The sequence below is a fragment of the Streptomyces sp. NPDC002467 genome (assembly GCF_042889825.1).
Lineage (GTDB): Bacteria > Actinomycetota > Actinomycetes > Streptomycetales > Streptomycetaceae > Streptomyces.
In genome coordinates this window covers 15,415-71,036 of record NZ_JBIARJ010000025.1, presented here as the reverse complement: position 1 = coordinate 71,036, position 55,622 = coordinate 15,415, and the positions used below count along the sequence as shown (strand labels likewise).

Annotated in this window: 52 protein-coding genes and 1 pseudogene (1 of these 53 running past the window's edge); 30 read left to right on the top strand and 23 right to left on the bottom strand. The window is 71.8% G+C overall.

Annotated elements, in window-relative coordinates:
* Positions 1-426: the 3' portion of a Uma2 family endonuclease gene (locus ACFYYJ_RS36315; protein WP_389138601.1), read on the top strand. 159 nt of this gene lie to the left of the window's left edge; the window shows 426 of its 585 coding nt (coding positions 160-585); its start codon lies beyond the left edge, outside the window; the stop codon is at positions 424-426.
* A gap of 49 nt (positions 427-475) precedes the next feature.
* Here the strand turns inward: ACFYYJ_RS36315 and ACFYYJ_RS36310 are convergent, their stop codons facing one another.
* From ACFYYJ_RS36310 to ACFYYJ_RS36300, 3 genes are all read right to left on the bottom strand, one after another.
* On the bottom strand, positions 476-670 hold the full coding sequence (locus ACFYYJ_RS36310) for a CstA-like transporter-associated (seleno)protein (RefSeq protein ID WP_389138598.1): 195 nt from the start codon (positions 668-670) through the stop codon (positions 476-478).
* A complete protein-coding gene (locus tag ACFYYJ_RS36305; RefSeq protein WP_389138594.1) occupies positions 667-2,889 on the bottom strand; it encodes a carbon starvation CstA family protein in 2,223 nt (740 codons plus the stop codon). Before ACFYYJ_RS36305 ends, ACFYYJ_RS36310 begins: the two co-directional genes overlap by 4 nt.
* Before the next feature lie 136 nt (positions 2,890-3,025).
* Positions 3,026-3,790, bottom strand: a complete 765-nt coding sequence (locus tag ACFYYJ_RS36300) for a GntR family transcriptional regulator (protein ID WP_215146782.1) — start codon at positions 3,788-3,790, stop codon at positions 3,026-3,028.
* Positions 3,791-4,078: 288 nt separating this feature from the next.
* Between ACFYYJ_RS36300 and ACFYYJ_RS36295 the strand changes: the two genes are divergently transcribed.
* The 4 genes from ACFYYJ_RS36295 to ACFYYJ_RS36280 all read left to right on the top strand — a co-directional run bounded on the left by ACFYYJ_RS36295 (position 4,079) and on the right by ACFYYJ_RS36280 (position 8,905).
* Positions 4,079-5,362 carry an extracellular solute-binding protein gene (locus ACFYYJ_RS36295; protein WP_389138590.1) on the top strand — a complete coding sequence of 428 codons (1,284 nt, stop codon included), beginning with the start codon at positions 4,079-4,081 and terminating at the stop codon, positions 5,360-5,362.
* 129 nt (positions 5,363-5,491) lie between these two features.
* Positions 5,492-6,511, top strand: a complete 1,020-nt coding sequence (locus ACFYYJ_RS36290; RefSeq protein ID WP_385128503.1) for a carbohydrate ABC transporter permease — start codon at positions 5,492-5,494, stop codon at positions 6,509-6,511.
* An 86-nt stretch (positions 6,512-6,597) separates the two neighbouring features.
* Positions 6,598-7,416, top strand: a complete 819-nt coding sequence (locus ACFYYJ_RS36285; RefSeq protein ID WP_385128531.1) for a carbohydrate ABC transporter permease — start codon at positions 6,598-6,600, stop codon at positions 7,414-7,416.
* Between the two features lie 7 nt (positions 7,417-7,423).
* Positions 7,424-8,905: a glycoside hydrolase family 3 protein gene (locus ACFYYJ_RS36280; protein ID WP_389138586.1), complete on the top strand. Its 1,482-nt coding sequence runs from the start codon at positions 7,424-7,426 to the stop codon at positions 8,903-8,905.
* Here ACFYYJ_RS36280 and ACFYYJ_RS36275 read toward each other — a convergent pair.
* Entirely contained in the window at positions 8,889-9,527 is a 639-nt protein-coding gene (locus ACFYYJ_RS36275) for a hypothetical protein (protein WP_389138583.1), read from the bottom strand. The genes ACFYYJ_RS36280 and ACFYYJ_RS36275 overlap by 17 nt on opposite strands.
* A gap of 116 nt (positions 9,528-9,643) precedes the next feature.
* On the opposite strand from ACFYYJ_RS36275, the pseudogene ACFYYJ_RS36270 reads away from it, so the two are divergent.
* Positions 9,644-9,793: pseudogene (locus ACFYYJ_RS36270) on the top strand (ABC transporter permease); the annotation flags it as partial.
* Between the two features lie 90 nt (positions 9,794-9,883).
* Here ACFYYJ_RS36270 and nagB read toward each other — a convergent pair.
* A complete protein-coding gene (gene nagB, locus ACFYYJ_RS36265; protein WP_385128501.1) occupies positions 9,884-10,669 on the bottom strand; it encodes a glucosamine-6-phosphate deaminase in 786 nt (261 codons plus the stop codon).
* A 427-nt stretch (positions 10,670-11,096) separates the two neighbouring features.
* Positions 11,097-11,858, bottom strand: coding sequence for an SDR family oxidoreductase (locus ACFYYJ_RS36260; RefSeq protein ID WP_385365928.1), 762 nt, complete (start codon positions 11,856-11,858; stop codon positions 11,097-11,099).
* 84 nt (positions 11,859-11,942) lie between these two features.
* Between ACFYYJ_RS36260 and ACFYYJ_RS36255 the strand changes: the two genes are divergently transcribed.
* Both ACFYYJ_RS36255 and ACFYYJ_RS36250 read left to right on the top strand, forming a co-directional pair.
* Positions 11,943-12,536 carry a TetR/AcrR family transcriptional regulator gene (locus ACFYYJ_RS36255; protein ID WP_385365927.1) on the top strand — a complete coding sequence of 198 codons (594 nt, stop codon included), beginning with the start codon at positions 11,943-11,945 and terminating at the stop codon, positions 12,534-12,536.
* Positions 12,537-12,896: 360 nt separating this feature from the next.
* The gene (locus tag ACFYYJ_RS36250; protein ID WP_385128530.1) at positions 12,897-14,366 is read left to right on the top strand and encodes a sensor histidine kinase; all 1,470 of its coding nucleotides are present in this window, start codon (positions 12,897-12,899) and stop codon (positions 14,364-14,366) included.
* 159 nt (positions 14,367-14,525) lie between these two features.
* On the opposite strand, the gene ACFYYJ_RS36245 is transcribed toward ACFYYJ_RS36250, so the two are convergent.
* The gene (locus tag ACFYYJ_RS36245) at positions 14,526-14,783 is read right to left on the bottom strand and encodes a WhiB family transcriptional regulator (protein ID WP_003953983.1); all 258 of its coding nucleotides are present in this window, start codon (positions 14,781-14,783) and stop codon (positions 14,526-14,528) included.
* Positions 14,784-15,105: 322 nt separating this feature from the next.
* On the bottom strand, positions 15,106-16,071 hold the full coding sequence (locus tag ACFYYJ_RS36240; RefSeq protein WP_384584542.1) for a diacylglycerol/lipid kinase family protein: 966 nt from the start codon (positions 16,069-16,071) through the stop codon (positions 15,106-15,108).
* A gap of 84 nt (positions 16,072-16,155) precedes the next feature.
* Here ACFYYJ_RS36240 and ACFYYJ_RS36235 point away from each other — a divergent pair, with 84 nt between their 5' ends.
* A complete protein-coding gene (locus ACFYYJ_RS36235; RefSeq protein ID WP_385365926.1) occupies positions 16,156-16,617 on the top strand; it encodes a hypothetical protein in 462 nt (153 codons plus the stop codon).
* Between the two features lie 38 nt (positions 16,618-16,655).
* On the opposite strand, the gene ACFYYJ_RS36230 is transcribed toward ACFYYJ_RS36235, so the two are convergent.
* The 3 genes from ACFYYJ_RS36230 to ACFYYJ_RS36220 all read right to left on the bottom strand — a co-directional run bounded on the left by ACFYYJ_RS36230 (position 16,656) and on the right by ACFYYJ_RS36220 (position 18,596).
* Positions 16,656-17,714 (bottom strand): RNA polymerase sigma factor SigF, encoded by a 1,059-nt coding sequence (locus tag ACFYYJ_RS36230; protein WP_389138576.1) that lies wholly within the window; start codon positions 17,712-17,714, stop codon positions 16,656-16,658.
* Entirely contained in the window at positions 17,711-18,124 is a 414-nt protein-coding gene (locus ACFYYJ_RS36225) for an anti-sigma regulatory factor (protein WP_365165629.1), read from the bottom strand. Before ACFYYJ_RS36225 ends, ACFYYJ_RS36230 begins: the two co-directional genes overlap by 4 nt.
* 211 nt (positions 18,125-18,335) lie before the next feature.
* Positions 18,336-18,596: a UBP-type zinc finger domain-containing protein gene (locus ACFYYJ_RS36220; RefSeq protein WP_389138573.1), complete on the bottom strand. Its 261-nt coding sequence runs from the start codon at positions 18,594-18,596 to the stop codon at positions 18,336-18,338.
* 152 nt (positions 18,597-18,748) lie between these two features.
* Between ACFYYJ_RS36220 and ACFYYJ_RS36215 the strand changes: the two genes are divergently transcribed.
* Positions 18,749-20,005 carry an RNA-guided endonuclease InsQ/TnpB family protein gene (locus ACFYYJ_RS36215; protein ID WP_385365929.1) on the top strand — a complete coding sequence of 419 codons (1,257 nt, stop codon included), beginning with the start codon at positions 18,749-18,751 and terminating at the stop codon, positions 20,003-20,005.
* A gap of 13 nt (positions 20,006-20,018) precedes the next feature.
* Complete coding sequence (locus tag ACFYYJ_RS36210; RefSeq protein ID WP_385365924.1) at positions 20,019-21,596, top strand: Na+/H+ antiporter; 1,578 nt, start codon at positions 20,019-20,021, stop codon at positions 21,594-21,596.
* A gap of 293 nt (positions 21,597-21,889) precedes the next feature.
* Here the strand turns inward: ACFYYJ_RS36210 and ACFYYJ_RS36205 are convergent, their stop codons facing one another.
* From ACFYYJ_RS36205 to ACFYYJ_RS36190, 4 genes are all read right to left on the bottom strand, one after another.
* Positions 21,890-22,783 (bottom strand): 1-aminocyclopropane-1-carboxylate deaminase/D-cysteine desulfhydrase, encoded by an 894-nt coding sequence (locus tag ACFYYJ_RS36205; protein ID WP_389138568.1) that lies wholly within the window; start codon positions 22,781-22,783, stop codon positions 21,890-21,892.
* Positions 22,784-22,813: 30 nt separating this feature from the next.
* A complete protein-coding gene (locus ACFYYJ_RS36200) occupies positions 22,814-23,404 on the bottom strand; it encodes an N-acetylmuramoyl-L-alanine amidase (protein ID WP_385128493.1) in 591 nt (196 codons plus the stop codon).
* A 106-nt stretch (positions 23,405-23,510) separates the two neighbouring features.
* Positions 23,511-24,710: a globin domain-containing protein gene (locus ACFYYJ_RS36195; RefSeq protein ID WP_385128492.1), complete on the bottom strand. Its 1,200-nt coding sequence runs from the start codon at positions 24,708-24,710 to the stop codon at positions 23,511-23,513.
* 181 nt (positions 24,711-24,891) lie between these two features.
* Positions 24,892-25,347 carry an RrF2 family transcriptional regulator gene (locus ACFYYJ_RS36190; RefSeq protein WP_385366021.1) on the bottom strand — a complete coding sequence of 152 codons (456 nt, stop codon included), beginning with the start codon at positions 25,345-25,347 and terminating at the stop codon, positions 24,892-24,894.
* 216 nt (positions 25,348-25,563) lie between these two features.
* On the opposite strand from ACFYYJ_RS36190, the gene ACFYYJ_RS36185 reads away from it, so the two are divergent.
* The 5 genes from ACFYYJ_RS36185 (at position 25,564) to ACFYYJ_RS36165 (ending at position 29,682) form a co-directional block, all read left to right on the top strand.
* Positions 25,564-26,970: a family 2B encapsulin nanocompartment shell protein gene (locus ACFYYJ_RS36185; RefSeq protein ID WP_385128490.1), complete on the top strand. Its 1,407-nt coding sequence runs from the start codon at positions 25,564-25,566 to the stop codon at positions 26,968-26,970.
* A gap of 23 nt (positions 26,971-26,993) precedes the next feature.
* Positions 26,994-28,049: a family 2 encapsulin nanocompartment cargo protein polyprenyl transferase gene (locus ACFYYJ_RS36180; protein WP_389138560.1), complete on the top strand. Its 1,056-nt coding sequence runs from the start codon at positions 26,994-26,996 to the stop codon at positions 28,047-28,049.
* A gap of 128 nt (positions 28,050-28,177) precedes the next feature.
* Positions 28,178-28,771 carry a GNAT family N-acetyltransferase gene (locus ACFYYJ_RS36175; RefSeq protein WP_385128489.1) on the top strand — a complete coding sequence of 198 codons (594 nt, stop codon included), beginning with the start codon at positions 28,178-28,180 and terminating at the stop codon, positions 28,769-28,771.
* 89 nt (positions 28,772-28,860) lie between these two features.
* Positions 28,861-29,445, top strand: a complete 585-nt coding sequence (locus tag ACFYYJ_RS36170) for a dihydrofolate reductase family protein (RefSeq protein ID WP_385128488.1) — start codon at positions 28,861-28,863, stop codon at positions 29,443-29,445.
* A 36-nt stretch (positions 29,446-29,481) separates the two neighbouring features.
* On the top strand, positions 29,482-29,682 hold the full coding sequence (locus tag ACFYYJ_RS36165; protein WP_385366024.1) for a hypothetical protein: 201 nt from the start codon (positions 29,482-29,484) through the stop codon (positions 29,680-29,682).
* 28 nt (positions 29,683-29,710) lie between these two features.
* Here ACFYYJ_RS36165 and snpA read toward each other — a convergent pair whose 3' ends face one another.
* A complete protein-coding gene (gene snpA / locus ACFYYJ_RS36160; RefSeq protein ID WP_385128486.1) occupies positions 29,711-30,367 on the bottom strand; it encodes a snapalysin in 657 nt (218 codons plus the stop codon).
* A 210-nt stretch (positions 30,368-30,577) separates the two neighbouring features.
* Between snpA and ACFYYJ_RS36155 the strand changes: the two genes are divergently transcribed.
* From ACFYYJ_RS36155 to ACFYYJ_RS36145, 3 genes are all read left to right on the top strand, one after another.
* Entirely contained in the window at positions 30,578-31,513 is a 936-nt protein-coding gene (locus tag ACFYYJ_RS36155; RefSeq protein ID WP_385128485.1) for a LysR substrate-binding domain-containing protein, read from the top strand.
* 585 nt (positions 31,514-32,098) lie between these two features.
* Positions 32,099-33,019, top strand: coding sequence for a DUF4097 domain-containing protein (locus ACFYYJ_RS36150; protein WP_385128484.1), 921 nt, complete (start codon positions 32,099-32,101; stop codon positions 33,017-33,019).
* Between the two features lies 1 nt (position 33,020).
* Complete coding sequence (locus ACFYYJ_RS36145; RefSeq protein WP_389138553.1) at positions 33,021-33,920, top strand: helix-turn-helix transcriptional regulator; 900 nt, start codon at positions 33,021-33,023, stop codon at positions 33,918-33,920.
* 407 nt (positions 33,921-34,327) lie between these two features.
* Here the strand turns inward: ACFYYJ_RS36145 and ACFYYJ_RS36140 are convergent, their stop codons facing one another.
* The 4 genes from ACFYYJ_RS36140 to ACFYYJ_RS36125 form a co-directional block, all read right to left on the bottom strand.
* Positions 34,328-34,888, bottom strand: coding sequence for a Clp protease N-terminal domain-containing protein (locus ACFYYJ_RS36140; protein ID WP_385128482.1), 561 nt, complete (start codon positions 34,886-34,888; stop codon positions 34,328-34,330).
* Positions 34,888-35,097 (bottom strand): helix-turn-helix domain-containing protein, encoded by a 210-nt coding sequence (locus ACFYYJ_RS36135; RefSeq protein ID WP_042818984.1) that lies wholly within the window; start codon positions 35,095-35,097, stop codon positions 34,888-34,890. Before ACFYYJ_RS36135 ends, ACFYYJ_RS36140 begins: the two co-directional genes overlap by 1 nt.
* A gap of 77 nt (positions 35,098-35,174) precedes the next feature.
* Positions 35,175-36,137, bottom strand: a complete 963-nt coding sequence (locus ACFYYJ_RS36130; protein ID WP_384591897.1) for a zinc-binding dehydrogenase — start codon at positions 36,135-36,137, stop codon at positions 35,175-35,177.
* Between the two features lie 149 nt (positions 36,138-36,286).
* Positions 36,287-37,495: an NADP-dependent malic enzyme gene (locus tag ACFYYJ_RS36125; protein WP_385132907.1), complete on the bottom strand. Its 1,209-nt coding sequence runs from the start codon at positions 37,493-37,495 to the stop codon at positions 36,287-36,289.
* A 524-nt stretch (positions 37,496-38,019) separates the two neighbouring features.
* On the opposite strand from ACFYYJ_RS36125, the gene ACFYYJ_RS36120 reads away from it, so the two are divergent.
* Genes ACFYYJ_RS36120 through ACFYYJ_RS36110 form a run of 3 tightly spaced genes read left to right on the top strand, consistent with a single transcriptional unit; the run spans position 38,020 to position 40,737 of the window.
* Positions 38,020-38,979, top strand: a complete 960-nt coding sequence (locus ACFYYJ_RS36120; RefSeq protein WP_384758053.1) for an ABC transporter substrate-binding protein — start codon at positions 38,020-38,022, stop codon at positions 38,977-38,979.
* Between the two features lie 43 nt (positions 38,980-39,022).
* Positions 39,023-39,973 carry an amino acid ABC transporter permease gene (locus tag ACFYYJ_RS36115; RefSeq protein ID WP_385132904.1) on the top strand — a complete coding sequence of 317 codons (951 nt, stop codon included), beginning with the start codon at positions 39,023-39,025 and terminating at the stop codon, positions 39,971-39,973.
* Positions 39,970-40,737 (top strand): amino acid ABC transporter ATP-binding protein, encoded by a 768-nt coding sequence (locus ACFYYJ_RS36110; RefSeq protein WP_385132901.1) that lies wholly within the window; start codon positions 39,970-39,972, stop codon positions 40,735-40,737. The genes ACFYYJ_RS36115 and ACFYYJ_RS36110 overlap by 4 nt, the downstream gene beginning before the upstream one ends.
* Positions 40,738-40,869: 132 nt before the next feature.
* Here ACFYYJ_RS36110 and ACFYYJ_RS36105 read toward each other — a convergent pair whose 3' ends face one another.
* Entirely contained in the window at positions 40,870-41,655 is a 786-nt protein-coding gene (locus tag ACFYYJ_RS36105) for a class I SAM-dependent methyltransferase (RefSeq protein WP_389138545.1), read from the bottom strand.
* 83 nt (positions 41,656-41,738) lie between these two features.
* Between ACFYYJ_RS36105 and ACFYYJ_RS36100 the strand changes: the two genes are divergently transcribed.
* Positions 41,739-42,368, top strand: coding sequence for a CGNR zinc finger domain-containing protein (locus ACFYYJ_RS36100; RefSeq protein ID WP_385132895.1), 630 nt, complete (start codon positions 41,739-41,741; stop codon positions 42,366-42,368).
* On the opposite strand, the gene sodX is transcribed toward ACFYYJ_RS36100, so the two are convergent.
* A complete protein-coding gene (sodX, locus tag ACFYYJ_RS36095) occupies positions 42,272-42,694 on the bottom strand; it encodes a nickel-type superoxide dismutase maturation protease (RefSeq protein WP_384758068.1) in 423 nt (140 codons plus the stop codon). The genes ACFYYJ_RS36100 and sodX overlap by 97 nt on opposite strands.
* 172 nt (positions 42,695-42,866) lie before the next feature.
* Here sodX and sodN point away from each other — a divergent pair, with 172 nt between their 5' ends.
* Positions 42,867-43,262 (top strand): superoxide dismutase, Ni, encoded by a 396-nt coding sequence (gene sodN, locus ACFYYJ_RS36090; RefSeq protein ID WP_030709803.1) that lies wholly within the window; start codon positions 42,867-42,869, stop codon positions 43,260-43,262.
* Positions 43,263-43,389: 127 nt separating this feature from the next.
* Here the strand turns inward: sodN and ACFYYJ_RS36085 are convergent, their stop codons facing one another.
* On the bottom strand, positions 43,390-43,578 hold the full coding sequence (locus ACFYYJ_RS36085; protein WP_030709801.1) for a DUF6104 family protein: 189 nt from the start codon (positions 43,576-43,578) through the stop codon (positions 43,390-43,392).
* Positions 43,579-43,695: 117 nt separating this feature from the next.
* Here ACFYYJ_RS36085 and ACFYYJ_RS36080 point away from each other — a divergent pair, with 117 nt between their 5' ends.
* From ACFYYJ_RS36080 to fxsT, 6 genes are all read left to right on the top strand, one after another.
* Entirely contained in the window at positions 43,696-45,771 is a 2,076-nt protein-coding gene (locus ACFYYJ_RS36080; RefSeq protein ID WP_389138539.1) for a trypsin-like peptidase domain-containing protein, read from the top strand.
* Between the two features lie 31 nt (positions 45,772-45,802).
* Positions 45,803-46,846 carry an AAA family ATPase gene (locus ACFYYJ_RS36075; protein ID WP_389138536.1) on the top strand — a complete coding sequence of 348 codons (1,044 nt, stop codon included), beginning with the start codon at positions 45,803-45,805 and terminating at the stop codon, positions 46,844-46,846.
* Positions 46,847-46,852: 6 nt separating this feature from the next.
* Entirely contained in the window at positions 46,853-50,158 is a 3,306-nt protein-coding gene (locus ACFYYJ_RS36070; protein ID WP_389138533.1) for an SAV_2336 N-terminal domain-related protein, read from the top strand.
* Positions 50,159-50,243: 85 nt separating this feature from the next.
* On the top strand, positions 50,244-50,435 hold the full coding sequence (fxsA, locus tag ACFYYJ_RS36065) for an FxSxx-COOH cyclophane-containing RiPP peptide (protein WP_385132887.1): 192 nt from the start codon (positions 50,244-50,246) through the stop codon (positions 50,433-50,435).
* A 626-nt stretch (positions 50,436-51,061) separates the two neighbouring features.
* On the top strand, positions 51,062-52,318 hold the full coding sequence (locus ACFYYJ_RS36060; protein WP_385364500.1) for an HEXXH motif domain-containing protein: 1,257 nt from the start codon (positions 51,062-51,064) through the stop codon (positions 52,316-52,318).
* An 86-nt stretch (positions 52,319-52,404) separates the two neighbouring features.
* The gene (fxsT, locus tag ACFYYJ_RS36055) at positions 52,405-55,407 is read left to right on the top strand and encodes an FxSxx-COOH system tetratricopeptide repeat protein (protein ID WP_385132882.1); all 3,003 of its coding nucleotides are present in this window, start codon (positions 52,405-52,407) and stop codon (positions 55,405-55,407) included.
* Positions 55,408-55,622: the final 215 nt, after the last annotated feature.

Here is a 55,622-nt window from a genome sequence, read left to right as displayed (position 1 = left end):
TGGCTCATGCGGATCTGCATGCAGCACCGGCCCGAGCTCTGGCTGCATCCGGGGCAGGGGATCAAAGTGGAGGAGTATCGGGCCGGCCGGGCGATTCCGGATGCGGCGCTGGCTCCCTCGGGAGCGTTCGCCGGCCAGGGTGAGTGGGTCGACCCCGATCCGGTACTCATGGTCGTCGAGGTGACTTCGTGGGACTCCGACACCGACCGGCGCGACCGGATCGAGAAGCCCCGCGCTTACGCGGCAACAGGCATCCCGGTCTACCTGCTGATCGATAGGGACAAGTGCGAGGTCTCGGTGCACAGCGAGCCCGACGGGCGGCGGTACGAGACCGTGCGCACCTTGCCCTTCGGTAAGGACGTCTCGCTCCCCGACCCCGTGGGCATCACCCTCCAGACCGAACCCCTCAAGGACTGGGTGCGCTGAACGACCCGAAGGCCCCGCCGGATGTGGCGGGGCCTTCGGCACGGTGCGCTCAGCAGCAGCGGAAGCCCTCGCGGGGGTCGGCCTCGCGGGAGTCCGTGCGGGCGCGTTCGAAGGCGCGCCTGGTGAGGACCTCGGCGTCCGGGTCGTGGGAGCGGGCGTGGGCGACGTACCGGTCGTACGCCGCCTCGCCCGAGAACTCCCGTACGAAGTACCGGGCGCGGGCCAGCGCGCCGCGCAGACTCATGACGCCGCCGGTTCCTTTGCCCGTCCGCCGCCCGAGTCCAGGCCCGCCGCGGCGAGCTCGGCCCGCTCGGCCGCGGTCGGGATCAGGCCGGCCGGGGCGATGATCTTCGACTCGCTCCACGGGACCTCGGCCAGCCGCACCGACTCCGGGTCGGAGACGGCCTTCAGGCAGGTCCGGGCGGCGTCGGCCAGCACGATGATGATCAGCACCGCGAACAGCGCCGACAGGACGCCGTCCACCGTGGCGTTGGTGACCACGGTGTGCATGTCGTCCATGTTCTTGGCGGGCGGCAGCACCTTGCCCGCGTCGATCCCGCCCTGGTACTTGTCGCGCTGCGCGAAGAAGCCGACCTTCACGTCGTCCGAGAAGACCTTCTGGTAGCTCGCGGTCAGCGTCACGGCCACGTCCCACGCCAGCGGAACGCCCGTCACCCAGGCCCACTTGAGCCGGCCGGACTTGACCAGCAGCGTGGTGCAGACGGCCAGGGCGACGGCGGCGAGGAGCTGGTTCGCGATGCCGAACAGCGGGAAGAGCTGGTTGATGCCGCCCAGCGGGTCCTTGATGCCGACCCACAGGAAGTAGCCCCAGCCGCCGACGACGACGGCGCTCGCGATCCACACGCCGGGCTTCCAGCTGATGTCCTTGAAGGACTTGTGCACGTTGCCGAGGGTGTCCTGGAGCATGAACCGCCCCACGCGGGTGCCCGCGTCGACGGTCGTCAGGATGAACAGCGCCTCGAACATGATGGCGAAGTGGTACCAGAAGGCCTTCATCCCCGCGCCGCCGATCACGGACGAGAAGATCTCCGACATTCCGAGTGCGAAGGTCGGCGCGCCACCGGTGCGGGAGAGCAGGCTCGCCTCCTCGACGTCCTTCGCCGCCTGCGCGAGGGCCTCCGGGCTGATGGCGAAGCCGAGGTGGGTCACTGCCTCCGAGGCGCTCTGGACCGTGGTGCCGATGACGCCGCCGGGGGAGTTCACCGCGAAGAAGAGACCGGGATCGATGATGGTGGCCGCGATCATCGCCATGATGGCGACGAACGACTCGGTGAGCATCGCGCCGTAGCCGATGACCCGGACCTGGGTCTCCTTCTGGATCATCTTCGGGGTGGTGCCCGAGGCGACCAGCGAGTGGAAGCCGGACAGGGCCCCGCACGCGATGGTGATGAAGACGAAGGGGAACATCGAACCGGCGAAGACCGGGCCGTCGCCGCGGGACGCGAAGTCGGTGACCGCGGGCATCTTCAGGGTCGGCATGGCGATGACCACGCCCACCGCCATCAGCGCGATGGTGCCGACCTTCATGAAGGTGGAGAGGTAGTCGCGGGGCGCGAGCAGCATCCACACCGGCAGCACCGACGCGATGAAGCCGTAGCCGATCATCCAGATGACCAGCGTCTCCTTCTCCAGGGTGAAGGTGGACGCGAGCGAGGACTCGGCGACCCAGCCGCCCGCCACGATGGCGAGGAGCAGCAGGGCGACACCGATGACGGAGACCTCGGTGACCCGGCCCGGGCGCAGTACGCGCAGGTAGAAGCCCATGAAGAGGGCGATCGGGATGGTCATGCCGATGGAGAAGACGCCCCACGGGGAGTGCGCCAGGGCGTTCACGATGACCAGGCCGAGCACCGCCAGCAGGATGATCATGATGGTGAACACGGCGACCAGGGCGGCGGCTCCGCCGATCGGGCCGATCTCGTCACGGGCCATCTGGCCGAGCGAGCGGCCGTCGCGGCGGGTGGAGAAGAACAGCGTGACCATGTCCTGGACGGCGCCGGCGAAGATGACGCCCGCGACGATCCAGATCGTGCCCGGCAGGTAGCCCATCTGTGCGGCGAGCACCGGGCCGACGAGCGGGCCGGCGCCGGCGACGGCGGCGAAGTGGTGGCCGAAGAGGACCCGCCTGTCGGTGGGGTGGAAGTCGACACCGTTGTCGAGGCGTTCGGCCGGGGTGGCCCGGGTGGGGTCCACCTTCAGTACGCGGTTCGCGATGAAACGCGCGTAGAAGCGGTAGCCGATCGCGTACGAGCCGACCGCGGCGGCGAGCAGCCAGGCGGCGGAGATCTCCTCGCCGCGGGAGAGGGCGAGCACGCCCCAGCCGATGGCGCCGACGAGCGCGACGAGCACCCATGCGGCGACGGACTTCGGGGAGGGCGAGCCGGGCGTGGTGCCCGGACTCGCCACGTCCCGTCGTGTCCCTGTTGCTTCCGGTTCAGCCATGACCCTCGTCCCCTCGTCGATCATCTGCGTAAGCGCAGGGAATCTACGGGGAATTGGCCGGTCAGCGTAAGACCCCGTCCGCATAACGGTATGGGGAGGGCGTCTGCCGGACGGGTCTCGCGGGCGGCCGGGTGCGTCAGACCGCGGGGCGCTTCAGCCTGGCGACGAACTTGTAGCGGTCGCCGCGGTACACGGACCGCACCCACTCCACCGGTTCGCCGTCGGCGTCCAGGGAGTGCCGGGAGAGCATCAGCATCGGCAGGCCGACGTCGGTGCCGAGCAGGCCGGCCTCGCGCGGGGTGGCCAGCGAGGTCTCGATGGTCTCCTCGGCCTCGGCCAGGTGTACGTCGTACACCTCGGCCAGGGCCGTGTAGAGCGAGGTGTACTTGGCGAGCGAACGGCGCAGCGCGGGGAAGCGCTTGGCCGAGAGGTGGGTGGTCTCGATGGCCATCGGCTCTCCGCTGGCCAGCCGCAGCCGCTCGATGCGCAGCACCCGTCCACCGGTGTTGATCTTCAGCAGCCCGGCGAGGGTGTCGTCGGCCGTCACGTAGCCGATGTCCAGGAGCTGGGAGGTCGGTTCCAGACCCTGGGCGCGCATGTCCTCCGTGTAAGAGGTGAGTTGCAGCGCCTGGGAGACCTTGGGCTTGGCGACGAAGGTGCCCTTGCCCTGGATCCGCTCCAGTCGTCCTTCCACGACCAGTTCCTGGAGGGCCTGGCGCACGGTGGTCCGCGAGGTGTCGAATTCGGCCGCGAGCGTGCGCTCCGGCGGGACCGGGGTGCCGGGCGGCAGGGTCTCGGTCATGTCGAGCAAGTGCCGCTTGAGTCGGTAGTACTTGGGTACACGTGCCGTGCGAGTCGCCGCCCCGCCTTCCGGCTCCGTGATCGCCCCTTCGGTGGCCATCGCCGCCCGCCTTCCCGACTCCAGTTTCGCTGCCGTCACCGGCTCCTCCGATATGTGCGGTCACATCGTGACACGTGCGGGGGGACAGCCCTGATCTCTGTCCAGGTGTCGGTCCGATAACGGACCGGACACCCGCTCATTAGACCCTTGACACCCCTAAAGGTCTAGGCCAAGCTCCAGCTACTGGTCTACACCAATATGGATCGGATCCCGGCCCCACGGGCAGTACTTGGTACGTCACCGCGGCGGGCGAGGGAAGTTGCAGGCAGCATCCCCGAGGAGGGTGGCGTGAAGCGCAAGCTCATTGCGGCGGTCGGTGTCGCGGGCATGATGGTCGGAGTCGCGGCGTGCGGCAACGGCAGCGACGACAAGGCGAAGACCGACGCGGGTGGCGCCAAGGAGATCACCGTCTGGCTGATGGACGGTTCCGCGCCCAAGGCCTGGCTCGACGAGGTCAACAAGGAGTTCTCGGCCAAGCACCCCGGTGTCACGGTCAAGGTCGAGGAGCAGAAGTGGACCGGCATCCAGGAGAAGGTCACCACGGCCCTCTCCGAGAACACCCCGCCGGACGTCATCGAGCTCGGCAACACCCAGACCGCCGGCTACGCGGTCACCGGCGGCCTCGCCGACCTGACGAAGGACAAGGCCAAGCTCGGCGGCGACGCCTGGTCGAAGGGCATGACGTCCTCGTCCGAGATCGACGGCAAGCTCTACTCCGCTCCCTGGTACGCGGCCAACCGCGTCGTCGTCTATGACAAGAAGGCCTTCGAGAAGGCCGGCGTCACCGCGCCGAAGACCCGCGACGAGTGGGTGGCCGGCCTGGAGAAGCTGAAGGCGGCCGACCCGGCCACGCAGCCGATCTACCTGCCCGGCCAGAGCTGGTACGTCCTCGCCGGCTTCGTCTGGGACGAGGGCGGCGACCTGGCCGTCAAGGACGGCGGCAAGTGGAAGGGTGCTCTGGGCACCCCGCAGGCCGCCTCCGCGATGGAGTTCTACAAGAAGCTCGCCTCCTTCTCCACCGCCCCGAAGGACAAGGACGAGGCCACCCCGCAGCAGTCCACGGACATCGTCCCCAAGGGCGGCGTCGCCTCCTGGATCGGTCTCGGCTGGGAGGCCGCCGGAGCGGAGAAGGCCCTGAAGGACGCGGGCAAGGAGGCCGACTTCGGCTACTTCCCGATCCCGGGCAAGACCGCCGACAAGCCCGGCACCGTCTTCCTCGGCGGCTCCAACCTCGCCGTGGCCGAGCGCTCCAAGAACAAGGAGCTCGCCAAGGAGTGGCTGGCCCTCGCCGCAGGCAAGGACCAGATGACCAAGTACGCGGCCGAGACCAAGGGCGCGCTGCTCCCGAACCAGGCCGGTGCGAACTTCGCCCCCGCCGCGGGCTCCTTCGCCGAGTCGATGGCCAAGGCCGGCGCCAACGGCAAGATCACCCCGGTGACCGCGGGCTGGGCGAACGTCGAGACCGAGCCGAACCCGGTCAAGGAGTTCATGACCAAGGTCCTGAACGGTGAGGACGCCGCCAAGGCGGGCGCGGCCGCGGACGCGGAGATCACCAAGCGCATCAACAAGTAACACCCCGCAGTACCGCACCAAGCACTACCCAGCAGTGTGAACGCACCGGGGGGCACGGCAGGCGCCCAGACGCCTGCCGTGCCCCCGGTCGCGCATTTGACTCCACAGTCAACCGCGAGGAAGCCAGCCATGACCGTGCACTCCCAGGGAGCGGCGACCAGCGCTCCAGAGGACGCACCACTCGAGTCCGCCGGACGTCCCGAGGCGAACGCCACCCGGACCGGCCCCAGTCGTCCGTCTCCTCGCGGGGGCAGAAAGCCGCTCCCCTCGGGGTGGCTGCCCTACCTGCTGGTCGGGCCCGCGGTGCTCAGCCTCGCGACCCTCCTGCTCTACCCGCTGATCAAGAACGTGATCCTGTCCTTCCAGGACATCAACAAGATCGAGTTCATCCAGCGGAAGTACCCCTTCGCCGGCTTCGCCAACTACACCGAGCTGCTCGGCGACTCGAACTTCTGGACCGTCGTGGTCCGCAGCTTCGCCTTCACCCTGGCCAACGTCGCACTGATCATGGTGCTCGGCAGCCTCATCGGCATCCTGCTGAACAAGCTCGGCAAGTGGATGCGCCTGGTCCTGTCGATGGCGTTGGTGATGGCCTGGGCCATGCCGATCGTCGCCTCCGTACAGGTCTTCAAGTGGCTGTTCGACGAGCAGTTCGGCGTCATGAACTGGGTCATGCGCACCGCCGGGTTCTCCGGCTACGACCAGCACAACTGGATGGCCACCGGCCTGTCCACCCTGGTCATCGTCACCGTCCTGGTCGTCTGGGGCTCCATCCCCTTCGTCGCACTCAACATGTACGCCGGACTGACCACCGTCGGCGCCGAGCTGTACGAGGCCGCGCGGATGGACGGCGCCAACGGCTGGCAGACCTTCTGGAAGATCGTCTTCCCGAACCTCAAGCCCTTCTTCCTCATCACCACGTTCCTCGAGGTGATCTGGGTCTTCAAGGCCTTCACCCAGGTCTACGCGATGAACAAGGGCGGCCCCGACCGCGCCTCCGAGATCCTGCCCGTCTTCGCCTACGTCGAGGGCCAGAGCCAGGCCCACTACGGCCTCGCCGCCGCGATCTCCGTCCTGACGATCCTCATCCTCGTGATCGTCATGTCCTTCTACTTCCGCCTGATCCTGAAGCAGGAGGAGGAGCAGTGAGCACGACCACCGCCCCGAAGGCCACCGCCCCGCAGCCCGCCGGAACCCGGCCCGCGCCCGCGCAGAAGCTCCGTACGCGTCGCCCGCTGCGCCCCGGAGCCGTCGCCAAGAACCTCGGCGCGCTCCTGCTGGCCCTGGTCTTCGTCTTCCCCGTCTACTGGATGTTCTCCTCGGCGCTCAAGCCGTCCGACCAGATGCTGACGAAGGACCCCGTCTTCGTCTTCACGCCGACGCTGGACAACTTCGCCAAGGCCACCGGGGTCGAGAACTTCTGGACGTACGTCACCAACAGCGTCCTGGTCACCGTCGGCGCCGTCCTGCTGGCCCTGCTCGTCGCCCTCGCCGCGAGCTTCGCCATCGCCCGGATGCGGTTCAAGGGCCGCAAGGGACTCGTCCTCACGGTGATGATGGCCCAGATGGCCCCCTGGGAGGTCATGGTCATCGCGATGTACATGATCGCCCGCGACGGCGAGATGCTGAACAGCCTCCCGCTGCTCACCGCCATCTACTTCGTGATGATCCTCCCCTTCACCATCTGGACCCTGCGCGGCTTCATCGCCGCCGTCCCGGTGACCCTGGAGGAGGCGGCCCAGATCGACGGCTGCACCCGCGGCCAGGCCTTCCGCAAGGTCATCTTCCCCCTGCTGGCCCCCGGCCTGATGTCCACCTCGCTCTTCGGCTTCATCACCGCCTGGAACGAGTTCGCGATGGTCCTGATCCTCAACAAGGACAAGACCGCCCAGACCCTGCCGCTGTGGCTGACCGAGTTCATGACGGCCTTCGGCAACGACTGGGGCGCCACCATGGCAGCGTCCTCGCTCTTCGCGGTCCCCGTCCTGCTGATCTTCATCTTCCTCCAGCGCAAGGCCGTCGGCGGCATGACCTCCGGCGCCGTGAAGGGATAACGGCACCATGACTGTCCTTGCGCACCACACCGGCACGCTGACCCGGGACGCCCTCGCGGTCCTCCAGCCCGGCTTCGAGGGCACCACCGCCCCCGCCTGGCTGCTGCGACAGGTCCGCGAAGGCCTCACCGCCGTCGGCCTCTTCGGCCGCAACATCGCCTCGGCCGAACAGCTCGCCGCGCTGACCGCGCAACTGCGCGCCGAGCGCGACGACGTCCTCGTCGCCATCGACGAGGAGGGCGGCGACGTCACCCGCCTCGAAGTACGGGACGGTTCCTCCTTCCCCGGCAACCTGGCCCTCGGCGCCGTCGACGACACCGCGCTGACCCGCGAGGTGGCACGCGAGCTGGGCCGCCGCCTCGCCGAGTGCGGGGTCAACCTCAACTGGGCCCCGTCCGCGGACGTCAACTCCAACCCGGACAACCCGGTCATCGGCGTACGGTCCTTCGGCGCCGACACCCACCTCGCCGCCCGGCACACCGCCGCCTACGTCGAGGGCCTCCAGGCCGCCGGCGTCGCCGCCTGCACCAAGCACTTCCCGGGCCACGGCGACACCAGCGTCGACTCGCACCACGCGCTGCCGCGCATCGACGTCGACCTGGCCACCCTGGCCGCGCGCGAACTGGTCCCGTTCAAGGCCGCGATGGAGGCCGGCACCAAGGCCGTGATGAGCGCGCACATCCTGGTGCCCGCCCTCGACCCGACCCGCCCGGCGACCCTCAGCCCGCAGATCCTCACCGGCCTGCTGCGCGGGGAGCTCGGCTACGAGGGCCTCATCGTCACCGACGGCATGGAGATGAACGCCATCGCCGGGACGTACGGGATCGAACGCGGCTCCGTGCTCGCCATCGCCGCCGGCGCCGACGCCATCTGCGTCGGCGGCGGACTCGCCGACGAGGCGACCGTCCTGCGGCTGCGGGACGCACTGGTCACGGCCGTCCGCGAGGGCACGCTCGCCGAGGAGCGGCTCGCCGACGCCGCCGCCCGGGTCCGCTCGCTCGCCGAATGGACCCGTCGGGCCAGGCCGGACGCGGGGCAGGAGGGGAGCCGCGCGTCCGGCATCGGCCTGACCGCCGCCCGCCGGGCCCTCGTCGTCACCGGCGAGGCGAAGCCGCTGACCACCCCGTACGTCGCCACGCTCGCCCCCGTCGCGAACATCGCGGTGGGCGACGAGACCCCCTGGGGCGTGGCGGCGGAGCTGGCCTCGCTGCTCCCGGGCACGGAGGCGGGCGTCTACCCGCAGGGCGCCACGGCCGCGGACGTCCTGGCGGCGGCGGGGGAGCGACCGGTCGTCGCCGTGGTCCGCGACGCGCACCGGCACGCGTGGATGACGCGGGTCCTGGACGCGCTGGTCGCCGCCCGGCCGGACACGGTGGTGGTGGAGATGGGCCTGCCGCGCGCGGAGCCCCGTGGGGCGCTGCACATCGCCACGCACGGCGCCTCCCGCGTCTGCGGCCGCGCCGCCGCCGAGGTCATCGCCGGCGCGTAGCCGCCGCTGCCCCGAAGGGCCGGACCCCCGAGGAGGGGGGTCCGGCCCTTCGGCGTGCGCCGTGTCCGGACGTCGGACGGGACGTCAGGACATCGAGGCGGCCAGCTTGAACCGGGCGTCCCGCTGCTTCTTGTAGAGCGCGAGCGTCTCGGCGTGTTCCTCCACCAGCCGGTTCTGGTAGGCCGTCTCGACCGCGGCCGGTCGACACGCCCACGAGGTTCACCTCGCGCTTGCACGCGACGTCCTTGACGGCGGCGGCGACCGCCCGGGCCCCGCCCTTGTCCTCCGTCAGGCCGAGCTTCTCGACCACGTCGTACGGGGTCTCGACGCCCGCGTAGCCCGCTTCGGCCATGCACGCGGACCACTTGGCCGTGACGTCCCGGACCCGGGAGTCGTTCTCGGCCCGGTCGAAGGCCTGGGTGGACAGGCCGAAGGCGAACAGCAGGTCCACGCTGTCCTTGGTCGGCGCGTAGAGCTTGCGGTATCCCTCGCGTCCGCAACCGCCCGGCGGGACCGGTTTCCCGCCGACGCTGATGCCGCTGTCGGTCTGCGCGGCCTCCTCGTCGGAGGCGGCGTCGGGCCGGCTCCCCACGCTTTCGCCGGGGTTCAGCCCCTTCAGCACGACCAGGGCACTGTCGCTGAGCTCCGGGCGGGCCGGCTTGGCACGAGGTCCCGCCCCGGCCCGTTTGTCGTAGCCGTACCGCGCGGCGTACGCGGGATCGGCGATTCCGTACCGGGGTGGCGGTGGTCCGGGACTGGACCCCCGTGCTCCACCCCGCGACCGTCGCCACCGCGCCCCTCGTGGGGCTGCTCACCGGACTGCCGGCCGGTCTCTACCCGGCCTGGCGGGCGGCGCGGATCGAGCCCGCGGAGGCGCTCCGCCGCTGATCCGGGCCGGCCGTCCCCGCGGGCGGGGGCGGAACGCGACGAAGGGCCGGACCCCCCCGCGAGGCGGGGGTCCGGCCCTTCGGACGTCGGCTACAGGCCCTGCCAGGACGGCTTCTCGGCGTAGGTGTGCCGGAAGTAGTCCGCCAGCTTCAGCTTCGAGGCGGCGGCTTCGTCCACGACCACGGTCGCGTGCGCGTGCAGCTGCAGCGCCGAAGCCGGGACCAGCGCGGACAGCGGGCCCTCGACGGTCTGCGCGACGGCCTCGGCCTTGCCCTCGCCGGTGGCCAGGAGGACCAGGTGGCGGGCGTCGAGGATGGTGCCGATGCCCTGGGTGATGACGTGGTGGGGCACCTGGTCCAGGTCGCCGTCGAAGAAGCGCGCGTTGTCCACGCGGGTCTGCTCGGTCAGCGTCTTGATCCGGGTGCGGGAGGCGAGGGAGGAACAGGGCTCGTTGAAGCCGATGTGCCCGTCCGTGCCGATGCCCAGCAGCTGGAGGTCGACGCCGCCGGCCGCGGCGAGCGCCCGGTCGTACGCCTCACAGGCGGCGACGATGTCCTCGGCGGAGCCGTCGGGGCCCATGAAGGAGGCCTCGGACAGACCGAGGGGCTCCACGACCTCGCGCAGCACGACGGCCCGGTAGGACTCGGGGTGCCCGGCCGGCAGGCCGACGTACTCGTCGAGCTGGCAGATGCGGGCCTTGGAGGCGTCCACCTCGCCCGCCGCTACCTTGGCGGCGAGTGCTTCGTAGATGGGCAGCGGGGTGGAGCCGGTCGCCACGCCGAGGAGGGCGTCGGGCTTGCGGCGGACCAGGGCGGCCATGGCCTCCGCGATGAGCTCGCCGCCTGCCTTGGCGTTCGGGACGATGACAACTTCCACGCGGGGCCTGCCGATCTCGAGTGCGGGTGGTGGTATAGACCAATCTACCAGAACCGAGCCCTTCCCCGCCGGGCTCCGCCCAAGTCCCATGGTGATCCGCCCGACTCCATCCGGCCTCCCGGTCGTGCCCCACCGGTGCCTCGTTGTCGCTGGGGCCCGGCGAGGCTGGAGGTGCCGCCGCGCGGCCCCTGGGCTCCGCCCAGACCCGCACCTCAATCGCCGGCGAGGCTGGATTTGGCCGACGTAGGCCTTCGACTGTCGGACCGTTCCGGCACGCCGGCTGAAATCCCAGCCCCGCCGGGCGAAAACCCAGCCCCTCCGGCGTTTGAGGAGCGGGGTCCGGGGCGGAGCCCCGGGTCTTTGAGGCGTGCCCGGCATGCGGCCCCGGAACCAGCCCCGCCGGCGCTCGAGGCGGAGGGGGCCGGGGTTAGACCAGGGCCAGCTGGAGGCCGCCCGTGGCGTTCAGGTGTTGGCCCGTGATCCAGCGGGAGTCCGGGGAGGACAGGAAGGCCACCACGTCCGCGACCTCCTCCGCCTCGCCGATGCGGTGGAAGACGGACCGGGACGCCAGGTGGGCCCGGGTCCCCGCGTCCGCGAGGAGGCCCGCGTTCAGGTCGGTCTCCGTGATGCCCGGGCCTACCGAGTTCACGGTGATCCCGCGCGGCGCGAGCTCCGCCGCGAGCGAGCGCGTCAGCGCGTTCGTCGCCGCCTTGGCCGTGATCGTCGCCAGGATCGCCGGCAGGGCCAGGTCCGGGGTGCCGGTCACGTTCACGATCCGGCCGCCGTCCCGCAGCCGCGCCAGCCCGTACTTGATCACGAACAGCGGCGCCTTGGCGTTCAGGGCCAGCGTCCGGTCGTACGTCTCCTCGTCGATCTCCTCGATGCCCGCGAAGGCCGCCGCCCCCGCGTTGTTGACCAGGATGTCCACGCCCTCCGTGTGCGCGGGATGGGCCTCGTACGCCGCCCACAGCGCCCGCGCGTCCCCCGGGACGCCGAGCTCCGCCCGGATCGCGAAGGCCGACCCGCCGGCCGCCTCGATCGCGGCCACCGTCTCCGCCGCTGCCGCCCCGTCGCGCCCGTAGTGCACCGCGACCAGCGCCCCGTCCCGCGCCAGCCGCTCCGCCACGGCCCGTCCGATACCCCGGCTGCCGCCCGTGACCAGCGCCGTCTTCCCCTTGAGCACGCCCATGACGCGCCCCCCTTCGCAATTCGCTAGCGGTCGCTACAGAAAGGACCGTATCAGATTCCCTAACGACCGCTATAGAATCGGCGCATGGTGACAGGACAGCGCGGCAGGCCCCGCTCCTTCGACCGTGACGCCGCCCTCGACAAGGCCATGCTCGCCTTCTGGGAACGCGGCTACGAGGCGACCTCGATCTCCGACCTGACCGCCTCGCTCGGCATCGGCGCGCCCAGCCTCTACGCGGCGTTCGGGGACAAGCGCAAGCTCTTCGACGAGGTCGTGGTGGTCTACGGCCGGCGGTACGCGGACTTCGCGAGCGTCGCCCTGGCCGAGGAGCCCACCGCCCGCGCGGCGGTCGGCCGCATCCTGCGCGAGGCCGCCGAGGTCTACACCGACCCGGCCCACCCGCCCGGCTGCATGGTGATCAGCGCCGCCGTCAACACCACCTCGGACGAGGTCGCCGAGGCCCTGCGCGAACGGCGCAACGCCAACCTGGAACTCTTCGAGCGCCGGATCCGGGCCGACATGGCCACGGGCGCGCTACCCGCGGACACGGACGCGCGGGCGCTGGCCCGGTACGCCGGAGCCGTGCTTCAGGGGATGTCCCAGCAGTCGCGCGACGGGGCGAGCCGGGAGGAACTGGAGGCGGTGGCGGCGCGGGCGCTGCTCGCCTGGCCGGAGTAGTCGACGGCCGGTGGTTCGTTCCTCTGGGCCACGGTGCCCGACGGGACCCTCAACCCGTCCGGCACCGTAGCCCGGAGTACTTACGGCCGGCGGGTGTGCGGTTCCCGCGGCCGTGGAGAGGTGCCTGCGCGGTCAGGGCAGATCACGCGGCTTACCTCGATCCGTCCTCCTGTGCGGGGAGGGCGGAAGCTTGAAGCAATTGTGGACTAGACCATTCTGTTCTGTCCATCCAATGACGGGGGGATGAATACCGTCACTTCCTCCAACAGTACGCGGCCCCCGGGCATTCTGGATACTCCTGAGTACCGTCGTGGGGAAAGTCATGCGGCGTACCCGGGGTACGCTCGCCACGTGCCCTCCATGAACGACCTCGTACGCCAGCACACCGCTCTCGGTGAAACCGACCTGGAGTGGCTCCACCTGCTGGTCTCCGAGTGGCAGCTGCTCTCCGACCTCTCCTTCGCCGACCTCGTGCTGTGGGTGCCCACGCTCGACGGCAGTCGGTACGTCTCGGTCGCGCAGATGCGCCCGAACACCGGCCCCACCTCGTACCAGGACGACATGGTCGGCCACCTGGTGCCGCGCGGCCGCCGCCCGCTGCTCGACGCCGCCCTCGACGAGGGCCGCATCGTGCGCGAGGGCGACCCGGAGTGGCGCGAGGAGGTGCCCGTCCGCGTCGAGTCGATCCCCGTCCGCCGCGAAGGCCGGGTACTCGGAGTGATCGCGCGCAATACCAACCTGCTCACTGTGCGTACACCGAGCCGGCTGGAGCTGACCTACCTCCAGTCCGCCTCGGACCTGGCCCAGATGATCGCGGCGGGCTCCTTCCCCTTCCCCGGCCAGCAGGTCGACATGGACGCCTCGCCGCGCGTCGGCGACGGCCTGATCCGGCTCGACGCCGACGGCGTGGTCACCTACGCCTCCCCGAACGCCCTTTCGGCGTACCACCGGCTCGGCCTCGCCTCCGACCTCGTCGGCCAGCACCTGGGCAACACCACCGCCGAACTGGCCCCCACCCGGGGCCCGGTGGACGAGGCGATCGTCAAGCTCGCCAGCGGTTGGGCGCCTCGGGAGACCGAGGTCGAGGGCAACGGCGGGGTCATCCAGCTCCGCGCGATCCCGCTCAAGCCCAAGGGGACCCGCATCGGTTCCCTGGTGCTCTGCCGTGACGTCACGGAACTGCGCCGTCGCGAACGCGAATTGATCACCAAGGACGCGACCATCCGGGAGATCCACCACCGGGTGAAGAACAACCTCCAGACCGTGGCCGCGCTGCTGCGTCTCCAGTCCCGCCGGATGGATTCCCCGCAGGGTCGCGAGGCGCTCAACGAGGCCGTGCGCCGCGTCGGTTCGATCGCGATCGTGCACGAGACGCTGTCCCAGAACCTGGACGAGCGCGTCGAGTTCGACGAGATCGCCGACCGGGTGATCGCGATGGTCTCGGAGATCTCCCCGGGCAAGGTCGACTGCCGGCGCACCGGCCGCTTCGGGATCCTGGACGCGGAGGTCGCCACTCCGCTGTCGATGGTGTTGACCGAGATCCTCCAGAACGCCCTGGAGCACGCCTTCGCCCCCGCCGAACGGGGCACGGTGGAGGTCTCGGCGGTCCGCTCCGGCACCGGCCGGGCGGACGGCCGGCTGCTCATCACGGTCATCGACGACGGCCGGGGCCTGCCCGAGGGATTCGACCCCCAGCGGGCCGGGAACCTCGGGCTGCAGATCGTACGGACCCTCGTGGAGGGCGAGCTGGGCGGCACCTTCGACATGGTGCCGGCGGAGCCGCACGGCACGAAGGTCGTCCTCGACATCCCCTCCAGCCCGCAGAAGTAGCAGCCGTACCGTCACTCAACGTGACGCCGCGCGCTACGGACGGCACCCCGGACAGCACTGAACCCCGGACCGAATGGTGATCGGTCCGGGGTCCAAGAGCACGTTGCCAAGCGCTTATTCGGGTACTACGCGCTGCACGTCGAGGCTCGAAAGTCGTTGTCAGGCGCTGGCGTTGCGCGCCCGGTTGCGAGCGGCGCGGCGCTTCATCGCGCGGCGCTCGTCCTCGCTGAGACCGCCCCAGACGCCGGAGTCCTGACCGGACTCGAGCGCCCACTGCAGGCACTGCTCCATGACGGGGCAACGGCGGCAGACGGCCTTGGCTTCCTCGATCTGCAGCAGCGCAGGACCGGTGTTGCCGATGGGGAAGAAGAGTTCCGGGTCTTCCTCACGACAAACGGCGTTGTGACGCCAGTCCATGGCTGCTCCATCTCCTTGTATTGCGGGCAGGTTGCTTGTGAATGTGAACGCTTTCACGAATCCCCCCGTGAGGGAAGGTCGACCGCCTGGTTTCCCGGGTGATCAGTCAGAGATTCGTGGAGGGGTTCTGGCGCTCTGTGTGGGTGCCGGGTTCTGCGGGCTGTCCCGATCGCCATGAAGAGATTCGCAAACCTCGGACGGGGATACAACCCCTTCCGGAAAGTTTTTTTTGATTCGTCGGTGTCTACTAGGTCACAGCCCTACATCGTGAGGGTGGACCGGCGTGTAAACGTTCGAGTGAAAGGACTTTGGGCCCTTCTACTCACACAATCACACGCAGTGCTCGCCGAACGCCTGCGAACCGAACGCTGGTGCGCAAGCCGAGGTGATCGCCGTCCATCTGGAACGGGAGCGGAACCTTCGAATGCAAGGTGAAGTCGGTCAGATCGTGCAGAGACACCGCGTGCTTGCCGTGTGGACCCCGCTCAGGAGTCGAGGTCAGGAGCTGCGTCGCGTACCGAGCGACCGCCGGAGTTGACAAACGGTCCAGTGCCAATACGTCAAGCGCAGTATCGAACGACGCCTCCGGGGAGGCGTAAAGCGGACGATTCCCCAGATATGTCCACGGTGAGGTGTTGCACACTATCGACAGCACCAGATCGGTCACAGGATCGGCTCCGGGACGCTCCAGCGTGACCGTGCCGTGCCGCCGATTGGGTTCCTCCCAGAACTGGCGCATCAGCTGTCGTACGTAGAGCGCATGCGTCGAACGCTTGCCCCGCTCCCGCTGCTGCTCGACCCGGCCGACCACTCCCGCGTCGAAACCGAAGCCGGCGCAGAACGTGAACCAGCGCGACGGGACCGACTCGTCCTCCGTACCGGGGGCGCCGGCCGCCAGACCCAGACCGATCGTCCGCTCGCGCTGCTCCCGCAACGCGTCCAGCAGTGCGCCGGTCGCCTCGACCGCGTCGTTCGGCAGACCGAGTGCGCGCGCGAACACATTGGTCGACCCGCCGGGGACCACCGCCAGCCGGGGCAGGTTGTCCGGATCGGGCCCGTCGTGCAGCAGCCCGTTGACCACCTCGTTGACCGTGCCGTCGCCGCCCAGCGCCACGACGAGGTCGAGCCCCTCGTGCGCGGCCTTGCGCCCCAGGTCCCGGGCGTGCCCCCGGTACTCGGTGGTCACCGCCTCCAGCTTCATCTCGCTGGCGAGGGCGTGGGTCAGGACGTCGCGCGTGCGCGCACTGGTGGTCGTCGCTGCTGGGTTGGCCACGAGAAGTGCACGCATGAGCGCCAGCCTACCCACCCCCGCATATGCCGACCCTACTGCCCGTCCCCTCGGGGGTCCGGGCCGCGCGGCTACCCTGCTGGGGTGAGTAAGAAGCAGCCCGAGAAGGCCCCCGCCGCCGCACCCGCCGCCGCATCCGCACCCGCCTCCGCGCTGCCCCGGCGGCTGACCGCCGCCGCCGCGCTCACCGCCCTGGAGGGGCTGGCGCTGGCCGGACTCGGCGTCTACATGCTCTTCGTGGGCATCGCGGGGCACCCCGATTCCCCGCAGCAGGCCGAGACCGGCGGGATCACCCTCCTCGTCCTGGCCGCCCTGCCGCTGATCGGCGCGCGCGGCCTGCGCCTGGGCCGCCGCTGGAGCCGCGGCCCGGCACTGATCACCCAGCTGATGGCGCTGCCGGTGGCCTACACCCTGTACAGCACGGGCGGCGCGATGATCGCCGCCGCCGTGGCGCTGGCCCTGGCGGCGGTGGCCGTCATGGTGCTCCTGGTGAACCCCACGGCGACCGAAGCCCTCGGCATCGGGCCCGGCGAACAGGCCCGATAACCCTCGTACGTCCTGCTTCGTCCGCTCCGTCCGCTCCTCTACTCCTCGACGAGGAGCTTGTCGCGGAGCTGGGCCAGGGTGCGGGCCAGCAGGCGCGAGACGTGCATCTGGGAGATGCCTACCTCCTGCGCGATCTGCGACTGGGTCATGTTCCCGAAGAACCTGAGAAGCAGGATCCGCTTCTCCCGGGGAGGCAGTCCCTCCAGCAGTGGCTTGAGCGACTCGCGGTATTCGACGCCCTCCAGGGCCTCGTCCTCCGCGCCCAGGGTGTCCGCGACCGCCGGCGACTCGTCGTCGGTGTCCGGGACGTCCAGCGAGAGCGTGCTGTAGGCGTTGGCCGATTCCAGCCCCTCCAGCACCTCCTCCTCGGAGATCCCCAGCCGCTCGGCCAGCTCGTGCACGGTGGGGGAGCGGCCGTGCTGCTGGGACAGTTCCGCGGTCGCCGTCGTCAGCGAGAGCCTCAGCTCCTGGAGGCGCCGGGGAACCCGTACCGCCCAGCCCTTGTCCCGGAAGTGGCGCTTGATCTCGCCGACCACCGTGGGCGTGGCGTACGTGGAGAACTCGACCCCGCGGTCCGGGTCGAACCGGTCCACCGACTTGATCAGGCCGATCGTCGCGACCTGCGTCAGGTCGTCCAGCGGCTCACCGCGGTTGCGGAACCGCCGCGCGAGGTGCTCCACCAGCGGCAGGTGCATCCGCACCAGGCGGTTGCGCAGCTCCGCCTTCTCCGGCGAGCCGTCGGGCAGCGCCCGCAGCTCGATGAAGAGGGCCCGCGCACCGCTGCGGTCGCGCGGGTCCGGCAGCGCCTGCGAAACCGGGGGTCCCGGTGGGGCCGGCGGCGCCGGCGCCCCGGCGCCCTCCGGGGCGCCGGGGAAGGGCTCCGGAGGCTTGGCAGCGGCCTCCGGTGGCTGTACTTGATCGTGCTGGTTCTCGCTCATAGGGCCCGCCCGTCGCTCCGCCGAGTCCAAAAAGCCGTCTTCCGCATCCGCTTCAGCCGGGTGCGGCCGGGCGTGCTGCTGTTCAGGGATGCCGCCGTCGACCTCGTGCCGTACCCGGGGCCGATCCCCGCCCCGCACCGGGATCTCCCCGCCGCTCACGCCGGGCCTGGTCCCGCGCCGCGCTGTTTGTAGAGACTGATGCTCACCGTCCGGTTCTCCTCGACCGTGGCCTCGACCTTGCCGGCCAGCGCCGACAGGACCGTCCACGCGAACGTGTCGCGCTCCGGCGCGCGACCGTCGGTGGTCGGCGCGGACACGGTCACCTCCAGCGAATCCCCGATGAGGCGGAAGACGCAGCTGAGGACGGAGCCCGGCACGGCCTGCTGGAGCAGGATCGCGCAGGCCTCGTCCACCGCGATGCGGAGGTCCTCGATCTCGTCGAGGGTGAAGTCCAAACGTGCCGCGAGGCCGGCCGTGGCCGTTCGCAGCACCGACAGGTAGGCACCCGCAGCGGGCAGCCGGACTTCCACGAAGTCCTGGGTCCCGGGCTCGCCTGCGATCTGGGACACCCTCACCTCCAAGGTGGTACGAGCTCTGTTCGCCGGTGACGCTATCGCGATCCGGGCGATCGTGTCGCGGCACCCCTGTGGCCCCGCTGGAACACCCCGGCCGACCGTGCCGCTGCCCAGTGACTGATGGTAAGCCCATGGGTACGCACAGTGGCTAGGGGTCTGCGGGGTCCAAATCAGGGGAACCGGCGGAGGGTTGACCTACCCCGCATCAGACGATCGAACCGTCGACAAAACACCACCGCCAGGTCTCGCCCGGCTCGAAGCTCCGCATCACCGGATGGCCGGTCAGCTGGTGGTGCGCCGTCGCGTGCCGGTGGGGCGAGGAATCGCAACAGGCCACCTGCCCGCACGCCAGGCACATCCGCAGCTGGACGGGGTGGCTTCCGAGCGCCAGACATTCCGGGCAGGTCTGGGCAGAGGGGATGGGCTCGGGGCGCGGCAGTTCGGCAACGTGGGTGCACTCGCTCATCGCATTCTCCTTGTCCGCGCCCCCGGCCACCAGTTTCGGGGGCGAAACGCGTTCATGGGCCGGAGCTGCGGAGCATCGGAGTGTCGTTGCGTCACGCTTTGACCGGAGCTTGTCTGCTCACAGATTACGTCCCTACCGTGTGAGGCGTGGGGATCACTCCTGTGAAGCGGGCGTTCAAGTACCGCTTCTACCCGACCGACGAGCAGGCGCGTGAGCTGACGCGCACGTTCGGATGCGTGCGCAAGGTCTACAACCTGGCACTGGCGGCGCGCACGGAGGCGTGGACTCGTCAGGAACGCGTGAACTACGCGCAGACCTCGTCCCTGCTCACCCAGTGGAAGCAGACCGAGGAGCTGGCCTACCTGTCGGAGGTGTCATCGGTTCCCTTGCAGCAGGCTCTGAGGCATCTTCAGACGGCGTTCGCCGCTTTCTGGGGCAAGCGCTCGAAGTATCCGAGGTACAAGTCCAAGCGGAAGGCGCGCGCGAGTGCCCAGTACACCCGTTCCGCGTTCCGTTTCAAGGACGGCCGGGTCGTGCTCGCGAAACTCGTCGAGCCGCTGGACGTCGTGTGGTCGAGGCCGTTGCCGGATGGTGTCGAGCCGACGACGATCACCGTGTCGAGGGATGCGGCGGGGCGCTGGTTCGTGTCCCTGCTCTGCGAGGACCGACCTGCGCCGATGCCGGCCGTGGCGACGTCCGTCGGCGTCGACGCGGGCTTGACCGCCCTGGTGACGCTGTCCACCGGGGAGAAGGTCACCAACCCGAAGCATGAGCGGAAGGATCGGGTCCGGCTGTCCCGGGCCCAGCGGGAGTTGTCCCGCAAGGAGAAGGGGTCGGCGAATTGGGCCAAAGGCCGGACGCGCGTGGCCAAGGTCCACGCGAGGATCGCCGACAGGCGCAGGGACTTCCTGCACAAGCTGACCACTCGACTCGTGCGCGAAAACCAAACGCTCGTGATCGAGGACTTGACCGTCCGCACTTTGGTCAAGAATCGCAAGCTGTCACGTGCCATCTCCGATGCCGCCTGGAACGAGATGCGGTCGATGCTGGAGTACAAGACCGCGTGGTACGGGCGTGAGCTGATCACCGTGGACCGGTGGTTTCCCAGTTCGAAGCTCTGCTCGGCCTGTGGTGCTCTGGCTGATGCGATGCCCTTGAGCATCCGGGAGTGGACATGTGGGAACTGCGGGGCGTTCCATGATCGGGACGTGAACGCAGCGGAGAATCTTCTGGCCGCCGGGCTGGCGGTGTCTGCCTGCGGAGCGGGTGTAAGACCTCAACGGGAGCCTTCCCGGACGGGGCGGGCCGTGCTGAACCAGGAAATCCCACCCACGAGGGTGGGGCTCTCCTCTCGTCCGAGAGAAGACGAAGCCAAGATGGCCAGCGTACGCGCGGCGGCCGACGAATGAGGATGGATCTTCGATGGAGGTATTGCCGCTGGTGGCGCTGATCGCGGGCAGCGCCGCCGTAGCCGGGGCGGCCCGCCGCACGCCGGTGCCCGCGCCGCTGCTGCTGGTCGCGGTGGGGCTGGTGGCCGCGTACGTCCCCGGTGTGCCCTCGTACGCCCTCGACCCGCACATCGTGCTGCCGCTGCTGCTCCCGCCGCTGCTGTACACCGCCGCGGTCGACAGCTCGTACCTGGACCTGCGGGCGAACATCCGGCCCGTCGCGCTGCTCTCGGTCGGCTACGTGCTCTTCGCGACGCTCGCCGTCGGCTACGCGGCGTACCTGGTGATGCCGGCGCTCACCCTGCCGGTCGCGCTGGTGCTCGGCGCGGTCATCGCGCCGCCCGACGCGGTCGCCGCCACCGCGATCGCGCGCAAGCTCGGCCTGCCGAACCGGATCACGACCATCCTCCAGGGCGAGTCCCTGGTCAACGACGCCACCGCCATCACCGCGTACAACGTCGCCGTGGCCGCGGTGATCGGCACGAGCGCCGGTTGGGCGGGCGGGATCGCGGAGTTCCTGGTGGCCTCGGTGGGCGGGGTCGGGGTCGGCCTGCTGCTCATGGTGCCCATCCACCACCTGCGCACCCGGCTGAAGGAGCCGCTGCTCCAGAACACCCTGTCGCTGCTGATCCCCTTCGTGGCGTACGCGGCGGCCGAGCGGGTGCACGCGTCGGGGGTGCTCGCGGTGGTCGTCGTCGCGCTGTACCTCGGACACCGCAACTGGCAGGTCGACTTCGCGACCCGGCTCCAGGAGGAGGCGGTGTGGAAGGTGATCGCCTTCGTGCTGGAGTCGGTGGTCTTCGCGCTGATCGGTCTCCAACTGCCGGTGGTCCTCAAGGGGCTGACGGAGTACGAGGGCCTGAGCGCGGCCTGGTACGCGGTCGCGGTGTTCCTCGCGGTGGTGGTGGCCCGCTTCGTCTGGGTCTTCCCGGCGACCTTCCTGCCGAGGCTCTCGGAACGGATCCGCGACCGGGAGCCCGACACCGACTGGAAGGCGCCGGTGATCGTGGGCTGGGCCGGGATGCGCGGGGTGGTCTCGCTGGCCATCGCGTTCTCCATTCCGGTCACCGTCCCGCACCGGAACCTGATCCTCTTCCTGACCTTCACGACGGTCATCGGCACCCTGGTCGTCCAGGGCCTCACCCTCCCGCCGCTGATCAGGCTGCTGAAGCTGCCGCCGAAGGACGTACAGGCGGAGACCCTGGCCGAGGCGCAGGCGCAGAGCGAGGCCTCGCGGGCGGCGGAGGACCGCCTGGCGGAGCTCTTGGAACAGCCGGAGAACAACACCCTGCCGCCACCGCTGGCGGACCGGCTGCGGACGGTGCTGGAGCGGCGGCGCAACGCGGTGTGGGAGCGGCTGGGGGAGGTCAACCCGGTGACCGGGGAGTCGGCGGACGACATCTACCGGCGGCTCGCGGGCGAGATGATCGAGGCCGAGCGGGAGGTGTTCGTGCAGTTGCGGGACCTGCGGCGGATCGACGACGAGATGCTGAGGGCGCTGTTGCGCCGCCTGGACCTGGAGGAAGCGGCGGCCTACCGGGAACAGGGCTGACACCCTGGCCCCCTGGCCTTGGCTGCTGCCGTCCGCCTGTGCGGGCGCCGCTGCCCGGGCGCTGCCCGTCTGTCCGTGCGGCGCCGTTGCCGGGGCTCCGCCCCGGACCCCGCGCCTCAAACGCCGGCGGGGCTGGTTTCGGCTGCTGCCGTCTGCCCGTGCGGCTCAAGGATCGGGGCTCCGCCCCGGGCCCCGCGCCTCAAACGCCGGCGGGGCTGGATTTGCCGGTCGGGCCCCGGCCCGCCGACGCGCTCCCGAACCGCACCCCCGGAAGGGCGCCGCACCCGGCAGGGCTACGGGCGGCCCGTGATGATGGCGGCGACCGTGCTTCCGGGAGGGAAGGCGGCGGAGTTCGTGAGGGTCGTCAGGGCCCAGAGGAGTTTCGCCACGTAGATCCGTTCCACCGGGAGCCCGTGCCGGTGTTCGAAGTCCGCGGCGAAGGACTCCAGGGCGGAGGGGACGCGGGCGTACCCGCCGTGGTCGTGGCCCTCGGCCAGGCTCCAGTCCCCGGCCGGACCCCCGAACGCCGCCGCCTGGAGGGAACGTATCTCCGCGCCCAGGAAGCCGCCCGCCAGCACCGGCACGCCCAGTGCCCGCTGTTCGGGGTCCAGTCCGGCGGCCAGGCCGGCCAGGGTTCCACCGGTTCCGCAGGCCACGGCGACCACATCGGCCGCACCGCGCAGTTCGCGGCCCAGCTCGGCGCAGCCGTGGAGGGCGAGGGCGTTGCTGCCGCCCTCCGGGACCACGTACGCGCCCGACGCCCCGGCCTCGGCCACCAGCCGCGCCGACACCTCCGGCTCGGCCTTGAGCCGGTACTCCGACCGGGTCGCGAAGTGCAGCCGCATCCCGTCGGCCGCGCACCGGGCCAGCGACTCGTTGAGCGGGCGCCCGGCCAGCTCGTCCCCGCGTACGATCCCCACGGTCCGCACCCCGAGCAGCCGGCCGGCGGCGGCGGTGGCCCGCAGGTGGTTCGAGTACGCCCCGCCGAAGGTGGCCAGGGTCCCGTGCCCCGCCTCCAGGGCGGCCCGCAGGTTCGGCGCGAGCTTGCGCCACTTGTTCCCGGGAAGCTCGGGATGGACCAGGTCGTCCCGCTTGAGCAGGAGCCGGACGCCGTGCCGCTCGAACCTGTCGTCGCGGACCTCCTGTAGCGGCGAGGGCGGGCGGGGGCGCAGTTCGGGGTGGTCCACCCGTCCATTGTGCGGCGCCCCCGCCCCGGGTCACTTCAGGCGTTCCGCGATGCGGTCGCGCATGGAGGCCATCGTGAAGCCCTTCGGGTCGATCTTGCCCGGTTGCCATTCCAGGTGGCCGATGACCGAGCGGGACGTCCAGCCGTGGACCCGGCAGATCGCCGCCGCCGCGCGGGCGATGGCGTCCAGTTGGACCGCCGGCCACGGGTCCTTGCCGTCGCCGAGGTTCTCGCATTCGAAGCCGTAGAAGTGGCGGTTCCCGTCGGTGTCCGCCTCGTTGTCGGGCGGGAGGCGCTTCTCCGCGATGACGGCCGCCAGGACGTCGGAGTCCCCGGCGCCCGCGTGGTTGGCGCGGCCGTAGCCGACCAGGTGGACGCGACCGTCCTTGGTGATCACGCCGTGGCAGAGGGGGCCGGGGAGGTCCTCGTCGCCCTCGCGGCAGAGCCGGACGGTGTAGGCGGTGCCGTGGGTGACGGTGTGGTGGATCATCACACCGTTCACCGGGCCCCAGGGGCCCTTGTGGTTGCGGTTGTGGGTGCGCCAGGCGCCGACCTCGACGACGGTCAGCCCCTCGTTCCTCAGTGCGTTGATGAACCGGTCCGCGGACATGGGTGCGGCCATGGCCGCCTCCTTCGTTGCGGTGCAGTCGGACACCCTGTGTGTCCGGATGGTCACGCTACGGTTTAGCGGAGGCGGCCCTTCCGCCGCTAGGGCGGGATTCGGCCACTTATCGGGTGGAGGCCAGCCACAGGTCGGGGCCGAACACCTCGTAGTGGATGTCAGCGGCCGCCACGCCCTTGGCGAGCAGCTGCTCGCGCACCGCCCGCATGAAGGGGAGCGGGCCGCAGAGGTAGGCCTTGGTGCCGGGGGCGACGGGGACGGGGCCGAGGTCCATCAGGCCGGTGCGGTGCCCGGGCTCGGCCGACTCCTCGTACCAGAAGTGGGCGGCGGCGTCCGCGAGCTTGTGGGTCAGGGCCTGGTGGTCGCCGCGCAGCGGGTGGTCGGCGGGGGAGCGGTCGGCGTGCAGCACGGTGACCGGGGCGGGGTGCGCGGTGTCGGCCAGGTGCTCCAGCATCGAGAGCATCGGGGTGCAGCCGATGCCCGCGGAGGCGAGCAGGACCGGAGCATCGGAGTCGCGGAGCGTCAAGTCGCCGTACGGCGCCGAGACGCGCAGGGTGTCGCCGGCCCGGACGTGGGCGTGCAGGTGTCCCGAGACCTCGCCGTCGGGGCCCGCGGCGGCCGGGCCGTGCACGCGCTTGACGGTGATCGCGCGCACCGGGGAGCCGGGGGAGGTGGAGAGGCTGTACTGGCGGATCTGGCGGGCGCCGTCGGGGAGTTCGACCTGGACGGAGACGTACTGGCCGGGCAGATGCGCGGGAGCGGGGGCGCCGTCCGCCGGGGCGAGCCGGAAGGTGGCGCAGTCCGCGGTCTCCTCGACGCGGTCGGTCACCGTCCACTCGCGCCAGACGTCGCCGGCCAGCACCTGCTGCTCGGCGTACAGGCGCTCCTCGATGGCGATGAGGGCGTTCGCCATCAGCCAGTAGACCTCGTCCCAGGCGGCCGCGACCTCGGGGGTGACGGCCTCGCCGAGCACCTCGACGATGGCCTCGAACAGGTACCGGTGGACGATCGGGTACTGCTCACGGGTGACGCCGAGCGAGGCGTGCTTGTGTGCGATGCGGCCCAGCATCACGTCGGGGCGCGTGTCGGGGTGCTCGACGAGGTGCGTGGCGAAGGCCGCGATGGAGCCGGCGAGGGCCTGCTTCTGGAGGCCGGCGTTCTGGTTGCCCCGGTTGAAGAGGTCGCGGATCAGCTCCGGGTGGGCCGCGAACAGCTTCGCGTAGAAGAGCCCCGTGATCTCGCCGATGGCGGCTCCGACGGTGGGCAGGGTGGCTCGTACGGTCGCCGTCGACTTCTCGGAAAGCATGCGGGACTCCTCGCGTGTGGGTGGTGCGGCGGTGCGGATGGGTCAGTTAATTGGCATCTGAGATGCGTATTTTGAGGCCGAAAAAAGGTCCGCCGCGGTGCGGACCTCCGTTCGAGCTTGCCGTCAGGCTGAGCCTAGGCGGGCCGAAGGTGGGCGGAAATCGGCCATCCGGCCCGGATCGTCAGGGACTTTCGGCCCCTGTCGGAGGGCCGCCCGAAATGCCCAGCAGCAGTGGCCCCGTCGGGGTCGCGACCAGGTCGTTCACCGTCAACGGGTCCAACTCGGCGAAGAAGGCCTCCTGCGCCCGGCGCAGCGCGCCGCGCAGGATGCAGGCGGAGCGCAGCGGGCAGGGGACGGTGCCGTCGCAGTCCACGACGTCGCCCGGTCCCTCCAGTTCACGGACCACCCCGCCCACCGAGGCGGCCCGCCCGGCGGTGGTCAGGGTGAGCCCGCCGCCGCGGCCGCGGCGGGCCTCGACCAGGCCGAGATGCTGCAGCCTGGCGACCACTTTGGCGGTGTGCGTGTACGGGACCCGCATGGTCGCCGCGACGTCGCGCGTGGTCGGCAGGTCCGTCTCCGCGACGGCCAGGCGCATCAGGACGCGCAGCGCCAGGTCGGTGAATCGGGTCAGCCTCATGGGTCGACCGTAGAAAACTTGCATCCTCGATGCAAATTAATGGCCGAAAATGGTGGGGTCCGAGGGGCGGGGGAGGCGGGTGGGAGAGGGGGGGCGACGTCAAAGAGTGCCCAGCACCCGTACGGAGTAGTCCCACCCTTTTGTGTAATGGTCTCATCGCGCTACGTGCTGAAAGGCTGCACCCGCAGATCCATGGAGTGATCGAAGGGGAAATTCATGTCGGTCCAGGCAGGTTCCGAATCCGAGACCCAGACGCCGCAGCGCAGTCTCGGGACATCGGCCGCACGGAACTTGGCAACCACGACCAAGTCCGCGCCGCAGATGCAGGAAATCACCTCGCGGTGGCTCCTGAAGATGCTCCCGTGGGTCTCGGTGCAGGGCGGCACCTACCGCGTCAACCGCCGGCTCAGCTACTCCGTCGGCAACGGCATCGTCGAGTTCGTCAAGACCGGTAGCCAGGTCCAGGTCATCCCCGCCGAGCTCGGCGAACTCCCCCTCCTGCGCGACTACGACGACGAGGCGGTCCTCACCGAACTCGCCCAGCGCTGCCGCCAGATCGACTTCGAGCCCGGCCAGGAGCTGACCTCCTTCGGCAGCCCCTCGGACCAGGTGTTCCTCCTCGCCCACGGCCGCATCGACCACGTCGGCCCCGGCCCCTACGGTGACGACGCCGTCCTGCGGACCGTCGCGGACGGCGCCTTCTTCGGCGAGGACTCGCTCGTCGACGAAGAATCGATTTGGGAGTACACCGCCCGCGCCGCCACCTCCGGCACCGCCCTGGTCCTGTCCCGCCAGGACTTCCAACTGCTCGCCGACCGCGTCGACTCCCTGCGGGCGCACGTGGAGAGCGTACGGACCCTGCCCGAGCAGCGCACCAACAAGTACGGCGAGGCCGCGATCGACCTCTCCGCCGGCCACCAGGGCGAGGCCGTGCTCCCCGGGACCTTCGTCGACTACGAGGCCCACCCGCGCGAGTACGAACTCTCCATCGCCCAGACGGTCCTGCGGGTGCACACGCGCGTCGCCGACCTCTACAACCAGCCGATGAACCAGACCGAGCAGCAGTTGCGGCTCACGGTCGAGGCGCTGCGCGAGCGCCAGGAGCACGAGATGCTCAACAACACCGACTTCGGCCTGCTCCACAATGCCGACTACGACCAGCGCATCCAGCCCCACGACGGCGCGCCCAGCCCGGACGACATGGACCAGCTGCTCAGCATGCGGCGCGGCTCCAAGATGTTCCTCGCACACCCCAAGGCGATCGCCGCCTTCGGCCGCGAGTGCAACAAGCGCGGGCTCTACCCGGAATCGGTGGACGTCGACGGCCATCGCGTGCCGGCCTGGCGCGGGGTGCCGATCTTCCCGAGCAGCAAGATCCCGATCAGCGACGCCCGCACCACCTCCATCCTCTGCATGCGCACCGGCGAGGAGGAGCAGGGCGTGATCGGCCTGCACCAGCCCGGCATCCCCGACGAGATCGAGCCGAGCCTGTCGGTCCGCTTCATGGGGATCAGCGACCAGGCGATCATCTCGTACCTGGTCACCGCCTACTTCTCCGCCGCGGTGCTGGTGCCGGACGCGATCGGCGTACTGGAGAACGTCGAGATCGGCCGCTGGCGCTGAGCGCGCCGAGCACGGGGAGCGCCGTGGACGCCAGGGGCGCCGCCCTGACCGCGGGCGAGGGCCAGGAGGCCGCCGCCCTGCTGGAGCGGACGAGGGAAACGGTCAACCCGCAGCTGCGCCGGGCGGTCGAGAGCCTGCCCGGTTCGATGAGGCGGGTCGCGATGTACCACTTCGGCTGGGAGCACGCGGACGGCACGCCCGCCGCGGGCGGCACGGGGAAGGCCATCCGGCCGGCCCTGGTCCTGGCCGCCGCCCAGGCCCTGCGGGGGCCGGGCGGGGAGGTGGAGGACGCGGCACGGGCGGCGGCGGTCGCCGTGGAGCTGGCGCACAACTTCACGCTGCTGCACGACGACGTCATCGACCGGGACGTCCAGCGGCGCGGCCGGTCCACGGCCTGGACCGTCTTCGGGATTCCGGACGCGATCATCACGGGCGACGCCATGATGGCGCTCGCGCTGCGGCTGCTCGCCGAGGACTCGCACCCGGCCTCGGCGGAGGCCGCGGCCCGGCTCACGGCCTGCGTCATCGAGCTGTGCGGGGGCCAGCAGGCGGACTGCGCCTTCGAACAGCGCCCGCACGTCTCGCTCGACGAGTGCCTCGCCATGGCCACCGCCAAGACCGGGGCGCTGCTCGGCTGCGCCTGCGCGCTGGGCGCGCTGTACGCCGGGGCCGGGCCGGAGGAGGTCGAGGCGATGGACGCCTTCGGCCGGGAGGCCGGGCTGGCCTTCCAACTGATCGACGACCTGATCGGCATCTGGGGGGATCCGGGACACACCGGCAAGCCGGCCGGGGCGGATCTGATCGCCCGCAAGAAGTCCCTCCCGGTCGTCGCCGCCCTCAACTCGGGCACCTCGGCGGGCGAGGAGCTGGCCGCCCTGTACGCGGGTGCCATGACCGGGGACGACGTACGCAGGGCCGCCGACGCGGTGGAGCGGGCCGGCGGGCGCGACTGGGCGCAGGCCCACGCCGCGGACCGGATGGGCCGGGCGGTGCAGCAGCTGTCCCGGGCCGTCGCGGACCTCGGGGCGGCGGGCGGGCTGCTGGCGCTGGCGGAGTTCGTCACGCGCCGCACGAGGTGAGCACGCGGTAGGCGCGACGGGGAAGGCCTGTTCCGGCACCGTACGGTGCCGGAACAGGCCTTTCCGCATGTCGGGGCCAACTCTAGGATCCCTCAAGGACGTTGGGACTTGAGCGAAGGGTGTGCCCAGTGGCACTGGAGATACGTCAGGCGGATCAGTCGGACCGGGACGCGGTGGCGCGGCTGCTCGACGAGGCCTTCCGCACCGACCCCGTGAGCAGTTGGGTCTTCCCGGACCCCACGCACATGGCCGCGGTGCACGGAAAGTTCCTCGGGGTCTTCGTGGACGTGGCGCTCGCCGAGGGCCGCATCGACTACGCCGCGGACGGCTCGGCGGCCGCGCTGTGGCTGCGGATCCCGGCGGGGGAGCCGGAGGGCGAGGACGAGATCCCGGCGAAGATGCGCGCCGTCGCCGACCCGGACAACGAGCGCTGCGAGCTGGTCGGCCGGCTGACGGGTGCGGTGCACCCCACGGCGGAGGAACACGAGTACCTGCTGATGATCGCCGTCGCCCCGGGCCGGCAGGGCGAGGGGCTGGGCTCCGCGCTGATGCGCCCGGTGCTGGAGCGCTGCGACCGCGAGGGCGTGCCGGCGTACCTGGAGGCGAGCAGCGAGCGCAGCAAGGCGCTCTACGAGCGGCTCGGGTGGGAGTTCACGGGCGAGGCGGTGCGGCTGCCGGACGGGCCGCTGATGTGGCCGATGTGGCGCAAGCCGCAGCCCTAGTCGCGTAAGGGCTTGCCTAACCACTGCATGCGAAGTACTTTACTCGACGTGCCCCGATGCGGTGGCACTGTCGAACGGAAGAGAATCGCTTGCGCAAGCTCACGTACTTCATCGCCACCACCGTCGACGGCTTCATCGGGGCCCCGGACGGCGATGCCGATTTCATCTACGCCTTCCTGGACCCCGAGTTCATCGACCACCTCAAGGCCGAGTACCCGGAGACCATCTCCGCCGCCGGGCGCGAGCAGATGGGGATCGCGGACGCCGCGCCCAAGCGCTTCGACGCGGTGATCATGGGGCGCAACACGTACGAGCCGGGACTCAAGATCGGCATGGCCAGCCCCTACGGCCACATGCGCGAGCAGTACGTCGTCTCGCGCTCCCTCGTGGAGGCGCCGGATCCGCGGGTGCGGCTGATCAGCGGGGACCTCGTCGCCAAGGTCCGCGAGCTCAAGGCGCAGGACGGCCTGGACATCTGGCTCTGCGGCGGCGCCGACCTCGCGGCGCAGCTGGTGGACGAGATCGACGAGTACGTCGTCAAGACGTACCCGGTGTTCGTGGGGACCGGTATGCCGATGTCCCGCGCCGGATTCGGGGTGCGTCCGCTGGAGCTCACCGGCTGCACCGCCCTCGGCGGTGGCCAGGTCGTCACCTCGTACGCCGTCAAGCGCTGACCGGGCGAAAGCGGAAAACCGGCCTACCGTAGAGGTATGGCCGGTGAACAGCAGTGGCGCCCGCACGAGACGATCGCCCCGCACGCCGGGCACGAGCAGCAGACGTGCCCGACGTGCGGGAGCCCCGTGGATACGGTGCTGAGACGGCGCAAGTCACTGGGGATCTTCATCCCGTACTGGACTCCGGGCCCCTGTCGGAACCCGGAGTGCCCGGAGTACGCCGCCGCGGCGGGCTAGCGGGCTAGCGGGCTAGCGGGTCAGCGGGTCAGCCCTTCGACCCCAGGCCGGAGGCGACCAGGCCGTTGGCCCACAGCTGGTTCACTCGCGACCGCTCGGCGCTGTTCGGGGTGGCGTTCTGGCAGGAGGTGCCCGGGCCGCCACCCGACATCAGCTCGCTGCACGGACCCGAGTAGTGGTCCGGCAGGCCGAGCACGTGACCGGTCTCGTGCGCGGTCACCCGGGTGGAGTTGTACTGCTGGTTCTGTCGGTAGTCCAGGAAGATGTAGCCGCGGCCGTGCCCGTCCGTGCTCGCGTAGGAGCCGCGTGAGTCATTGCCCTCGCGGTACGAGAAGTTCCCGCCCGAGGACACCTCCTGCAACTTGACGTTGGACACCGAGCTGTTCCAAATCTGGGTGGAACGGGCTATCTGGGTACGGAAGCTCGGCGCGCTGCGGGTGTTGTACGTGACGGTCACGGCGAGCACGCCGGGGTTCGCGGCACGCTGCTCGGCGACCGAACGCTGCACGGCCTCGAAGAAGGCGCGGTTGGCGGCCTCGTTCTCCGTGGAGCCCGCGTACGCGGCGTACGTCGAGGCGTTGCCGGCGGCGGGCGCGGCGCTGGCGGTGGGCGCGATTCCGCCGAGGGCGGCGGCGAGACCGAGGCCGATGGTTCCGGCCAGCGCGGCCTTACGGGAGTGGCGCATGTGGGGGAGCTCCTACTCGTCCGGTGCGGTGGGGGGTGGTCGTTCGGTACCGGAGTCTGCGGGAGCGGAAGCGGGCGGCGGATGATGTCAGCCGCCGATAACACGGCCCTATCGGGGAGGTTTCGGAAGGCCGACCTCCGTGAGAATGGCGGGATTCGAGGGCCCGCTGACGGTGGTGCGGTTCGCCCGGCCCGGCCTACCCTCTGGGGCATGGAGCTTGAGGTCAGGCACCTGCGGGCGCTGTGCGCCATCGCCGACGCCGGCAGTCTGCACAAGGCCGCCCGGCAGCTCGGCGTGAGCCAGCCCGCCCTGACGACTCAACTGCGCCGCATCGAACGGGCCCTGGAGGGCGACCTGTTCCTGCGCGAACGCACCGGCTGCCGGCCCACCCCCTTCGGGCACGCGGTCCTCGGCCGGGCCCGGCCGCTGCTCGCCGACATGGCCGCGCTCGTCGCGGAGGCGCGGGCGCAGGCCCGCGGGCCGCGGCTGAGCATCGGCTCCACGGCCAGCCGCGCCCTGCCGGGCTGGCTGCGCCGGCTGCACCGGCGACTGCCGGACACCGAGACCTCCCTGGTGGTGGACGTATCCGCCAACGCGCTGCTGCGGATGGTGGCTTCCGGGCAGCTGGACGTGGCGTTCGTGCACGAGGTCGAGGGCAGCCCGCTGACCGTGCCGACGGGGCTGGAGCTGCGGGTGCTGATGGAGCGGGAGCCCCAGTTCGTGTCGATGGCCAAGGACCATCCGGCCGCGAGCTCGCCGGTCGTGGCGTTACGGGACCTCGCCCGGGACCGGTGGACGGTGGACCCCTCGGTGGACGGCGAATGGGACGGCCTGCGCCGGGTGTTCGCGGGGGCCGGGCTCGACCCGCCGGTCCTGCACGCGGACTACCACACGGCGACCTCGCTGATCGTCTCCGGCGAGGCGGTGGCGCCGTGCCAGCCGACGTCCGGGCCGCGGGACGACATGGCCATCCGGCCGCTGTGCGGGGATCCGCTGGCGGTGCGGCTGCTGTTGGCCACGCGGCCGGGCGCGCACGCGGAGGTCTTCGAGGACCTCCGCGCCGCGTACCGCGAAGCGGCCCTGCGTGCCGCGCCGTACCGTGCCTGGCTCCACCACCACGCGAGCCCGCTCCTGGAAGCGGCCTGACCTCCACCCCCGAGGCTCGGCCCCGGCCCCTTACCCCTGTGGCTCCGCCACCCCGGCTCCCGCGCCTGGAGTGCCGGCGCGGCTCAAAAACCTGGGGCTCCGCCCCGGACCCCGCGCCTCAAACGCCGGCGGGGCTGGATTGTGCCCCCTGCCGACTCGCGGGTGCGCGCACTTCCAGCCCGCCCGCACCACCCTCCAGCCCGTCCGGCGTTTGAGGACCGGGTCCGGGCGGAGCCCGGGGAACGGAAGGGCGGGGCGGGGAGAGGCTCCGCGCAGCGGCACCCACGCCGGCCACGCCGGGCCCGCGCGCGCCGCTGGGCCCGCCCGGCCTGGCCGCGCCGCCCGGCCGTTCACGCCGCCTCGCCGCCTCGCCGCCTCGCCCCCGTGCCGCCGGGCCCGCCGGCACGCCCGCGCCCGGCACGCCCGCGCCCGGCACGCCCGCGCCCGGCACGCCCGCGCCCGGCACGTGGCCGCGGTCCCTTGACTTCGCGCAACCGCGATATATCGTGTTCATCAGAAGACGCGATATGTTGCGAGCGTCGTCAAGAGCCCGGCCCCCGCACGCACCGAGAAAGGATCAGCACCATGGCAGAGCAGAAGACGTGGTCGGCCGCCGAACCGCAGAAGCTCACCTTCGAGGAGCCGGTGACCGAGCTCCGCGTCCGGCTCGTGAGCGGCACGGTCAACGTCGTCGCGGCCGAAGAAGGCCCCGCCCGGCTGGAGATCGCCGATGTCGACGGGCCGCCGCTGTACGTGGTGCAGGAGGGCGGCACCCTCACCGTCTCCTACGAGGACCTGCCCTGGAACGGCTCGCACGGCTTCAAGGAGTGGTTCGACACCAAGCCGTGGAAGGCGTGGGCCGGCAAGTCCGCCACCGGTCGCAAGGCCTGGGAGCGCAGCGCCGCCGTCACCCTCATGGTCCCCGCCGCCACGCACGTACGCGTAGGAGTGGTCGACGCGACCACCTTCGTGTCCGGGATCTCCGGCGGCACCGACGTCAACGGGGTGTCCGGCGACGCCACCCTCGTGGCGCTCTCCGGGCAGGTCAAGGCGCACACCGTCTCCGGCAGCGTCGAGGCCCAGTCCGTCACCGGCGAGCTGGGGTTCCACTCCGTCTCCGGCGGTCTGACCGTGGTCGACGGAACGGCGACCAACGTACGGGCCGACTCCGTCAGCGGTGACATGCTCATCGACCTGGACCTCGACCCGGTCGCCGCCCGGCCCGTGGACATCGCGCTCAACTCCGTCTCCGGACAGGTCGCGATCCGCCTCCCGCACCCCGCCGACGCGCGCATCGAGGCCAACACCGCCACCGGCGGCGTCTCCAACGCCTTCGAGGACCTGCGGGTCTCGGGCCAGTTCGGCTCCAAGCGGATCACCGGCACGCTCGGCGCCGGTACCGGCACGCTGCGGGCCACCACCGTGTCCGGTGGGATCGCGCTGCTGCGCCGCCCGGCCGCCGACACCGCGGAAACGCCCCTCGCGCTCGACAAGAAGGTGCTCTGACATGCCGCCCGTCTTCGCCCACGGCCGCCTCCGGCTCTACCTCCTCAAGCTCCTGGACGAGGCGCCCCGCCACGGATACGAGGTGATCCGCCTCCTGGAGGAACGCTTCCAGGGCCTCTACGCCCCCTCCGCGGGCACGGTGTACCCGCGCCTGGCCAAGCTGGAGGCCGAAGGCCTGGTCACGTACGCCACCGAAGGCGGGCGCAAGGTGTACTCCATCACCGAGGCGGGCCGCGCCGAACTGGCCGACCGCAGTGGCGAACTCGCCGATCTGGAGCTGGAGATCCGAGACTCCGTGACCGAACTGGCCGCCGAGATCCGCGACGACGTCCGGGGTGCGGCGGGTGATCTGCGGCGCGAGATGCGGGCCGCGGCGTCCGCCTCGGCGACCCGGGTCGACGACGAGTCCTGGCAGACGATCAAGGAGGAGATGGGCAAGGCGCGCGCGGAGTGGAAGGAACAGGCGCGCCGGGCGAAGGACGAGAGCCGCCGGGCCCGCGAGGAGGCGCAGGCGGCCCGCCGCCAGGCCAAGGAGGCGCAGGAGCGGGCCCGTGAGGAGGTCCAGCGGATCGCGGGGCAGCTGCAGGAGCAGCTCGCCAAGTCGGGTGGCGTGCTGGGGAATCTGGCCGGTGCGTGGCTGGGCGGTGCCGGTGCGGGTGGGGGTGGCGGTACGTCGGCCGCGTCCGCGGGGGCCGCTGCCGCGGCGGCGGACTGGGCCGAGGACCTGGTCCCGTCCGGGGACCCGGCCCGTGACCTGGACCGGCTGCTGGACCGCTTCCGCGACGAGGTGCGTGATGCCGCGCGGGACCACGGGGTTTCGGCGGAGCGGGTGGCCGAGGCCCGGGCCGACCTCGCGGCCGCGGCGGCGCGGCTGTCGGCCACCCTCCGAGGCAAGGCCTGACTCCGGCTGCGGCGCCGCGCCGGGGCTCCGCCCCGCACCCCGCGCCTCAAACGCCGGCGGGGCTGGGTTCTCCGCGGCGAGGCCGCAGTTCTCGCGGTGCGGCCGGACCGTGACGGGGCCCGGCCGCCGGGGCTCCGCCGCGCACCCCGCGCCTCAAACGCCGGCGGGGCTGGGTTCTCCGCGGCGAGGCCGCAGTTCTCGCGGTGCGGCCGGACCGTGACGGGGCCCGGCTGCCGGGGCTCCGCCGCGCACCCCGCGCCTCAAACGCCGGCGGGGCTGGGTTCTCCGCGGCGAGGCCGCAGTTCTCCCGGTGCGGCCGGACCGTGACGGGGCCCGGCCGCCGGGGCTCCGCCGCGCACCCCGCGCCTCAAACGCCGGCGGGGCTGGGTTCTCCCCGGCGGGGAACCTCAGGCCGCCAAGGTCGATTCCGCCGTTGTGTACGTGACCCCGTGGTCCGTCAGGACCTCGGAGGGGGTGCCGGGGCGGGAGAGGAGGGCCAGGAGGAGGTGCAGGGTGCCTATGTGGCGGTCCTTGCGGCCCAGCGCGATGCGCAGGGACCGTTCCAGGGTCTTCTTCGCGCCCTGGGTCAACGGGACGTGGCGGCCATCCGGTTCCGGGCGGCCCAGGGCCGAGCGGAGCGAGGAGCCCAGGGTGCGCTTGCGCGGCGTCGGGGCGGACAGGGCTCCCTCGCCGTGGGTCTCCTCGACGCGGGAGACGATTTCGGTGAGGTCGATGCCCAGGTCCGCGAGGGCCTCCTCGTCCGCCCTGGACATGCCGCCCCGGCGGCGGGCCGCCGCGAGGTCCGCGGTCACCGCGGCCCGGTCGACGCCCAGGGGGTCCAGGGCGCCCAAGGCCAGCAGGGAGAGGAGCAGGTGCTCCTCGGTGACCGTGGCGGCGCCCGCCTCGCGGGCCTCGGCGACGGCGCCCGTGACCGCGGCGCGGGCGTCCTCGGTGAATCGCTCGAACATCAAAGCCTCCCGTGCTTCTTGTGCACGGCCTGCCGGCTCACGCCCAGCTCGGCCGCGATCTCCTGCCAGGACCACCCCTGCGCGCGGGCGCTGCGTACCTGTACGGCCTCCAGCTGCTCCAGCAGTCTGCGGAGGGCGGCCACGGCACGCAGGCCCACGCGCGGGTCACGGTCACCGGCCCGTTCGGCGAGATCGGTAGCTTCCGTCATGCATGTCAATGTAGGTTGACGCGGGAGGTCTCGTCAACCCCAGTTGACATGCATTCAAGCCTCAGGGGGGCAGGGGGTCAGGGCTTCAGGACCACCTTGCCGAAGAGGTCGCCGGACGCGACCTTCTCGAAGCCCTCCCGCGCCCGGTCCAGCGGCAGGACCTCGTCGATGACCGGCCGCAGGCCCGTCGTGGCGCAGAACGACAGCAGGTCCTCCAGTTCGTCCTTCGAGCCCATCGTCGAGCCGACGACCTTCAGCTCCAGGAAGAAGATCCGGGTCAGCTCGGCGTGCGCCGGGCGGTCGCCGCTCGTGGCGCCGGAGATGACCAGGGTGCCGCCGGGGCGCAGGGACTTCACCGAGTGGGACCAGGTCGCCGCGCCGACCGTCTCGATCACCGCGTCGACGCGGTGCGGGAGGCGGGCGCCCGGTTCGAAGGCGTCCGCCGCGCCCAGTTCCACGGCTCGCTTGCGCTTGGCCTCGTCGCGGCTGGTGGCGTAGACCCGCAGGCCGGCCGCCTTGCCGAGCGCGATGGCGGCGGTCGCGACCCCGCCGCCCGCGCCCTGGACCAGTACCGAATCCCCGGGGCGGACGCCCGCGTTGGTGAAGAGCATGCGGTACGCGGTCAGCCAGGCCGTCGGAAGGCAGGCGGCCTCCTCGAAGGACAGCTCGGCGGGCTTGCGCAGCACGTTCCAGGCGGGCACGGACACCTGCTCGGCGAAGGTGCCCTGGTAGCGCTCGGTCAGGATCGAACGGGGCTCGTCCGGGCCGACTCCGTGGCCGCTCTGGCCGATCACGGAGTGCAGGACGACCTCGTTGCCGTCCTGGTCGATCCCGGCGGCGTCGCAGCCGAGGATCATCGGGAGTTTCTCCTCGCCGAGACCGACCCCGCGCAGCGACCACAGGTCGTGGTGGTTGAGGGAGGCGGCCTTGACGTTCACGGTCACCCAGCCGGGCCGGGCCTCGGGCGCGGGGCGTTCGCCCAGCTCAAGGCCGTTCAGCGGCTGGTCACGGTCGATTCGGGCGGCATAGGCAGCGAACATGACGCGACGCTACCGCTGGGTAGGCGCGGGGTTCCAGCCCCTTCGGGACCGCGGGGGTGAGGTCTTCGTCGCACCGTGCCGTACGAAAGCGGGCGGGGCCCGGCCGGATCACTCCGGCCGGGCCCCGCCCGTACTGTTCGGTTCGGCGATCAGGCCAGGCGGGCCACGCCGTCGGCCTTCGCCGCGGCGGCCACGGCCGTGGCGACGGCCTCGGCGACGCGCGTGTCGAACGGCGACGGGATCACGTACTCGGCGGTGAGCTCGTCATCCGCGACGACACCGGCGATGGCGTCGGCGGCCGCGATCTTCATGTTCTCGGTGATCCGGGAGGCGCGGACCTTGAAGGCGCCCGCGAAGATGCCCGGGAACGCCAGAACGTTGTTGATCTGGTTCGGGAAGTCCGAGCGACCCGTCGCCACGACCGCCGCGTACTTGTGCGCGACGTCCGGGTGGACCTCCGGGTTCGGGTTCGCCATGGCGAAGACGAACGCGTCCTTCGCCATCGAGGCCACGGCCTCTTCCGGAACGGTGCCGCCGGAGACGCCGATGAAGACGTCCGCGCCGGCCAGCGCCTGCTCCAGCGAACCGGTCTGGCCGGTCTTGTTGGTCAGGCCCGCGATCTCCGCCTTGACGTCCGTCAGGTCGGTGCGGTCCGCCGAGACGACGCCCTTGCGGTCGGTGACGCAGACGTCGCCGATGCCCGCGTCCACGAGGATCTTCGCGATGGCGATGCCCGCGGCGCCGGCGCCCGAGATCACGGCGCGCAGGTCGCCGAGCGTGCGCCCGGTGAGCTTCGCGGCGTTGCGCATGGCGGCCAGCGTCACGATGGCCGTGCCGTGCTGGTCGTCGTGGAAGATCGGGATGTCGAGGGCCTCCTGCAGGCGGCGCTCGATCTCGAAGCAGCGGGGAGCGGAGATGTCCTCCAGGTTCACGCCGCCGAAGGACGGTGCGAGGCGGATGACCGTCTCGACGATCTCGTCCGTGTCCTTGGTCGCGAGCGCGATCGGAACCGCGTCGACGCCACCGAACTGCTTGAAGAGGATTGCCTTGCCCTCCATCACGGGGAGGGAGGCCTCGGGACCGATGTCACCGAGTCCGAGCACGGCCGTACCGTCGGTGACGACGGCGACCACGTTGGACTTCCAGGTGTACTCGTTCACGAGCTCGGGCTGCTCGGCGATGGCGGTGCACACCTTCGCCACGCCCGGCGTGTAAGCCAGGGACAGGTCGTCCTTGTTGGTGACCGGGACGGTGGCCTGGACGGCCATCTTGCCGCCCCGGTGCAGCGCGAACACCGCGTCCGGGTTGTTGTCCGTAACGCTGCTGTCGCTGCGAGGGTTGACGATCTCCGCTGCCACTTGATGTGACCCCTTAAGTCCTTTGAATCGTTGAGGGTGGCCACTCCTGGTTAAGGGGTGGGCGGGCACCGAGTACGTACTCCGCTTCGACGGTTGGCCCGTCTCCGCGGAGGGGAGGTTCGTACGCGCGGGCGCGCCGCACGCGCGCCCTGAGCCCCGGATGAGGGGTGTAAGGATCTGTTCTACCCGAAGAACGCTCACCCAGACGAGTCGATTCCGCCTCGACTGTAGGTCTTCTGTCCCGCTTTTGGCCAAAAGTCCAAAGCTTGATGTCCGACAGGCGAGACGGACAGAAGAAACTCTTGAGAAAACCCCTGGTCACGGCAGTATCTGCGGCATCGACGGCCCTGCCCCGCAGTCCTGTTGGGTCACCCCGGTCGCCCGTTATGCGATTTTGACCTGACGGGCACCCTGAATGTCTCAGTCCGAATGGCAAGATGCCGTAATCACACAAGGTCGCGACACCCGATGGTGCGTGTCCGACCGCTTCTCGATCCTTTTCCATCAGCCGGAGGAACGAAGCCATGACCGCAAGCACCACCCGTCGTACGACCGCCGCCCGGTCCCGGATCGCCGCGGTCGGCGCGATCGCGGTCGCCGGCGCCCTGGTCCTCACCGGCTGTGGCGACCAGACGAAGAGCAGCTCCTCCTCGACCCCCTCCGGTGGTACGCAGAAGGACAGCTCCGCCCCGCTCTTCTCGGCCCTGCCGAAGAAGATCCAGGACGCCGGTGTGATCAAGGTCGGCACGGACTCCGCCTACGCCCCGATGGAGTTCGTCGAGAACGGCAAGATCGTGGGTGTCGACCCCGACATCGCCGAGGCGCTCGGCAAGCAGCTCGGTGTGAAGTTCCAGTTCACCGCGGGCACCTTCGACGGCCTGATCACCTCGATCTACACGGGCCGCGAGGACGCGATCATGTCCTCGATCACCGACAACAAGAAGCGCCAGGAGGGCCTGGACGACAAGGGTCAGAAGATCGGCAAGGGGATCGACTTCGTCGACTACTTCTCCTCCGGCCTCTCGCTCCTCGTCAAGAAGGGCAACCCCGAGGGCATCAAGTCCATGGACGACCTCTGCGGCAAGACCGTGGCCGTCCAGCGCGGCACGATCTACGAGGACACCTTCAAGGCCCAGGCCGAGAAGTGCGGTGACAAGAAGCTCACCATCCAGGCCTTCGACACCGACGCCGAGGCGCAGACCCGCGTCAAGGCCGGCGGCGCCGTCGCCGACCTGAACGACTACCCGGTCGCCGCCTACACGGTGAAGACCTCCGGTGGCGGCAACGACTTCGAGATCGCGGGCCAGCAGAGCGACGTCGGCCTCTTCGGCATCGGCGTGAGCAAGGAGAACACCCAGCTCCGCGACGCCCTGAAGCAGGCCCTGGACGCCGCGATCAAGGACGGCTCCTACGCCAAGGCGCTGGAGAAGTGGAACGTGCAGGACAGTGCCGTCAAGTCCGCGACGATCAACGCCGGCCAGTAGGTCAGTCCCGCCCCGCTCCACGCTCCACTGAAGGGCAGTCATTGTGACTGACAAGATCGAAAAGGGTCCGGCCGATAACCAGCCGGCCGGACCCGGCGCCTCGGGTACCCCGTACGAGGCCATCAAGGCCATCCCGGTGCGGCACTACGGCCGCTGGGTCAGCGGCGTCGTCGTCGTCGCGCTGCTGGGCTGGATCGTCTACGCGTTCGCCAACGGCAACGTCATCTGGGCGACGGTCCGCGACAAGCTGTTCGACCCGGCGGTCCTGAGCGGTCTCGGCAACACCGTGATCATCAGCGTCTCGGCCATGGCCCTGGGCCTCGTGCTCGGCATCCTGTTCGCGGTGATGCGACTCTCCAAGAACCCGGTGACGGGCGCCGTCTCCTGGCTCTACATCTGGTTCTTCCGCGGCACCCCGGTGTACGTCCAGCTGCTGGTGTGGTTCAACCTGTCGCTGATCTTCCAGTACATCAACCTCGGTCCGATCTACAAGAACTACACCGTCGACGTCATGACGCCGTTCATGGTCGCCCTCCTGGGCCTCGGCCTGAACGAGGGCGCCTACATGGCGGAGATCGTCCGGGCCGGCATCCAGTCGGTCGACGAGGGCCAGACCGAGGCCGCCCACGCGCTCGGCATGTCGCAGACGAAGACCATGCGCCGGGTCGTGCTCCCGCAGGCGATGCGCGTGATCATCCCGCCGACGGGCAACGAGTTCATCAACATGCTGAAGACCTCCTCCCTGGTCTCGGCGGTGCAGTACACAGAGCTCCTGCGGGCCTCGTCGAACATCGGCAACACGGCCGGCGCCATCATGGAGATGCTGTTCGTGGCCTCCTTCTGGTACCTGGCACTGACCAGTGTGTTCAGCGTCGGCCAGTACTACCTGGAGCGCCGCTTCGCCCGTGGTTCCACCCGGAACCTGCCGCCGACGCCGTTCCAGCGTCTGAAGGCCAACCTGAACATGTTCCGCCGCACGGAGGTCGCGCGATGACCGCTCAGCCGATGGTCAAGGCCGAGGGCGTCCACAAGTCGTACGGCGCCGCCCACATCCTCCGCGGGATCGACCTGGAGGTCGCCCCCCGTGAGGTCTTCTGCCTGGTCGGTCCGTCCGGCTCCGGCAAGTCGACCTTCCTGCGGTGCATCAACCACCTGGAGCGCATCAACGCCGGCCGGCTCTCGGTCGACGGCCAGCTGGTGGGGTACAAGCAGAAGGGCGACAAGCTCTACGAGCTGAAGGACAGCGAGGTCGCGGCCCAGCGCCGGGACATCGGCATGGTCTTCCAGCGCTTCAACCTCTTCCCGCACATGACGGCCATCGAGAACGTCATGGAGGCCCCGGTCCTGGTCAAGGGCGAGTCCAAGGCGGTGGCGCGCGAGCGCGCCGTACGCCTCCTGGACCGCGTGGGCCTCGGGGACAAGGGCGGGAACTACCCCTCCCAGCTCTCCGGCGGTCAGCAGCAGCGCGTGGCGATCGCACGCGCGCTGGCCATGGAGCCGAAGCTGATGCTCTTCGACGAGCCCACCTCGGCGCTCGACCCCGAGCTGGTGGGCGACGTCCTGGACGTCATGCGGGACCTGGCCGAATCGGGCATGACCATGATCGTGGTCACGCACGAGATGGGCTTCGCCCGCGAGGTCGGCGACAACCTCGTCTTCATGGACGGCGGCGTCGTCGTGGAGTCGGGCAACCCGCGCGACGTGCTGGGCAACCCCCAGCACGACCGCACCAAGGCGTTCCTCTCCAAGGTGCTCTAGCGCTCCGCGGGAAACGTGGTCGGGGAGCTGCGGGCCGGCCGTGGCCGGTCGCGCAGTTCCCCGCGCCCCTCAAGGGCGCGGAAAGGGGCGGTACGGATCTCCGTACCGCCCCTTTCCGCTGTAGCCGGAAAATTACTGCTTCAGACCTAGGACCAGTGCGTCCGAGGGGGAGCGCCAGACCGCACGGGCCTCCGCGAACCCGGCGTCGAGGAGCGTGCGGACGTGCCAGGCCTCCGGCGGGGTGTCGCCGTCGGCGTGCTCCCCGTAGATCGCGAAGCGCTGCTTGACCGGCTCGGCCAGCAGCGGGTCCGCCGCCGCCAGCGCCCACCACTCGCGCCAGTCCGCGACCCCGGCCGCCTTGGCCCCGTCCATGACGGCGTGCCGGTGGGCGTGCTCGGCGGCGTCGATGCGGGGGGTGGCCGGGTCGGGCATGTGGTCGGCGTTCATGAACACCCCGCCCGGCGCCACCAGCGGCGCGAGCTGCCCGTAGAGGACGGCGAGGTCATCGCTGTGCAGCCAGTGCAGGGCGGTGGCCGTCAGGACCGCGTCGTACGTCTCGTGGGGGAGCGCGGAGCGCCAGTCGGGGTCCTTGAGGTCGGCGGTGACGAAGGTGACGCGCGGGTCGCCCGCGAAATGGCCCCCGGCGATCGTCAACAGGGCCGGGTCGAGATCGACGCCCGTACTGGTGGCTCCCGGGAACCGCTTGAGGACGCGGTCCGTAATACTTCCCGTACCGCACGCGAGATCCAGTATCCGGGGGGTGGGGCCGACCAGTGCCTCGACCATGTCCAGCATCACCCGGAACCGCTCCTCGCGGTCGGGCATGTACCACTCCTGCTGGCGGTCCCAGCTGTCCTGCCAGGCCTGCCAGTACCCGGCGGTGTTGTCGGGTGTTGCCGTCGTCGCCGTATCCGCCATCACGAACCCCTCCGTACGTAATACCCTCGAAGACGTCTCAGCCGTTACCCCGAGACATTAATCCGCATCCGTAAGGACTACAAGTGGAACTGGCCCATTACTCGGACTTCGCCGTGCGCCTGGTCAACACCGAGGAGCCGGCCCGCAACAAGGACTCGCTCACCTCGGTGGACGCCGTCCGCGCCCTGTTCGGCGCCAGCCAGCAGATGGCCCGCCGCGTCACCGACACCGACGTGACCCGTTTCCGCAACGTCCGCGCCCGGCTGCGCGCCGTCTTCGAGGCCGCCGACGGCGGCGACCACGTCCTCGCCGTCGACCTCCTGAACTCCCTGCTCATGGAGTTCCCCGTCAGCCCCCAGGTCTCCGGCCACGAGACCCTCGACGAGACCGGACGCCCCGACTGGCACATCCACCTCGCCGACCACCCCTCGAACGCGTCGGCCGGCTACGCCGCCATCGCCTCCTTCGGGCTGGCCTTCCACCTCACCGCGCACGGCCCCGACCGCCTCGGCCTCTGCCAGGCCGCTCCCTGCCGCAACGCCTACCTCGACACCTCCACCAACCGCTCCCGGCGCTACTGCTCCGACCGCTGCGCCACCCGCGCCAACGTCGCCGCCTACCGCGCCCGCAAGCGGCTGGAGGCCGAGGCGTCCGCCCGCAACGGCCGCAGCGCCGACACCGCCCAGGACAGCCACGCCCTCAGCGAACGCTGACCCTCCTCGCGCGCCCGCAGCCGCAGCACCGCCGTCGCCAGCACCAGCTCGTCGGGCACCGGCCCGTAGACGGTGCTGTCGCCGGTCTCGTTGTACGGGTTGTCCCCCAGCACCCACCAGCAGCCACCCGGCCGCCGCTCCGTCGCCCGCTTGACCACCAGCAGATCCTGCTGGAAGGGGTGGCGCAGCACGACCACCGCACCCGGCCGCACCCGAGCCCCGTAACGGACCAGCAGTTGGTCGCCGCTGAGCAGCGTGGGCACCATCGACGCCCCCGTCACCTCGACCAACCCGAACTGCTTCCGCGGGCGTCTGTTCTCCACCATCCGTGTCCTCCTCGTCACACGCGCATGCTGCCGCACCGTCCCGTACGTTCGCTCACCGGTCCGGCCGAGCACATGGACTTTTGTCCTAAGCCCATGGGGGCGCCCGCGAATTCCGCTCCTCCAGCGAGTAATCTCCCCCCTGAGAAGACGATCACGAGGAGGACACACTCCAATGCTTTCCCGCCTCTTCGCCCCCAAGGCGAAGGTCTCCGCCCACTGCGATCTGCCGTGCGGCGTGTACGACCCTGCCCAGGCCCGCATCGAGGCCGAGTCCGTCAAGGCCGTGCAGGAGAAGTACCAGGCCAACGACGACGCCGACTTCCGCGCGCGCGCCATCACCATCAAGGAGCAGCGCGCCGAGCTCGCGAAGCACCACGTCTCGGTGCTGTGGAGCGACTACTTCAAGCCCCCGCACTTCGAGAAGTACCCGCAGCTGCACACCCTGGTCAACGACACCCTGAAGGCCCTCTCGGCCGCCAAGGCGTCGAACGACCCGGCGACCGGCGCGAAGGCCCTTGAGCTCATCGCCGAGATCGACCGCATCTTCTGGGAGACCAAGGCCGCCTGATCCGGCGCCCCGCACTCCCGGTGCACCCTGCGCGCCGCTGCCCGGCGCGCACGCGAGAACGGCCCGACCGCCTGTATGGCGGCCGGGCCGTTCTCGTCGTCGCGGGCGCTTCCGTGAGCGCCTTCGCTCACTCGTCGGCGTCGTCGTCCTCGTCGTCCAGACGCGCCAGCCAGGTCGCCAGGCGCTCCACCGGGACCTCGAAGTCCGGGTTCAGGTCGACGAAGGTCCGCAGCTGCTCGGCGAGCCACTCGAAGGTGACCTCCTCCTCGCCGCGCCGCTTCTCCAGCTCCTCGATGCCGCGATCGGTGAAGTACAAGTCGGGCTCCGTGTCCAGGGGGGTGTTTCCCGCCAGGATAATCCGCCCGTCGCCGGGAACCTCCCGCCAGCGGCGGCCCCGGGTCTAGCCTGGACGTCTCACGAGCGGGGGGCGCGGATGACGGACGGGCGCACGGGCGGGTCCGGACGCGCCTACGAGCTCCTGGAGCCCCTCGTTCTGGCCGCGACCGTACGCGTCCACGAGCCACCTGACGGGTATGGAACCCCTGGGCCCGGGGCCACCTGGGGGAGCGGCTTCTTCATCGCCCCCGGCTGGGTCCTGACGTGCGCGCACGTGGTCGGCGAAGGGGGTGGGGCCACCATGCGCATCACCGGGCGCGAGGTCGGCATCACCTTCCCCTCCGGCGCCGGCGGCACCACCTGCACCGTCGTCGGGCGCGTGGAACGCGTACTGCCCGAACGGCTGGAGGAACGGCGTCCCGCCAGGGGCGCCCTGTGGGACCTGCCCGACCTGGCCCTCGTCAAGGTGCTCTCGCCCGTCTCGCACGCCTGCGTCTGGCTGACCGACCGCTCCAGGCCCCGCTTCGACGAGGCCGCCTACTTCGGCTGCACCGACGACCTCGGCACCCCCGAGATCACCGGCCGCACCACCCGGCTGCTCGGCATCGCGGGCAACGGCGCCGCCATCCGGCTCGGCGACGACGACGAGATCGAGCCCGGGATGTCCGGCGGGCCCGTGGTCGACCTCGCCCGCGGCGAGGTCGTCGGCGTGGTCAAGGCCCGACGGCACAGCGGTGGCGGCGGACTCGCCGTGTCCGTGGTGCAACTGCGCACCCTGCCGGCGGGCGGGGACGGGCAGGCCGGTCTCTACCACCGCGTCATGCAGGCCCACGACCGCCACCACTACGACGAACACCTCAGCGACCTCGACACCCGCCGGACCTGGACCGACGTCCAGGACGAGCTCGCCGCCCCGGACGGCGACCCGTACGGCGGCCGCGGCCGGCTCGCCCCCGGCGAACGCACCACGCTGTTCGGGCTGCTCGCCGAACTGCCCCCACCGGGCTCCTCCGAGACCGTACGGGCCCTCGTCGAAGCCGCCCGCGGAGAGGAACCCGACCCGCATCCACCCGCCCCCCTGAGCTGGCGCGACGGCACGGGCATGCTGTACGACCCGCCGAGCGGACGCGGCGAGGCCGAAGCGATGCTCCGCTACGCCACCGACGTGAGCGTGGCCGACCACCGCGAGCCGTCCCCCTCCGGCGCGGACGAGGACCTGTGGGAGTGGACCCGGGCCGCCGCCGTACGGCTGTGGCGCCCCCAGCGGCGCGAACTGGGCGAACGCCGGGAACGGGGACTGCTGGACCGGGCGGAACGCATGCACGCCCCGGCCGGGTGGCTGCCCCGCGGCCCCGCGGCCCGGCAGCAGGGCGGCGTGCCCGCCGGCGCCTCGGCCCTGCTGGAGCTGTGGGCGCACGCCTGGGAGACGGACGTGTACGACTGGCGGGTCTCGGTGCTCGCCGGCCCCGCCCACCCGGGGCGGCTGACCGCCGTGGACTCGGGCGTACGGGCCGTGATGCGGGAGCTGCCCGAAGTGCTGCGGGCCCCGCTCGCCGAGGCCTTCCGGCGCACGGACACGGACGAGGCGGCCGCCATGCTCGAAGTCGCCGTCGACCCCGAGCTGTTCGGGGCCGCCGTGGACGAGTGGAAGCTGGCCGGCGGCCTGCCCGTCGGGGTGCAGCGGCCGGTCGTCTTCCGGTGGGCGGCCGGCAGCCGGGCACCCACGCCCGCGGCCGCCGCCCGGTGGGCCCGGGTACAGGCGGGACCGGCCCTGGACGAACGGGCCGACTGCGTGCGCGGCCGCCCCCGCAGCCCGTCCCCGCTGTGGCTGGCCGGGCTCCCCGACAACACCGTGCCCGTGCACTGCCGGGCCCCGGCGAAGGAACCCGCCCTCGGCTCGCTGCACGCCGTACGGGACGCCGGCTACGGGGTCGTGATGCTCCGCCGGCCCCCCGCCGACCCGGCGGCGCCGTGCGCGCCGTACCACCGCGGGCAGCGGGACGAACTGGGCGACGCCCTCCGGGGCGAGGCGCTGCCCGGCCGCCTGCAGCTCCTGCGCAGACGGATGTACGAGGCGGATCCCGACGCCTACTGGGCCGCGGGATCGGGACTGGTGTGGGAGGACCCGGCGCGACCGCTGCCGGACGACGAGCCTCTGCAAGGCGATCTGTGACGGCACGGCGGGACTCGACGAGGGAGCGTCAATGAACGACGAGTGGCTCATCTACCGCGGTGTCGGCGAACCCCACGACGGGATCGACGCACTGCCCGACCCGCCGCCGTGGCGGGACTTCGACGGCGCCCCCGCCGGCGAACCGCAAGACCCGGAAGCACCCGACGGCGCGCCCCCGGCCGCCCGGCCCGCCGACGGGGCCATCGCCCGGCGGCTCGGTGCCCACCGGCAGGCCGCCGAGCTGCACCGGCCCGAGCCCGAGGAACTGGAGGCCATCAACGCGGCGTTGTACCTGCGCCGGCCCCTGCTCGTCACGGGCTTCCCCGGCACCGGCAAGTCCACGCTCGCGCACGCCGTGGCCCACGAGCTGAAGCTCGGCCGGGTGCTGCGCTGGCCCGTGGTCTCGCGGACCGTGCTCCAGGACGGCCTGTACCGCTACGACGCCCTCGCCCGCCTCCAGGACGTACAGATCGCCGCGAGCGGAGGCGCCGGCGGCCCCGGCGGCGTGCCCGGGATCGGGAAGTACATCCGGCTCGGGCCGCTGGGAACCGCCCTGCTGCCCACCGAGCGACCCCGCGTGCTGCTGATCGACGAGCTCGACAAGAGCGACATCGACCTGCCGAACGACCTGCTCAACGTGCTGGAGGAAGGCGAGTTCGCCCTCCCCGAACTCGAACGGGTCGCCGACACCGAACCCGAGGTGCGGGTCCTCACCGACGACGGCGCGAAGGTGACCGTCCGCGGCGGCCGCGTGCGCTGCCGGGCCTTCCCCTTCATCATCCTGACCAGCAACGGCGAACGGGACTTCCCGGCCGCCCTGCTGCGCCGCTGCATCCAGTTGAAGCTCGGCCAACCCGGCGAGAAACGCCTCGCCACCATGGTCCGCGCCCACCTCGGCGAGGAGGCCGCCCGATCGGGCGCCGACCTGATCCGGGAGTTCCTCAGCCGCTCCCAGTCCGAACTGGTCGCCGCGGACCAACTCCTGAACGCCGTCTACCTCACGCACTACGCGGCCCCGCCCACCCGGGAGGACCTCGCGGACCTGCTCATCCAGCGCCTCGACCGCCCGAGGTGACCCGCCGTGCCCGAGCCTGACCCAACCGCGCCCGAACCCGCCGCCCCCGGTTCCGCCGCCCCTGCCGCCCCGCCCGAACCCGCGGCACCCGGTATCCGTGAACTCGCCGCGCTGCTCGGCGCGGCCGGGCTCGACCCGTCCCCCGAGGAGATCGCCGACGCGCTGTGGCTCGCCGCACGCATCAGGCGCCCGGGGGAGCCGACCGAAGCCACCCCGGGGCGGGTGCGCGCGCCCGGGACCGAGGAGGAGGAACCGGTCAGGCCGCCCCCGGCCGAGCCCGAACGGGCCCGGCCGGAGGAGGAGGACCAGGTCAGGCTCTACGCACCCGGATCCCACCCGCCCGCCGAAACGGAAACGCAGGGCGCCGGGTTCCCCGGACAGTCCGCCGTGCCCGTACGCGTCCCGGGCGCCGCCGCACTGCCCCGGATCCTCGACATCCAACGGGCCCTGCGCGCCCTCCAGCGGCACCGCCCGCCCGCCCCGCCCACCCGAAGGGTGCTCGACGAACCGGCCACCGCCGAGGCCAGCGCACGCGCCCTCGGACTGGTCATCCCCGTGCTCAGGCCGGAGAGCCGGCGTGAGGCGACCGTACGGCTGGTGATGGACGCCTCGCCCTCGATGGCCGTCTGGCAGGACATGTTCGAGGAACTGCGCTCCGTCTGCGAACGGCTCGGCGCCTTCCGGGACGTCCAGGTGCACTACCTCCACCGGCTCGACGACGGCACGGTGGTCCTCGGCCGAGGACCCGTCGCCGGCGCCGGAGCGCGTTCCGCGGACCAACTGCGCGACCCGACCGGACGGGCCCTGACCATGGTGGTCTCCGACTGCGCCGGACCCATGTGGCGCGAGGGATCCGCCCAGCGGCTCCTGCACCGGTGGGCCGAATGCACCCCCTGCGTGGTCGTCCAGCCGCTGCCGCAGCGGCTCTGGGGGCGCAGCTGGCTGCCGACCGAGAGGGGCACGCTCGCCCGGGTCGAGGGAGGCGGCGGGAAGCTGCGGTTCCGGCCCGACCGGCCGCCCCTGCCAGGACGGCTCACCGGCGGACTGGCCGTTCCCGTCCTGCCGCCGAGCGCCACCGCCCTCGGAGCCTGGGCCCGCCTCGTCGCCGGCCTCGGCAGCGGGCCGGTACCGGCCGAGGTCGGCCGGGTGCTCGCCGACCACCCCGGCGCGCCCCCGCCGCCGCCCAGGGCCGCCCGGCCGCCGCGCGAACTGGTGGCCCGGTTCCGCTCCTCGGCCGCGCCCCGGGCCGTACAACTCGCCGTGTACCTCTCGGCCGCCCCGCTCACCCTGCCCGTGATGCGGCTCGTCCAGCGCACGATGCTGCCCGACTCGGAGCCCTCCGACCTCGCGGAGGTGCTGCTCAGCGGGCTGCTGCGGCGCACCGGACCGACCGCCGGGCAGTGGTACGAGTACGTGCCCGGAGTACAGGACGTACTGCTGGGCCCGCTGGGGCGCGACGAGGCCGCGCTGGTGCTCAAACACTGCTCGGAATACGTGCTGGCGCACTTCGGTCGGGGCGTGCGCAACTTCCCCGCGCTGGCCGTCTCCCAGCTCACCGGAGCGCCGGCCCCCGTCGCCGAAGCACCGCCGGACGCCGCCGTCGGGGAACGCCCCGGGCGGCTCCCGCAGGCCTTCGCCGAGGTCTCCGCGAAGGTCGTACGCCGCTACCTGCCGGGCATCCCCGGGGAGGAACCGGGCGAGGGCGCCCCGGTCCGGGCACCGCTGCCGCCGCCGGTACGGGCCCGGGCCGTACGGGCCGCCCGCGCCCGCCTCGCCGACGGGGACATCGACGGCGACCCGCGGACGCTGTACGAGGGCGTGGCCCTGCTGCGGCGCGCGGTCGCCGCCCCGCCCGGCCCCGGGGACCCGCCCGAGGAGGCCGAAACCGAGCTGGCCGGGGCGCTGCTGCGGCTGTGGGCCGCCCAGCGGGACCCGGAGCTGCTCACCGAGGCCGAGCGGGCCCTGACCGGCCTGCGGACCCCGCTCGCGCGGGCCGTACGGGGCCGGGTGCTGTACGAACGGGCCCTGGCGGCCGTACCCGACGGGGAGCTGTTGGAGGCGGCCGACCGGGAGTTCGCCGCGGCCGGAGCCGCCGCGGGGGACCCACGGCTGCGCCGGGACTGCGCCGTCCGGCGGGCCGACACCCTGATCCGGCTGAGCGCCCTGCGCGAGGACCCCTCCGCCCTGCGCGAGGCCCGTGCCGCCCTCGAACCCCTGGCGGGCGCCGCCCCCGGCCCGAGCCCGGTCTTCGTCCCGCACCCCGACCTGCAACTGGCCCTGGGCCGCGTCCTGCTGGCGCTGCTGCCGCACACCCCCGACCCGGCCGACCGCACGGCCCTCGCCGAAGAGGCCGCCGCCCGCCTGGCCACGGCCCTCACCGCCCTCCTCGCCGGCCCCGACACCGCCAGGCCGGCGGCCGTGCGGGTGGAGCTGGCGGGCGCGCTGCGGTACCTGCCCTGGCGGCTGGGGGAGGCGGCCGGGCAGCTGGCGACCGCGCTGGAGGAAGCCGGCGGGGACCAGGAGCTGCGGGTGGCCGCCCTCGTGTGCCAGGCCCGACTGCACCGGGCCCGGTACGCGCGGGACGCGGACCCGGCGGCCCTGGAGGACGCGGCCGAGGCCTACGGCCGGGCCCGGCGACTGATCCCCCGCGACGCGGAGGCCTTCGGGGAACTGCTGCCCGAGTGGGGCGACGTACTCCTGGAGCGGGCACGGGCCGCCGACGGGCGGCGGTTCACCGGCACCGCCGTGCGCGTACTGCGCGACAGCCGGGCGGCGGTCCCGCAGTCCGACCCCGGGTCCGCGCACCGGCTCCGGCGCCTGGCCACCGGACTGCGGCTGCGCCACGCGTACGAGGGCGACACGGTGGACCTGCTGGAGGCCGAGCACCTCCTGGAACTGGCCGCCCGACAGAGCCGGAGCCCCCTCGACCGGGCCCGGGCCCTGCGGGACCACGGCGACGTACAGCAGGAGATCCACGCCCACACCCGGGCCGTGGACCGCCTCGACCGGGCGGCGGACTCCTACCGGCGCGCCTGGCGGTCGGCCCTGGAGGCAGAGCGGGCCGATCGGGCCGACCGGTTGGAGCACGGGGAGCGCGAGGAGCACGAGGAGCGCGCGGACAGCGCTCTCAGGCTGGCGGCCCGGGTGCAGGAGCTGCGCGGAGAGGTCCTGGAACGCCTCGCCCGCCCCAGGGCGGCCCTCGACGCGTACCGCTCCGCACTGGACCTGTGGACGCGGCTCGGCCCGGACGCCGACGAGGAGCGGCGCGAAGCCCTGCGCGCCCGCACGCGTGCCCTCGAAGCAGACCTCTGAGCAGTTTCCGCACGCCGGAGGAGGGGAAAGGGCAGTGGACCATCGAAGGCGCAGGAATCCGAACCAACAGGGGGACGGGCAGCCCATGGTGACTCAGCATCAGGAAGCGGTCGCGCGCCGCGAGTGCTCCGGAAGGCTGCCGGACCTCTCCGGGCTGGACCTGGCCGCGCTGCGCGGGATCGACGACCCCGTGCTCGCCCATGTGATCGAGGGCATGGTCGAGCGCGTGACGCACCCGGCGGAGATCCTGAACGCCTACGACGACCCGGGGACATGACGTCCGGCCACTCGGGTTGACCACTTTCCGCCGTTAGCCGGGACCTGCCGAGGGGCAGAGATGGACCGTCCGCAGCGGGGAGGTGCAGCGATGATCCTTACGGTGCCGATCAACCCCGCCGGGGCTCCGCGCCTCAAACGCCGGCGGGGCTGGGTGTGGGTCCCCGGGGCGGGGGCTTCGACCCTGCGGCCCGGTCCGCGGCGTCCCTCCGGGACGTCTCCTCGTCGTCGCGCACGAAGCCGCAGCTTCGACCCCGAGCCGGGTTGCGCGCTCCTCCTGCGGGGACGCCCCGGAGTGCCCCCGCTCCCCCCGCACGGGCCGAGGCCCGCCCCGGTGGACCGGGGGGACGTCGACAAGGTGGACGCCCGCCGGACAGCCCCAGCCCCCCGCACCGGGAGTGCGTGGCCGGGGTGGGGGCACGGCGGAGTGTCCCCGCAGGAGGAGCGCGCAACCGGGCTCGCCCGTCGAAGCCACGGCTTCGTGCGCGACGACGAGGAGATGCTCCGGCGGGGCACCGCCCCACCAGGCCGGTCCCGCCCGGGGGGCACCACCCAGCCCCGCCGGCGTTTGAGGCGCGGGGTCCGGGGCGGAGCCCCGGCGGTGGCGGCCCACGCGAGGGGCCGCTCGTGAGCGCCGTGCCCGCCGCCTTCCACGTGCCCTCCCGCACACTGCGGGCCCTCGCCTCCACCGAGCCCACCCCCGACGGCACCCGCCTCGTGCGCGACGTACGGCGCTCCAAGCGACTGCTCCTGTTGCGCGCCGTCCTCGACGCCGCCCCCGGCGGCCGCTCCGGGGCCGCCGCCGACCACTGGGCCCTCCTGGAAGAGGCCGAGCGCCGCGACCCCGACGCGGTGCGCGACGTACTGCACTACCCGGCCACCGGGGTCTGGGCCGAGGAGACCCTGCGCCGCCTGCACGCCCCCTCCGGGCCCCCGGCCGACCTCGGTCACCTCGGGGCCCTCGCCGTCGCCGCCGCCCTGCGCGCCCGGATCGCCTTCACCCACACCCTCCGGCCCCTGCACGGCCGCCTCGTACTGCCCACCCTCGGGCTGCTGCGCCCGGACCGCCCCGGCCCGCTCACCCTCACCGAACGCTCCTGGGACCCCGAGGACCCCGGCATCCTCCCCCTGCACGCCCTCCCCGGCGGCCGCACCGCCCTCGACGACCTCGACCCCTACCGGGCACCCGGCCCCGCCCGCCCCGCACCCGTCCGGCCCGCCCGCCGGCTCACCCCCAGGGGCCACAAACGCTGGGACACCCAGTGGACCGGCGCCCTCACCCTGCTCCAGCGCTACGACACCACCCGCGCCCAGGAGACCGTCCAACTGCTGCGCTCCGTCGTACCGCTCGGCGGCGGCTCCCGGTCCAGCGGCGCCACCCTCCCCGCCGCCGCGGGCTCCGTCCTGGCCCGCGCCCAGGCCCCGCCCGCGCTCGCCGCGACCCTCGTCCACGAGGTGCAGCACGGCAAACTGACCGCCCTCACCGACGTCCTGACCCTGCACACCGCCGACCGCACGCCCCGCCACTGGGCCCCCTGGCGCGGCGACCCCCGCCCGCTGGAGGGTCTCCTCCACGGCACCTACGCCCACCTGGCCCTCGCCGGCTACTGGCAGCACGCCGCCCTCTACGGGGCCCGCGGCGCCTGGGCCCAGCACGCCCGGATCCGCGCACAGGTGGCCGCCGTACTGCCCGTGCTGTGCGCCCACGAGCGACTGACCCCCGCCGGAAGGGAGTTCACGGACGCGATGGCCGCCGCCGAACGGGCCATGGACGAACTCCCGCCCCCCGGCGACCAGCACACCGCAGCCCGCCGGGCCGTCGACCGAGAACGCCGCGCCTGGTGCCAGGAACACCCCGAACTCGCCACGTTCGTAAAAGGCTGAGGTGCGCCGGGGGTTGACGGACCGTCCGCTGCGGTAGGTTTTCAACCCCGTCCATGCCACTGCCCGGATTCCAGGGAGACGGCCGCATGACCACCGGTACTCGGCAGGACCAGGGCCCGGCCACCGGCCCGCAGCGCTTCGTCATCAGCTTCGCGGGCTTCAACCGCCCCTGGGCCGTGTGGATCGCCCACCGCCTGGAGGAGCACGGCCACCGCGTGTCCCTCCAGCGCTGGGACCCGCAGAACAGCACCGGCCTCGACCAGGCCCTCGACGACCTCGCCCGCTCCGGCAGCCGGGTCCTCCTCATCCTGTCCGAGCGCTACTTCTCCGCCGGCACCCACACCGACGAGGAGTGGAACACCGCCCTGCGCACGGTCACCGACGACCACCCCGACCGGTTCGCCGCGGTCTGCCTCACCGACGCGCCGCTGCCCAGCGCCGTGGCCGTGCTGGAGAAGACCGACCTGTGGGGCCTGGACGCCTACGAGGCCGAATACCGCGTGCTGCGCCGGCTGGAGCTGCCCACCGACCGGATCGGCACCGAGACCGGCCGGCGCGGGCCCCGCTTCCCCAACGACCCGCCCGAGATCTGGGGCCGGGTCCCGCGCCGCAACCCCCGGTTCACCGGCCGCAACGACGTCATCGGCACCCTGCGCGAAGCCCTCGCCGAAGCCCCGCCCGGCGCGTCCACCGTCACCCTCCTCGGGCTGTCCGGCGTCGGCAAGACCCAGGTCGCCACCGAGTACGCCTACCGCTTCGCCTCCGAGTACGACGTCGTGTGGTGGGTCCCCGCGGAGGACCGGCCCACCCTGCGCGAACGCCTCGCCGACCTGGCACCCGCCCTAGGCCTGCCGCGCGGCGCGGGCAGCTACGGCGAGCAGATCCGGGCCGTGCTGGAAGCGCTGCGCAGAGGATCCCCGTACGGCCGCTGGCTGATGGTCTTCGACGGCTGCGACAACCCCGACGACCTCATCGACCTGCTGCCCTCCGGCGCGGGCGACGTCATCATCACCTCCCGCAACCGCGAATGGGCCACCCGGCACACCAGCCTCGTCGAAGTCCCCCTGTACGCCCGGCCCGAGTCCGTCACCTTCATCCGCCGCCGGGCCCGCCGCCTCACCACCGACGAGGCCGACCAGCTCGCCGAGGCACTGGAGGACTACCCGCTCGCCCTAGACCAGACGGCCGGCTGGCTCGCCGACTCCCCGCTGACCGTCGGCGACTACCTGGCGCTGCTCCGGCGCCGGCTGGACTCCCGCGAGGCCGTCACCGTCTCCGACGACTACCCGCTGCCGTTCCCCACCGCCCTGGCCATACTCCTCAACAACGTGCGCGAGGACTTCCCCGACGCCCTCGCCCTGCTGAGGCTGTTCGTCTTCTTCGCTCCCGGGCCGGTGCCGCTGCGCCTGCTGCGCGAGTTCCCCGCCGACGACGTGCCCGAACAGCTCGCCGGGCTGATCAACGACCAGATCCGGTGGAACGCCGCGCTCAACAAGCTCGTCCAGTTCTCCGTCGTCCGCCTGGAGTACTCGGACCTGTCCGTCGACGAGGGCGGCGGCGGCCTGGAAACCGTGCAGCTGCACCGCATGGTCCACGGCATCGTCCGCGAGAACCTCTCGGAGGAGGAGGCCGAACCGCTCTCCCGCGCCGTCCGCCAGGTCCTCGCCGCCGCCGACCCCGGCCGGCCCGCCGACTCCCGGCTCTGGCCCCGGTACGCCGAACTCATCCCCCACCTGGGCCCCTCCGGCGTCGTCACCAGCACCAACCCCCGCATCCAGACCTTCCTGCTGCACTGCCTGCGCTACCTCATCCTCGCCGGCGAGTACCGCACCTGCCTGAGACTGTCCGAGGAGACCGACCTGGTCTGGCGGACCATGCTGGGCGAGGACCACCCCAAGGTCCGCGAACTCAGCTACCACTACGGCGGAGCCCTGCGGAACCTCGGCCTGTTCCGGCGCGCCGAGATCCTCACCCGGGCCCGCTCCGTCGAACTCACCGAGGAACGCGGCGACCGAGACCTGGAGACCCTGCGCGCCAGCAGCTCGTACGGCGGAGTCCTGCTGTGCATCGCCAAGTTCGAGCCGGCCAGGGAGATCTTCGAGCACTGCCTGAACACCTACCGCGAACTGCTCGGCGAGGACGACTCCACCACCCTGGCCGCCCAGAACAACCTCGCCGCCACCTACCGCCTCCTCGGCCGCTACCAGGACTCCTACGACCTCGACCTGGACACCCTGCGCCGCCGCGAACGCGTCCTGAAGGCCCACCACATCTCCACCCTGTCCTCGGGCATCGCCTGCGCGATGGGACTGCGGCTGATGGGCCGCTACCGGGAGGCGCAGACCCGCCAGGAACAGGGCCTCAAGGTCAACACCCAGGTACTGGGACTCGACCACCCGCAGACCCTGCGGGCCGAACACAACCTCGGCATGTGCCTGCGCCGCTCCGGGGACATCGCCGGAGCGGGCCAGCGGCTGCGGATCGTGTGGGAGCGGGCCACGCGCGTCTTCGGCGTCGACTACCCGTGGACGCTGATGGTGGCCTCCGACTACGCGACGTACCTGCGGGAGTACGGGGACGTCGGCGAGGCCCGCCGGATCTCCGAGGACGTGGTCCGCGGCTACCAGTCACAACTCGGCCTCGCCCACCCGTACAGCATCGGCACGGTCGGCAACCTCGGCCTGATCCTGCGCGCCCAGGGTGAACGGCGGGAGGCCCTCTCCCTCGCCGAACAGGCGCTGGTCGGCATGCGGGGCGCGCTCGGCGACCGCCACCCGTGGACGCTGGGCTGCGCGCTGAACGCCACCGGGCACCGCAACATCACCGGGCACCGGGAGGACGCGCTGTCCCTCGGCCGGGAGACCCTGCGCGGCGCGGAGGAGGTCCTCGGCCCGGACCACCCGATGACGCTGAGCGCGCAGATCGCCCTGGCCGCGGACCTGCGCTCCGTCCGCGAGGACGAGGAGGCGGGCAAGCACGAGGACGCGGGCATCAAGGCGCTGACCCGCACGTTGGGCGCCCAGCACGTCCACACCATCTCCGCGAAGCAACGAGTCCGCCCTTACTGGGACTTCGAGCCCCAGCCGTAGCCGCCCTCCCGGGGCTCCGCCCCGGACCCGTGTGGCGGGCCATTCCAGCCTCGCCGGCGTTTGAGGCGCGGGGTCTGGGGCGGAGCCCCGGGAAACCCGGCTCCGCCGGGCAGGGGGGGGGGGGGGGGGCCGGCGCCCCCCCCGCGCGGCCCGCCGGGAGCTCCGCTCCCGGCAGCGGGTACACGCGCGCCAGGCGGCGCGTGGCCGAGCGGGCG

Coding starts and splice junctions, on each gene's coding strand:
- ACFYYJ_RS36310 (WP_389138598.1), bottom strand. CDS start 670: ATGAGTCTGCGCGGCGCGCTGGCCCGCGCCCGGTACTTCGTACGGGAG.
- ACFYYJ_RS36305 (WP_389138594.1), bottom strand. CDS start 2,889: ATGGCTGAACCGGAAGCAACAGGGACACGACGGGACGTGGCGAGTCCG.
- ACFYYJ_RS36300 (WP_215146782.1), bottom strand. CDS start 3,790: ATGGCCACCGAAGGGGCGATCACGGAGCCGGAAGGCGGGGCGGCGACT.
- ACFYYJ_RS36290 (WP_385128503.1), top strand. CDS start 5,492: ATGACCGTGCACTCCCAGGGAGCGGCGACCAGCGCTCCAGAGGACGCA.
- ACFYYJ_RS36280 (WP_389138586.1), top strand. CDS start 7,424: ATGACTGTCCTTGCGCACCACACCGGCACGCTGACCCGGGACGCCCTC.
- ACFYYJ_RS36260 (WP_385365928.1), bottom strand. CDS start 11,858: ATGGGCGTGCTCAAGGGGAAGACGGCGCTGGTCACGGGCGGCAGCCGG.
- ACFYYJ_RS36255 (WP_385365927.1), top strand. CDS start 11,943: ATGGTGACAGGACAGCGCGGCAGGCCCCGCTCCTTCGACCGTGACGCC.
- ACFYYJ_RS36250 (WP_385128530.1), top strand. CDS start 12,897: ATGAACGACCTCGTACGCCAGCACACCGCTCTCGGTGAAACCGACCTG.
- ACFYYJ_RS36245 (WP_003953983.1), bottom strand. CDS start 14,783: ATGGACTGGCGTCACAACGCCGTTTGTCGTGAGGAAGACCCGGAACTC.
- ACFYYJ_RS36240 (WP_384584542.1), bottom strand. CDS start 16,071: ATGCGTGCACTTCTCGTGGCCAACCCAGCAGCGACGACCACCAGTGCG.
- ACFYYJ_RS36220 (WP_389138573.1), bottom strand. CDS start 18,596: ATGAGCGAGTGCACCCACGTTGCCGAACTGCCGCGCCCCGAGCCCATC.
- ACFYYJ_RS36210 (WP_385365924.1), top strand. CDS start 20,019: ATGGAGGTATTGCCGCTGGTGGCGCTGATCGCGGGCAGCGCCGCCGTA.
- ACFYYJ_RS36200 (WP_385128493.1), bottom strand. CDS start 23,404: ATGGCCGCACCCATGTCCGCGGACCGGTTCATCAACGCACTGAGGAAC.
- ACFYYJ_RS36195 (WP_385128492.1), bottom strand. CDS start 24,710: ATGCTTTCCGAGAAGTCGACGGCGACCGTACGAGCCACCCTGCCCACC.
- ACFYYJ_RS36190 (WP_385366021.1), bottom strand. CDS start 25,347: ATGAGGCTGACCCGATTCACCGACCTGGCGCTGCGCGTCCTGATGCGC.
- ACFYYJ_RS36185 (WP_385128490.1), top strand. CDS start 25,564: ATGTCGGTCCAGGCAGGTTCCGAATCCGAGACCCAGACGCCGCAGCGC.
- ACFYYJ_RS36165 (WP_385366024.1), top strand. CDS start 29,482: ATGGCCGGTGAACAGCAGTGGCGCCCGCACGAGACGATCGCCCCGCAC.
- snpA (WP_385128486.1), bottom strand. CDS start 30,367: ATGCGCCACTCCCGTAAGGCCGCGCTGGCCGGAACCATCGGCCTCGGT.
- ACFYYJ_RS36155 (WP_385128485.1), top strand. CDS start 30,578: ATGGAGCTTGAGGTCAGGCACCTGCGGGCGCTGTGCGCCATCGCCGAC.
- ACFYYJ_RS36150 (WP_385128484.1), top strand. CDS start 32,099: ATGGCAGAGCAGAAGACGTGGTCGGCCGCCGAACCGCAGAAGCTCACC.
- ACFYYJ_RS36145 (WP_389138553.1), top strand. CDS start 33,021: ATGCCGCCCGTCTTCGCCCACGGCCGCCTCCGGCTCTACCTCCTCAAG.
- ACFYYJ_RS36140 (WP_385128482.1), bottom strand. CDS start 34,888: ATGTTCGAGCGATTCACCGAGGACGCCCGCGCCGCGGTCACGGGCGCC.
- ACFYYJ_RS36135 (WP_042818984.1), bottom strand. CDS start 35,097: ATGACGGAAGCTACCGATCTCGCCGAACGGGCCGGTGACCGTGACCCG.
- ACFYYJ_RS36130 (WP_384591897.1), bottom strand. CDS start 36,137: ATGTTCGCTGCCTATGCCGCCCGAATCGACCGTGACCAGCCGCTGAAC.
- ACFYYJ_RS36120 (WP_384758053.1), top strand. CDS start 38,020: ATGACCGCAAGCACCACCCGTCGTACGACCGCCGCCCGGTCCCGGATC.
- ACFYYJ_RS36110 (WP_385132901.1), top strand. CDS start 39,970: ATGACCGCTCAGCCGATGGTCAAGGCCGAGGGCGTCCACAAGTCGTAC.
- ACFYYJ_RS36105 (WP_389138545.1), bottom strand. CDS start 41,655: ATGGCGGATACGGCGACGACGGCAACACCCGACAACACCGCCGGGTAC.
- sodX (WP_384758068.1), bottom strand. CDS start 42,694: ATGGTGGAGAACAGACGCCCGCGGAAGCAGTTCGGGTTGGTCGAGGTG.
- sodN (WP_030709803.1), top strand. CDS start 42,867: ATGCTTTCCCGCCTCTTCGCCCCCAAGGCGAAGGTCTCCGCCCACTGC.
- ACFYYJ_RS36080 (WP_389138539.1), top strand. CDS start 43,696: ATGACGGACGGGCGCACGGGCGGGTCCGGACGCGCCTACGAGCTCCTG.
- ACFYYJ_RS36075 (WP_389138536.1), top strand. CDS start 45,803: ATGAACGACGAGTGGCTCATCTACCGCGGTGTCGGCGAACCCCACGAC.
- fxsA (WP_385132887.1), top strand. CDS start 50,244: ATGGTGACTCAGCATCAGGAAGCGGTCGCGCGCCGCGAGTGCTCCGGA.
- fxsT (WP_385132882.1), top strand. CDS start 52,405: ATGACCACCGGTACTCGGCAGGACCAGGGCCCGGCCACCGGCCCGCAG.